36 protein-coding genes and 1 tRNA gene are annotated in these 48,810 nt (G+C 46.8%); 26 read left to right on the forward strand and 11 right to left on the reverse strand.

Annotation, left to right across the window (positions count from 1 at the left end):
• The 3 genes from QUB12_RS25020 to QUB12_RS25030 all read left to right on the forward strand — a co-directional run.
• Nucleotides 1-3,851: S8 family serine peptidase (locus QUB12_RS25020; RefSeq protein WP_333308890.1), on the forward strand; the 3,851-nt coding region annotated here is incomplete at its 5' end.
• A 104-nt stretch (nucleotides 3,852-3,955) separates the two neighbouring features.
• On the forward strand, nucleotides 3,956-4,324 hold the full coding sequence (locus QUB12_RS25025; protein ID WP_333308892.1) for a hypothetical protein: 369 nt from the start codon (nucleotides 3,956-3,958) through the stop codon (nucleotides 4,322-4,324).
• Between the two features lie 92 nt (nucleotides 4,325-4,416).
• Nucleotides 4,417-5,181, forward strand: a complete 765-nt coding sequence (locus tag QUB12_RS25030; protein ID WP_333144202.1) for a hypothetical protein — start codon at nucleotides 4,417-4,419, stop codon at nucleotides 5,179-5,181.
• Between the two features lie 521 nt (nucleotides 5,182-5,702).
• On the opposite strand, the gene QUB12_RS25035 is transcribed toward QUB12_RS25030, so the two are convergent.
• A complete protein-coding gene (locus QUB12_RS25035) occupies nucleotides 5,703-5,921 on the reverse strand; it encodes a hypothetical protein (protein ID WP_333144201.1) in 219 nt (72 codons plus the stop codon).
• Between the two features lie 237 nt (nucleotides 5,922-6,158).
• Between QUB12_RS25035 and QUB12_RS25040 the strand changes: the two genes are divergently transcribed.
• The gene (locus tag QUB12_RS25040) at nucleotides 6,159-6,602 is read left to right on the forward strand and encodes a retroviral-like aspartic protease family protein (protein WP_333308894.1); all 444 of its coding nucleotides are present in this window, start codon (nucleotides 6,159-6,161) and stop codon (nucleotides 6,600-6,602) included.
• A gap of 444 nt (nucleotides 6,603-7,046) precedes the next feature.
• On the forward strand, nucleotides 7,047-8,096 hold the full coding sequence (locus tag QUB12_RS25045) for a GNAT family N-acetyltransferase (RefSeq protein ID WP_333308895.1): 1,050 nt from the start codon (nucleotides 7,047-7,049) through the stop codon (nucleotides 8,094-8,096).
• Nucleotides 8,097-8,429: 333 nt separating this feature from the next.
• Here the strand turns inward: QUB12_RS25045 and QUB12_RS25050 are convergent, their stop codons facing one another.
• A complete protein-coding gene (locus tag QUB12_RS25050) occupies nucleotides 8,430-9,014 on the reverse strand; it encodes a type II toxin-antitoxin system Phd/YefM family antitoxin (RefSeq protein WP_333308897.1) in 585 nt (194 codons plus the stop codon).
• A gap of 88 nt (nucleotides 9,015-9,102) precedes the next feature.
• On the opposite strand from QUB12_RS25050, the gene metH reads away from it, so the two are divergent.
• Nucleotides 9,103-12,855 (forward strand): methionine synthase, encoded by a 3,753-nt coding sequence (gene metH / locus QUB12_RS25055; protein WP_333308899.1) that lies wholly within the window; start codon nucleotides 9,103-9,105, stop codon nucleotides 12,853-12,855.
• 230 nt (nucleotides 12,856-13,085) lie between these two features.
• On the opposite strand, the gene QUB12_RS25060 is transcribed toward metH, so the two are convergent.
• Nucleotides 13,086-13,709: a hypothetical protein gene (locus QUB12_RS25060; RefSeq protein ID WP_333144196.1), complete on the reverse strand. Its 624-nt coding sequence runs from the start codon at nucleotides 13,707-13,709 to the stop codon at nucleotides 13,086-13,088.
• A 262-nt stretch (nucleotides 13,710-13,971) separates the two neighbouring features.
• On the reverse strand, nucleotides 13,972-14,298 hold the full coding sequence (locus tag QUB12_RS25065) for a YbjQ family protein (protein ID WP_172184303.1): 327 nt from the start codon (nucleotides 14,296-14,298) through the stop codon (nucleotides 13,972-13,974).
• A gap of 150 nt (nucleotides 14,299-14,448) precedes the next feature.
• On the opposite strand from QUB12_RS25065, the gene QUB12_RS25070 reads away from it, so the two are divergent.
• Both QUB12_RS25070 and crtO read left to right on the forward strand, forming a co-directional pair.
• Nucleotides 14,449-15,549 (forward strand): tetratricopeptide repeat protein, encoded by a 1,101-nt coding sequence (locus tag QUB12_RS25070; RefSeq protein ID WP_333308901.1) that lies wholly within the window; start codon nucleotides 14,449-14,451, stop codon nucleotides 15,547-15,549.
• Nucleotides 15,550-16,003: 454 nt separating this feature from the next.
• Nucleotides 16,004-17,701: a beta-carotene ketolase CrtO gene (crtO, locus tag QUB12_RS25075; RefSeq protein WP_333308903.1), complete on the forward strand. Its 1,698-nt coding sequence runs from the start codon at nucleotides 16,004-16,006 to the stop codon at nucleotides 17,699-17,701.
• A 72-nt stretch (nucleotides 17,702-17,773) separates the two neighbouring features.
• Here crtO and QUB12_RS25080 read toward each other — a convergent pair whose 3' ends face one another.
• Entirely contained in the window at nucleotides 17,774-17,902 is a 129-nt protein-coding gene (locus QUB12_RS25080; protein ID WP_333308905.1) for a hypothetical protein, read from the reverse strand.
• A gap of 287 nt (nucleotides 17,903-18,189) precedes the next feature.
• Here QUB12_RS25080 and QUB12_RS25085 point away from each other — a divergent pair, with 287 nt between their 5' ends.
• The 4 genes from QUB12_RS25085 to QUB12_RS25100 all read left to right on the forward strand — a co-directional run bounded on the left by QUB12_RS25085 (nucleotide 18,190) and on the right by QUB12_RS25100 (nucleotide 22,875).
• Entirely contained in the window at nucleotides 18,190-19,290 is a 1,101-nt protein-coding gene (locus tag QUB12_RS25085) for a saccharopine dehydrogenase NADP-binding domain-containing protein (protein ID WP_333308907.1), read from the forward strand.
• A gap of 400 nt (nucleotides 19,291-19,690) precedes the next feature.
• Nucleotides 19,691-20,041 carry a hypothetical protein gene (locus QUB12_RS25090; protein WP_333308909.1) on the forward strand — a complete coding sequence of 117 codons (351 nt, stop codon included), beginning with the start codon at nucleotides 19,691-19,693 and terminating at the stop codon, nucleotides 20,039-20,041.
• A gap of 287 nt (nucleotides 20,042-20,328) precedes the next feature.
• Nucleotides 20,329-20,850, forward strand: coding sequence for a hypothetical protein (locus QUB12_RS25095; RefSeq protein ID WP_333281901.1), 522 nt, complete (start codon nucleotides 20,329-20,331; stop codon nucleotides 20,848-20,850).
• 690 nt (nucleotides 20,851-21,540) lie between these two features.
• Entirely contained in the window at nucleotides 21,541-22,875 is a 1,335-nt protein-coding gene (locus QUB12_RS25100; protein ID WP_333144191.1) for a hypothetical protein, read from the forward strand.
• Between the two features lie 308 nt (nucleotides 22,876-23,183).
• On the opposite strand, the gene QUB12_RS25105 is transcribed toward QUB12_RS25100, so the two are convergent.
• Nucleotides 23,184-23,528: a hypothetical protein gene (locus QUB12_RS25105; RefSeq protein WP_333308911.1), complete on the reverse strand. Its 345-nt coding sequence runs from the start codon at nucleotides 23,526-23,528 to the stop codon at nucleotides 23,184-23,186.
• 112 nt (nucleotides 23,529-23,640) lie between these two features.
• On the opposite strand from QUB12_RS25105, the gene QUB12_RS25110 reads away from it, so the two are divergent.
• The 8 genes from QUB12_RS25110 (at nucleotide 23,641) to QUB12_RS25145 (ending at nucleotide 33,233) form a co-directional block, all read left to right on the forward strand.
• A complete protein-coding gene (locus QUB12_RS25110; protein ID WP_333308913.1) occupies nucleotides 23,641-24,534 on the forward strand; it encodes an ion channel in 894 nt (297 codons plus the stop codon).
• Between the two features lie 79 nt (nucleotides 24,535-24,613).
• On the forward strand, nucleotides 24,614-24,940 hold the full coding sequence (locus tag QUB12_RS25115) for a DUF433 domain-containing protein (RefSeq protein WP_333308914.1): 327 nt from the start codon (nucleotides 24,614-24,616) through the stop codon (nucleotides 24,938-24,940).
• Nucleotides 24,941-24,943: 3 nt separating this feature from the next.
• The gene (locus QUB12_RS25120; RefSeq protein WP_333308916.1) at nucleotides 24,944-25,285 is read left to right on the forward strand and encodes a DUF5615 family PIN-like protein; all 342 of its coding nucleotides are present in this window, start codon (nucleotides 24,944-24,946) and stop codon (nucleotides 25,283-25,285) included.
• 6 nt (nucleotides 25,286-25,291) lie between these two features.
• Nucleotides 25,292-25,537 carry a DUF433 domain-containing protein gene (locus QUB12_RS25125; RefSeq protein ID WP_445300675.1) on the forward strand — a complete coding sequence of 82 codons (246 nt, stop codon included), beginning with the start codon at nucleotides 25,292-25,294 and terminating at the stop codon, nucleotides 25,535-25,537.
• Between the two features lie 45 nt (nucleotides 25,538-25,582).
• Nucleotides 25,583-26,758 (forward strand): exonuclease SbcCD subunit D, encoded by a 1,176-nt coding sequence (locus tag QUB12_RS25130; RefSeq protein ID WP_333308919.1) that lies wholly within the window; start codon nucleotides 25,583-25,585, stop codon nucleotides 26,756-26,758.
• Between the two features lie 247 nt (nucleotides 26,759-27,005).
• The gene (locus QUB12_RS25135) at nucleotides 27,006-30,047 is read left to right on the forward strand and encodes an SMC family ATPase (protein WP_333308921.1); all 3,042 of its coding nucleotides are present in this window, start codon (nucleotides 27,006-27,008) and stop codon (nucleotides 30,045-30,047) included.
• Between the two features lie 86 nt (nucleotides 30,048-30,133).
• Complete coding sequence (locus QUB12_RS25140) at nucleotides 30,134-31,303, forward strand: pyridoxal phosphate-dependent aminotransferase (RefSeq protein ID WP_333308932.1); 1,170 nt, start codon at nucleotides 30,134-30,136, stop codon at nucleotides 31,301-31,303.
• Between the two features lie 16 nt (nucleotides 31,304-31,319).
• Nucleotides 31,320-33,233: an aminopeptidase P family protein gene (locus QUB12_RS25145; protein WP_333308923.1), complete on the forward strand. Its 1,914-nt coding sequence runs from the start codon at nucleotides 31,320-31,322 to the stop codon at nucleotides 33,231-33,233.
• Nucleotides 33,234-33,721: 488 nt separating this feature from the next.
• On the opposite strand, the gene QUB12_RS25150 is transcribed toward QUB12_RS25145, so the two are convergent.
• Together QUB12_RS25150 and QUB12_RS25155 are read right to left on the reverse strand one after the other, a co-directional pair.
• Nucleotides 33,722-33,794 (reverse strand) — tRNA-Thr (locus tag QUB12_RS25150).
• Between the two features lie 140 nt (nucleotides 33,795-33,934).
• Complete coding sequence (locus tag QUB12_RS25155; protein WP_333308924.1) at nucleotides 33,935-36,091, reverse strand: WD40 domain-containing protein; 2,157 nt, start codon at nucleotides 36,089-36,091, stop codon at nucleotides 33,935-33,937.
• A gap of 382 nt (nucleotides 36,092-36,473) precedes the next feature.
• Here QUB12_RS25155 and QUB12_RS25160 point away from each other — a divergent pair, with 382 nt between their 5' ends.
• The 5 genes from QUB12_RS25160 to QUB12_RS25180 all read left to right on the forward strand — a co-directional run bounded on the left by QUB12_RS25160 (nucleotide 36,474) and on the right by QUB12_RS25180 (nucleotide 46,503).
• The gene (locus QUB12_RS25160) at nucleotides 36,474-37,631 is read left to right on the forward strand and encodes a sulfate ABC transporter substrate-binding protein (RefSeq protein WP_333308926.1); all 1,158 of its coding nucleotides are present in this window, start codon (nucleotides 36,474-36,476) and stop codon (nucleotides 37,629-37,631) included.
• A 241-nt stretch (nucleotides 37,632-37,872) separates the two neighbouring features.
• Nucleotides 37,873-38,733 carry a sulfate ABC transporter permease subunit CysT gene (gene cysT, locus QUB12_RS25165; protein ID WP_333144181.1) on the forward strand — a complete coding sequence of 287 codons (861 nt, stop codon included), beginning with the start codon at nucleotides 37,873-37,875 and terminating at the stop codon, nucleotides 38,731-38,733.
• Nucleotides 38,723-39,601, forward strand: a complete 879-nt coding sequence (gene cysW / locus QUB12_RS25170) for a sulfate ABC transporter permease subunit CysW (RefSeq protein ID WP_333308928.1) — start codon at nucleotides 38,723-38,725, stop codon at nucleotides 39,599-39,601. Before cysT ends, cysW begins: the two co-directional genes overlap by 11 nt.
• 194 nt (nucleotides 39,602-39,795) lie before the next feature.
• The gene (locus QUB12_RS25175; protein WP_333144179.1) at nucleotides 39,796-40,155 is read left to right on the forward strand and encodes an NIL domain-containing protein; all 360 of its coding nucleotides are present in this window, start codon (nucleotides 39,796-39,798) and stop codon (nucleotides 40,153-40,155) included.
• Nucleotides 40,156-41,148: 993 nt separating this feature from the next.
• On the forward strand, nucleotides 41,149-46,503 hold the full coding sequence (locus tag QUB12_RS25180; RefSeq protein ID WP_333144178.1) for an SdrD B-like domain-containing protein: 5,355 nt from the start codon (nucleotides 41,149-41,151) through the stop codon (nucleotides 46,501-46,503).
• A gap of 145 nt (nucleotides 46,504-46,648) precedes the next feature.
• Here QUB12_RS25180 and QUB12_RS25185 read toward each other — a convergent pair whose 3' ends face one another.
• Entirely contained in the window at nucleotides 46,649-47,029 is a 381-nt protein-coding gene (locus tag QUB12_RS25185) for a c-type cytochrome (RefSeq protein ID WP_333144177.1), read from the reverse strand.
• 180 nt (nucleotides 47,030-47,209) lie between these two features.
• Here QUB12_RS25185 and petG point away from each other — a divergent pair, with 180 nt between their 5' ends.
• The gene (gene petG / locus QUB12_RS25190; RefSeq protein ID WP_006632329.1) at nucleotides 47,210-47,329 is read left to right on the forward strand and encodes a cytochrome b6-f complex subunit V; all 120 of its coding nucleotides are present in this window, start codon (nucleotides 47,210-47,212) and stop codon (nucleotides 47,327-47,329) included.
• Between the two features lie 101 nt (nucleotides 47,330-47,430).
• Here the strand turns inward: petG and QUB12_RS25195 are convergent, their stop codons facing one another.
• Together QUB12_RS25195 and QUB12_RS25200 are read right to left on the reverse strand one after the other, a co-directional pair.
• Complete coding sequence (locus tag QUB12_RS25195; RefSeq protein ID WP_333308934.1) at nucleotides 47,431-47,688, reverse strand: hypothetical protein; 258 nt, start codon at nucleotides 47,686-47,688, stop codon at nucleotides 47,431-47,433.
• Nucleotides 47,579-48,661 (reverse strand): glycosyltransferase family 1 protein, encoded by a 1,083-nt coding sequence (locus QUB12_RS25200; RefSeq protein ID WP_333308930.1) that lies wholly within the window; start codon nucleotides 48,659-48,661, stop codon nucleotides 47,579-47,581. The genes QUB12_RS25195 and QUB12_RS25200 overlap by 110 nt, the downstream gene beginning before the upstream one ends.
• Nucleotides 48,662-48,810 lie beyond the last annotated feature (149 nt).

Consider the following 48,810-nt stretch of genomic DNA (forward strand, 5'->3'; position numbering starts at 1 on the left):
CGGTGGCTTCCGATAAGGCTGTGGTTTCTGAGGTGAAAGCTGAGGAGGAGAAAAAGGCGATCGTAACTCCTGTTTCTACTTTTACTAACGATGCGGTGGCTTCCGATAAGGCTGTGGTTTCTGAGGTGAAAGCTGAGGAGGAGAAAAAGGCGATCGTAACTCCTGTTTCTACTTTTACTAACGATGCGGTGGCTTCCGATAAGGCTGTGGTTTCTGAGGTGAAAGCTGAGGAGGAGAAAAAGGCGATCGTAACTCCTGTTTCTCCCTCAAACAAAGATGTGCAGGCTTCAGATAAAACTGTAACGACAGTAATAGAAACTGAAACGAAAACAGTTGCACCTCAACCTGCACCTAAAAACCTTTCGACACTTGAGACAGAAACCAATAAAAATCAACCGCAACCTACTGTTACTTCTAGTCCCCAGACTGATGGCAAACCAGCAATTCCTACTCAAGAAGTTGCTCATGTTTTTCAGCCCATTGCCCATGATAGTAAGCCAGCGATTCATCCTCAAGAACTTTCTGCTATTAGTCAATCAATTGCCACCGACAGCAAGCCAGTAAATTCTACCCCAGAAGTCGCTAAGCCAGCAATTGCTACTAATAGCCAGCCAGCAATTTTTATTCAACAAGTGGCTCCTGTAACTCAACCTGTCGCACCCAATGCAATTATCACAATAGCAACAAATAGTCAAGATAAAACCAATGCAGAACCCATAAATCCGGCACAAAATGTCGGATTAAATCCGGTCGCAACGGCTACCTCATTCCATTCTCCCAAAGCATCTCAGCCCTTAGTCGGTATTATTAGCACAGGATTTAATGCCAACAATTTTGACATAGACTACAGTCGCATTAGTCTGGGAAAAGACCGCATTGCTAACGACGACAATCCCTTAATTAAATCCGGTGAAGGCAGCGAACAAGGAACTCACGTTTTAGGCTTAATTGCTGCCACTCAAAATAACAGCAAAGGCATCGATGGCATTAACACCGAAGCACCGATTTGGTTGGGTCGGGCTAGCGGCAACAACAGTTGGGCAGAATCCTTAATTGAATTTGTGGATACTGCCAAAAAATCCGGTCAACCCAATGCAGTTGTTAACATCAGTTTTGAACTAACTCAAGTTGATGCTAGCGGCAAGATAGTTTCCCGCTACGAACTGACCGAAGCAGAAAAAAATGCCCTAGAATATGCTCGCAAAAATCAAGTTGTTGTTGTCGTTCCTGCGGGCAACAATCCCCAAGAAATATCGGCTTTAGGGAAAGCATCTCTTGAGTTTGACAATATCATCACCGTCGGTGCATCTTCCGGCGGTCAAGTCACAGACTATTCCGGCACTGGCAAGGGTTTAGATATTTTAACAGAAGGAGGAACGCTAAACAATCCCGTGCGATCGACCGTCGGCGAAAGTACCGGATTGATGGCAGGTACATCCGTAGCAGCCGCCCAAGTTACAGGCGCAATTTCTCAAGTTTGGGCAGCAAATCCCCTGCTGAATTATCAGCAAGTTATTGATATCATCAAACGCACCGCCACTGATATTGCTTTGCCCAATTGGGATGCCAAAACAGGTGCAGGATTGCTTAATTTAGCAGCAGCAGTACCTTTAGCAAAAGCGACTGAAGCTAAACCGCTACCACCAGAAGCGACTGTTCAAGATGTTGTCAGCCAAATCAATAACTTAGCTCCGGAACTCGACAAAGTTTTAGAGCAGTTTAACAATCAGGTTCAGCAAATTTCTACCAATCCAGACAGTGCTTTAATCGAGCCAAAACCTGAAGATGAGAAACAAGCGGCGCAAGAACTTGATGCTTTAATTGCAGATTTGCAAAAAGACATTGATGACTTGCAAAACGATCCGTTTGCTGATGTAGACGGCATTGCTAGCGAATATCAGTTTGATGCGAAAGACCAACCTTTAATCGGTATTATCGATACTGGTTTTGCCGAAAACAATCCCGATATTGACTACAGCCGGATTATCAAAGGTCGCGATTTCAATGACAGCGACGACAACCCCTTACTTCCTGCTAGCGATCCAAAGGCTGAACACGGCACTAAAGTATTAGAAGTGATCGGGGCAAAACAGAACAACGACATCGGCATCAATGGCGTAAATGATGATGCACCGCTGTGGGTTGGACGTGCTGTTGGTTCTGGGAAATGGGCTCAATCTTTGCGGGAATTTGTGGATGCTGTCAAAGTATCTAAACAGCCCAATGCTATTGTCAACCTCAGCTTTGATTTAATTGACAAAGATGGCAACACCCGCACTAAATTTACAGCAGAAGAACGAGCAGCCATTGAATACGCTCGCGAGCACAAAGTCCTGATTGTAGCAGCGGCCGGAAATCAAGGTGTGGAAGGTTTATCTGCTTTGGGGAAAGCTTCGCGGGAATTTCCCAATATCATCACTGTTGGTGCGGCGGATTGGAATGGAAATCTTGCTGACTATTCTAGCTACGGTTCGGGAATAGATTTAGTTGCTTTTGGAAGTACCCCTGACAGCCAAGCAAGTTCTAATGCTAATTCAAATGAGGATTTGCTCAAAGATTTAACTGCTGAAGAGCGGCAAGCTGTGGAAAAAGCGATTAAATTTAACGAAGCACCAACTGAAGATGGCAAACTAACAGAAGCTGAGGAACAACTTGTCTTAGAAGCGACTAAAAAATTAGGAAAGGCGTTAGGAGATATTAAGAATCCTGATAGCAATTCAGTAGCATCAATTCCCGAAATTGTTGGTACTTCGATTGCTGCGGCGAAGGTGACTGGTGCGGCTTCCCAAGTTTGGGCGGCTAATCCGAATTTGAGCTTTGCACAGGTGAAAGCTATTCTCAAAGCAACTGCGGTGGATTTGGGTACTCCTGGGTGGGATATTCAAACAGGTGCGGGTTTGTTGAATTTGGCTGATGCTGTAGCAATGGCTAAATCTTCGCCATCTGGACTTGATGTTGCAGATAGTATTTTATCCTCTGATTTTGATGTTTCGAGTGGGGAAGGTACATCTGTGGAACGCGAGGCTTTCTTCAAAAAATTATGGAACGGAGTGAAGAAAGTCTTTAGCAAGGTGAGCGGATTTGTTGGCAAAGTGGTAGGTTTTGTTAACAAAGTAGCGGGTTTCATTGGCAAGGTTAAAGACTTTTTCTCTAAAGTTAGCGGTATCTTCTCGACAGTTGGTAAGGTATTTAGCTGGATTAGTACCAAATTCTTGGCCCTGCCTATCTTGGGGAAAGTTGGGATAGTTTTAGGAGGGATTGCTCTGGTTGGAGGTGCGATCGCAGGTTTAGTGGCATGGTTTAAGAAGAAGCAACAGCCCCCTGCACAACCACCTGTTCAAAATACCACTCCGCAGGAAATTATCGAGCTCCAAGGAATCTGGGGAGGATTGCCAACTGTACTGAAAACTGCTCTAAAAAATGGGATTAATAGTCCTTATGGACGACCGCTTTTTCAGGGAGATCCGGCTGGTATTTTGCCACTTATCCAGACTTTAACCAGTATCAATCCAGGACTGAATTCGACATCGCCACAACTTTATTCTTGGCTGTTATATGGCACGCCAGCTCAGTTTCTACCAGTTTTGCAGGGTACTGCAACAACTCCGGCACTGCCACAGGACGTTGCTAATGCTTGGAGTGTTCTGAATTCACAGCAGAAACAAGAACTTTTGAAGTTTATGCAAGGTGGAATTCCGCCGCTATATCAGCCCCTGTTTAATGGCACCGATCCTGATGGTATTTTGCCACTATTAAATGGTTTAGGTGGAATATCACCCAATGCTCAAAGCACTGTTTTGACTTTCTTACCAGGGGGAATTCCCAGTCAGTACCAGCCAAATTTTCCCTAGGGCTGGCTGATTTCCAAAATCTAATTGCATCCCAGCAATCGCAGATTCAAGGCACTCAGTCAGCCCTGCAAACCTACCAAGCTCAAATCAACGAAGCTAATGCTTTGGTTAATCAACTCGAACAGCAGCGACAGGAGGCTCAAAATGCTGCTAATTACTGGAATAGCCAGATTTATACTTGGGGAATTGTCGGCTGGCAAAGAGGTCGTTCAGGACGCCAAAATCCCATCTACGGCACGATTTACAATCCGCAGGCGGTAGCTTATCGCAATGAGGCACAAACTGCTGCTAATTTGGCGGCTCAATACCGAGATATAGCTGCACAAAAAGCCCAAGAGTTAACTGCTGCTTTGCAGCCGCAAATCACAGCGCTGCAACAGCAAGTATCGGGGCAACAGCAACAATTGCAATCGCTGGTGCAACAGCAACAAACATTGCAGAATCAGCCGCAGCCCGCAATTGCTGCACCGTGATTGTTAAAGGCGATCGCCCGTCTGAGTCGCAAATTTGTAGGTTGAGGTAACAAACCACAACCTACAATCTACCCAAATTTGAAGGAATTTATATGTCTCTTCTCAAAAAAACCAAAATTATGTTGATAGCGGCTTTCATCTTGGGTATGGCGGCTAAACCCAGTTTCTCTGCCATTTTCAACGTTGCATCTGACTTTTCTGTAACTAATAACCCCAATGGCGCTTGGCGCTACGGCTGGTCATCAAGCCTTGGATCTAACTTCAACCTGTATAGCAACTCAGGAAAGTTCACTCCTACCATCGACTCGTGGTACTATCCTACAAAAGCTTGGCCGCCTTTTGTCGTCCACAACTCAACTGCAACTGAAGACAATTCTCATCCGACAATAACGTACCAACCCAGTCAATTAAGCTTTCACCCCGGTTATTACGGAGAATATAGCATTGTCCGCTGGATTGCGCCTGAAGCGGCAACCTACTCACTTGCTACAATGTTTACCGGCCTCGATCATGTTGGGCCGACTACAACAGATGTTCACGTTCTTCATAACAATATTGTACTTTTCAGTAACTTGATTAACGGCTTTGGTGCTTCTAGTACCAAGTCATTTGCGACGGCTGGGACGGTTCAAGCTGGTGACACGATTGATTTTGCTGTTGGTTATGGCAGCAACCAGACTTACTTGTTCGACTCGACGGGTCTGGATGCTACTATTTCAACGACACCCCCAGCCGTTTCCGAATCCGTACCCGAACCTTCTACTGTATTAGGTGGATTGGCGTTTAGTGCTTTTATTGCCAAAATGCGGATGAAACGCAAACGGCAACAAAAAACCCTGGCTTCCACTGGCAGTTGATAAAAAATCGCGCGATCGCTCCTCACAAACCCATCTCTTTCTCCAACCTACCCAAAGAGCGCTCGCCCTTCCCCAACCCCACCCCAAATCTCATCAAAAACTCAGAGGTAATTATGTCTTCTCAAAACATCCTGCAACAAATCAAAAACTCCCACTCCCTTTTACCAGCGAGTCGCGATCGCCTCCGATACCTACACGATCGCCCTTAGCAAAAATCTCAACAAACAGAAACCTGTGCGATCGCCAACCAACTATCTCAACAGATAAATTGGTAGCGCAGCAGCCAATACCTTGGTATTATTCCTCACTCTGCTGATTGGTATGCCTGCCAACGATCCGGCCAATATTTCTCAATGCCATTGTTGGGGCGATCGCACCTAATCCCTTAGAAACCCGGTTTCTTCTTCACGCGCGATCGCCCCTCTCCCAGAAACCGGGTTTCTCCAATAACTTTTGCATCCTACCGAAATATTTAGGAAGAAACCCGGTTTCTCGATCCACGCGAGACGCCGCATTTTCGATTATTTCCGCAGCACTGAAGTGATAATGACTGTAATAGTAGCACTAGCAATTAAAGTAAAAGCAAGTTGCACCACCCACTGAGTTGCTTGCTGGTAATTAGAAAAGCGATCGTTAAACTTCTCCGAATCCCTAGATAGCTTGTCAACTTCAGCCGATAGCTTGTCTAACTTTTCGATGACATCTGCCAGGGTTGGTTCTTTATTGGTTGTACTTGTCATTGGTTGTATTTTAACTCGCTCGATAATTCTATTGTACTATATTGCCGGAGCGATCGCGTCGATGATATGAGGGCGAGCGCTCGCACCTAATTCCTACTATTTATCACCCACAAAAAAACCTTCCCATGCAGTGTATCTTATATTCAAGAGTAAATATAAAAGCATCGCTCCGATCGCCCTCAACACAAGATACAATTAAAGGAAGTAATCACTCCGACCCTTCAGTAGGAGACAAATATGCAAACTCAAAGCAACAACGTAATGGGAAAAGTTTTCGCCACTCTGACAATTATCAATCGAGCCGACCAAATTCTGGCAGAGGCCGGAGTAAAATCAGAAGACCAAATTCGGTCGATAATCCTCAAAAATGTATTGGTAGATACGGGTGCAACTACCTTGTGTTTGCCACAAGATACGATCGCCCAACTCGGACTGAAACTCCTCAAAGAAGTAGACGTAGCCACTGCAATGGGCATTGGCAAAGCCCGAATTTTCCGAGATGCCACCATATCCATGTTCGATCGGGAAGGCACTTTTGAGTGTTTGGAGTTACCCGGAGGTAAAGATGCTCTTTTGGGAGTCATACCTTTAGAAGCATTGGGGTTAGAAATTGACTTACAAAATCAAACTTTGAAGGCGTTACCCATCAGTCCAACAGAAACTTATTTGACGATTTTGTAGCGAGATTCATCCAAGATTTACGCACTCCGATCGCAGAAACCGGGTTTTTGGCGGTTTTTGCCTGCTGTAAGCTGTGTTGCATCTAGATTGCCTATGGTATTAGAGAGGGAGAAGCGGAGAGGGGGAGAGGGGGAGAGGATTTGGCGATTTTTGATCGGGACTCGAAATATACAATTTAAATGCACAACAGCTTAACCAAGTATTTTCGTAAAAACCCGGTTTCTGGCCACCCCTCCACACGCCAACTAAAGAAACCGGGTTTTTCAGCATATTCAAGGCTGTAACCAAGTATTTTCGTAAAAAACCCGGTTTCTGGACTCCCATCGAAAGTCCTATATATTAACTTTTGTTACAAAAACTCGGCTTTTGCGTAAAAATACCCCGCGAAATCCCAATACACAATAGAAGGCTTTCACCTTTGATGCAAATTCACCCCCAAAAACTATGACAGCCGCAACTATGCCGATCGCCCCCATCGCCCCTTACAGCCACCGTCTAGCCACCGCAGAAGACGCAAAGGATCTCGCCCCCCTCTGGCAAGCATTCGCCGCAGAACGCGAATCCATCGACCCCTCAATGCTGGTCAAACCTAACTTCGACTTTGAAAAATACGTCACCAACCAACTCGAAAAACCACTTTCTTTCTGCTGGTTATTAGAACATAGCGACAGCATTATCGGCTGTCTATTTATCTACTATTACGACGAAGCCCCGCCCGCCAGTCTCCCCGAATACTTGATTCAACAACACAACATTGAAAATCCGTTTCAATCCCGCCGCGTCGGTTCCGTTTTGGGGATGTACGTCCAGCCAGAACATCGGAAACCCGAAGCAATTCAAATGCTAGCAAAAGCAGCGATCGCCCATGCTAAGACCATGAAAGTCAGCGATATAGACTTGCTAATTGCAGCCGACCAACCGGGCATTCAAGCCATGTTGCAACGCGCTGGATTTACCAAAGCTGCCGTACAATATACCCGCCATTACGATATGGCAATGGATGCTGAATTACCGAGTTTACACCCGCCCCATCCCGAATTGCCCGAGGTCGAATTGCCTGCACCGAAAGCAATTCCTCTACGCCATCCGCAAACTAACGAACTCCTTCGCAATTCTCAAGGAGAACCTGTTTTTTTGATGCCCTTAGCTGATGACAAAGGTGAATTGCTGAAGTCATCTAGCGGTCAAACTATTTACCCCGAATTGTTGCTAGATCCCGCAACTAATTCTTGGGTTATTGATGGGGAAGACAAATTAGTGGCTTGTCCGATTTTGCGGGATGAAAATGGACAAATTGTCGAGAATCAAGACATTGTTCAATTTTATCGTCCTGCTTACCAAATTATTGATGGAAAACCTGGTCTAATGCGAGATGCGACTGGTAATTATGTATTTTGTGATGTTGAACTGGACAAACAGGGGAAAATAGTGAAAAGTCCTGATGGCTTTCCCATTTTTAAACAGCCGCAAATCCAGATTAGGACTTACGCATAAATACCAAAGAAACCGGGTTTTTTACCAGGTTTGAAGACTGGGATGCAAGATTTTTCTAAAAAACCCGGTTTCTGCGTCCAGGAATATCATGAATTATATCAAATCCGGTTGCATCGTCCTGGTATGGGCAGGGCGGGTTTATATAATTTGTCGATACTTATTAAATATCTCGGCGAACCCGCCCCTACAAAAATTTATATAATACTAGGACGAATCAAACGGAAATGATATTACGCACTCCGACGAAAGAAACCGGGTTTTTTACCAATTTTTAAGGCTGGGATGCAAGATTTTCGGAAAAAACCAGGTTGCTGCGTCCAAAACTATACTTATTCACATCAGGATCGCCTTTCGTTCAGCTATGACATAATCCGGCACCCAAAATCTATCTACAGACATCAGAATAGCTACAGGCATAAAAATATCAACATCGTCTCCCATCTCTTCCGTGGGCAGCAAGCCAAACAATTCATCATCTTGGTTAACGTAGGCTAAGATATTATCAAAATCCTCTAAAAGTTCGTCCGGGTAAATGCAGTGGATTCCTCCTTCATCTTCATAATATTCTTCTTCGTGAGGCAAGAATTGCGACGGTTTGAGTTCGGCAATCAGATAGCCTAGCTTGTGAAATTCTGCTTCAGGAACGATCGCCGCTACATCTTCCCCGGCTTGCTGCAAGAGAATCCGATCGCCCTTTAACATCACTCGTTTAATTGTGGCGATCGCATTTTCGCAAAATTCGTCAGCAGTTAACCGGAAAAACCCCTCGCAGCCGTGAAGCGCAGCTATCCCGCTCTTAATCGCCCGTTTTGCCCCCGCAGCCTCACCCACAACAGAATTTTGACAATTGTCCAGGGCGATCGGTAAAATTACAGGTACGATCGAATTATTGTCAGCAGCATTAAATCCTTCAGTCATTAGTTCCCAAAATTTACACAATTGTTGACAATATTGCACAATAGATAAAATTGTAAATATATAGCACCTGCGTTTTTTTTGACCGCTTATGAATAGCAGATTCCTCGATCGCCTCCACCACCCCTCACGCCCCGTCATCGTCTTCGACGGCGCGATGGGAACCAACCTGCAAGTCCAAAACCTCACCGCAGAAGACTTTGGCGGCAAAGAATACGAAGGCTGCAACGAATATCTCGTCCACACCAAACCCGAAGCCGTCGCCAACGTGCACCGGGGATTCCTGGAAGCAGGGGCCGATGTCATCGAAACAGACACCTTCGGCGGGGCTTCCATCGTACTCGCTGAGTACGATTTGGCAGACAAAGCATATTATCTCAACAAAACTGCCGCCGAACTCGCCAAGGGTATCGCCGCCGAATTTTCCACGCCAGAAAAACCTCGATTTGTCGCAGGATCGATCGGGCCAGGCACCAAATTGCCAACATTAGGACACATTGATTTTGACACTCTCACCGCCGCTTTTGCCGAACAAGCAGAAGGACTTTATGACGGCGGCGTTGACTTATTTATTGTCGAAACTTGTCAAGATGTGCTGCAAATTAAATCAGCATTAAATGCCATTGAAGAAGTATTTAAGAAAAAAGGTGCGCGAATTCCGTTAATGGTATCAGTCACAATGGAAGCCACCGGCACAATGTTAGTCGGTTCCGACATCAGCGCCGCCCTCGCGATTTTGCAGCCGTACCCGATCGACATTTTAGGCCTCAACTGCGCCACCGGGCCCGATCGCATGGCCGAACACGTCAAATACCTTTCCGAACATTCGCCCTTCGTCGTTTCCTGCGTTCCCAACGCCGGTTTACCCGAAAACATCGGCGGCCACGCGCACTACAAACTCACGCCAATAGAATTAAAAATGGCCTTGATGCGCTTTGTCGAAGACTTAGGCGTGCAAGTCATCGGTGGCTGCTGCGGCACACGCTACGATCACATCCGCGAACTATCAGAAATTGGCAAAACTCTTAAACCAAAAATTCGCGAAATTACTTGGGAACCTTCCGCCGCTTCAATTTACACCGCCCAACCCTACGAACAAGAGAATTCCTTCTTAATTGTCGGCGAAAGACTCAACGCCAGCGGTTCCAAAAAATGCCGCGATTTGCTAAACGCCGAAGACTGGGATGGTTTAGTAGCAATGGCCAGGGAACAAGTGCGAGAAGGCGCGCACATTCTCGATGTTAACGTTGATTATGTCGGCCGCGACGGCGTGCGAGACATGAAAGAATTAGTTTCCCGCGTTGTGACTAATGCCACTCTCCCTTTAATGCTGGATTCCACAGAATGGGAAAAGATGGAAGCCGGCTTAAAAGTTGCGGGCGGCAAATGCTTGCTGAATTCCACTAACTACGAAGACGGAGAACCGCGTTTTTATCAAGTTTTGGAGTTGGCGAAAAAATACGGCGCGGGCATAGTTATCGGTACAATTGACGAAGACGGGATGGCCAGAACTGCTGACCAAAAATTTGCGATCGCCCAACGCGCCTATAACGCGGCCGTCGCCTACGGAATTCCCGCCGAGGAAATCTTTTTTGACACCCTAGCATTGCCCATTTCCACCGGGATTGAAGAAGACAGAAAAAACGGCAAAGCTACCATCGAATCCATCCGCCGCATCCGCCAAGAATTACCAGGATGTCACGTAATTTTAGGAGTTTCTAACATCTCCTTCGGCTTGAATCCGGCGGCGCGGCAAGTTTTGAATTCCATGTTTTTGCACGAAGCAATGCAAGCGGGGATGGACTCGGCAATTGTCAGCGCCAATAAGATTTTGCCCCTGGCGAAAATCGACCCCAAACACCAAGAAATCTGCCGTAAACTGATTTACGACGAACGGGAGTTTGACGGCGAAATTTGCGTTTATGACCCCTTGGGCGACCTGACAACGGTGTTTGCGGGCAAAACTACCAAGCGCGATCGTACAGAAGACGCAAGCCTCCCGGTAGAAGAACGTCTCAAGCAGCACATCATCGACGGCGAACGCATTGGGCTCGACATCCAACTCGCCAAAGCATTAGAAACCTATCCACCCCTCCACATTATCAATACCTTCTTGCTAGACGGCATGAAAGTAGTCGGAGAATTGTTCGGTTCGGGACAAATGCAACTGCCATTTGTATTGCAGTCAGCAGAAACCATGAAAGCGGCAGTTGCCTATTTAGAACCGCACATGGAAAAGTCCGAATCCGGGGACAACGCCAAAGGAACATTTATCATCGCTACTGTCAAAGGCGACGTTCACGACATCGGCAAAAACTTGGTTGATATTATCCTATCAAACAACGGCTACCGAGTGATTAACTTGGGTATTAAACAGTCGGTTGACAATATCATCGAAGCTTACGAAAAGCACAAAGCCGACTGTATCGCGATGAGTGGCTTGCTGGTAAAATCCACCGCCTTCATGAAAGAAAATCTGGAAGTATTCAACCAGAAAGGAATCACGGTTCCGGTAATTTTGGGCGGTGCGGCTTTGACTCCCAAGTTTGTACATGAAGACTGCCAAAATACTTATAAAGGTAAAGTCATTTACGGCAAAGATGCGTTTTCAGACTTGCACTTTATGGACAAACTCATGCCAGCCAAATCTGCTGGTAAATGGGAAGATTTGCAAGGATTTTTAGATGAAATCGGGCAGGATAATGGGGCGGTTAAAGAAGCTAAAGCGGCGCCCGAAACTTCTGTAGAAGATGCCAAGAAAGCAGACACTCCTGTGGTGATAGATACCAGGCGATCCGAAGCAGTGGCACCAGATATCGATCGCCCGACTCCTCCTTTCTGGGGAACGAAACTGTTGCAGGGAGAAGACATCCCCTTTGAGGAGATTTTCTGGCACTTAGATTTGCAAGCCTTAGTTGCCGGTCAGTGGCAGTTCCGCAAGCCCAAAGACCAATCGCGGGAAGAATACGATGCTTTCTTAGCGGAAAAAGTTTATCCCATCTTGGAAGAATGGAAACACAAAATTATCACCGAAAAGTTACTGCATCCGCAAGCAATTTACGGGTATTTTCCCTGTCAAGCTGAAGGCAATTCTTTGTATTTGTACGACCCAGAAATCATGGATGGCGGGGAAACAATAATCAATGGCGGGCAAACAATAATCAGTGGCGGGCAAACAATAATCAGTGGCGGGCAAGATGCCCGCCCCACAACAGAAAGTGGCACAGGCATCTTGCCTGTGGCTGCAACAGAAAGTGGCACAGGCATCTTGCCTGTGGCTGGAACAGAAAGTGGCACAGGCATCTTGCCTGTGGCTGGAACAGAAAGTGGCACAGGCATCTTGCCTGTGGCTGCAACATTGACATTTCCCCGCCAAAAATCGGGGCGCAGGCTGTGCATTGCCGACTTTTTCGCGCCCAAAGAATCCGGTAAAATCGATGTATTTCCGATGCAAGTAGCGACAGTGGGAGAAATTGCTACAGAGTACGCGCAAAAGTTATTTGCTAACAATCAATATACCGACTATCTCTACTTTCACGGGTTAGCGGTACAGACAGCGGAAGCAATAGCAGAATGGACTCACGCGCGAATTCGGCGCGAATTGGGATTTGCTAGCGAAGAACCGGACAACATTCGCGATATGCTAGCGCAAAGATATCGCGGTTCGCGGTACAGTTTCGGCTATCCCGCTTGTCCGAATATGGCGGATCAGTACAAGCAACTGGAATTGTTAAAGTGCGATCGTATCAACCTCTACATGGATGAAAGCGAACAACTTTATCCCGAACAATCAACAACCGCAATTATCACCTATCACCCAGCCGCCAAATACTTCACCGCTTAATTTCTAGGGTGCGCTATAAGCACCTTTCTCTCGTTTTTCTCGTTCCTTCTCCTCGTTCCCAGGCTCTGCCTGGGAACAAAGAGCCGGAGGCTCTGCCTCCATTTAAAAACCTGGAGGCAGAGCCTCAAGAAATGCGTTCCCAGGTAGAACCTGGGAACGAGAAACCAACAAAAAAGCACCTTAAAAAAAGTGCTTTCCTAAATATGAAATTTCCGTATCTGACGAAACATTTATGAGTAATTCCGGGGAGTGCGGGCGCCGGCAGATGCTCCTACCATCGAAGCAACTAAACCCAATAGTGAGCCGAACAAAAATGACCAACCAGCTTTCGCGGCATTACCAGCAATATTGCGAGTATCCTGAGCAGATACGTTAGGTGCTCGGTTCGGCAAATCGACCCCACCTTGCTGCGCTTGATTAATTGCTTCTCCCGCATTGGCAGCTATGACGCCAAAAGTACCGGCCACGCCATTTGCTAACAGCCAAGAGCCAATTGTTAAGGTGGTTGCCCACAAAATTGCTCCGTTCAAAAGCGCTGTGTTGCGATTCATTGGGCCGCAAGCGCGAGCAGTTACCCAACCGCCAACGGCCAAGCTAATTAACAAACTGATAATTGACCAAATTCCGACGCCGGTACCCACGTCTCCTGAAATACTGCGCGGAGCTCCTGAATTAGCAATGTTGCTCAAGCCGATCGCAGCGCCCAATGCACTTAACACCAGTTGTGTGCCGATCGCAATTACCAAACCTGAAAAAATCGGGCCCCAACGTACTCGATCGTGGTATTCCATCACTGAATTTACGACCACGGGTTCGGTACCAACGTTATCTACAGGTCTATTTACGTATGACATAGGTTTTTCTTTCCTCTTAGAGTTGCTTTAATTTTTAACAATCTTTCACCTAAGCATTTATTGTGGCTGAGATTGATAAAAACTATATCTGCCTGGGGAAATAACCAGTCTCTATGTCTGAAGAAATAAACGAAAAAGTCATCAGCCCTCAGCCAGCCGCTATTAGCTAATCACTGATGACTGATGACTGATAACTATTTTATCCCGTTAGAAAAGTTCCCGGATGTATACAGGAAATGCGGACGTATACAGAAAATACAGCTTAACGCAATCTTACAGCCGTTCCAACGGCAGTAATCAGCAGCAAAGCCCCGCTGGAGTCTACATTAATCGTGCCGGTGTCAACTTCCACCCCGATTACGGCATTGGCGCCGAGGCGCTGGGCCCGTTTTTCCAGTTCCGCGAGGGCATCTCGCTGTCCTTTGAGAAACACTTCCTCGTAACTGCCGGTGCGCCCGCCGATGATGTCGCGAATGCCCGCGAAGAAGTCTCGCAGGGCATTGGTGCCGTAGACAACCTCAGCAGTTACAATTCCCAGGTAAGATTGAATTTCTGCTCCTTGGATGATATCAGTTGTTGTTACAATCATCAGTTGGCCTCAATCGCGAAAATTTTGAGTGTGTCTTGTTCTGTAGATTTACTACATCTCGCCACTCAAACATTCCTGGTAAACCCTAAGCTGTCAGCTTAACAAGGTGACAGCCACTCGCTCTTCCATTCCACACACTCTTTGAAACAAATGGCCGTGTACAAACAAAGTCTCTTGGTATTCAGTACGTTGCTAGTAGCAGGATTCGCTGTCGCAGCGCCGCAGATAGCGCTCTCAGCAGAAACAGTCGTTCAAGTCAACCCTCAAAATGATTCAAATTTAGATGCTCTGCTGCGACAAGGGCGCGAGTTGGTAGATTTAGGAGACTACAGTAAGGCGATCGCCATTTATCAGGAAGCGGCACGGTTAGATACGGAAAACCCCCGCATTTTTTCGGGTATTGGCTATTTAGAAGCGCGTCAGGGCAATTATCAAGCCTCAGTAGAATTTTACCAACAAGCGATCGGTCTCGAACCCAACAATGCTGACTTCCAATACGCATTAGGGTATGCTATGGCGAATTTGCAAAACTATCCCGCAGCAGCCACAGCTTACCGCCGCGCCGCTGCGCTCGATCGCAAAAATGTCAATGCCCGGATCGGTCTCGGAGTGGTACTCTTTCAGCAAAAAGATTACAGCGGTTCTTTTAAAGCATACCAAGAGGCGATCGCCCTCGATCCGAAAAGTTGGCAAGCTTATTCTTCAATGGGTTTAGTATTGATCCAGCAGAGAAATTTTGCCAGTGCTGTCACCGTACTCCAACAAGCAGCCGAACTCGCTCCCAAACAAGCAGGTGTCCAGTTAAAATTAGGCACTGCTTTGCTGCGGGCCGGCTATACTTCCGAAGGGCTAGCAGCTTTTGAAGAAGCTGCCAAATTGGAGCCCCGGAATCCAGAAGTGCAGCTAGAAATTGGCGAACTTCTCAAGGGTCAAAACGACTTAGACGGAGCGCTGGTAGCTTATCAGCGGGCTATTGCGGTGCGACCCAATTTAGTGGAAGCACACGCAGGAATCGGGGAAATTCAACTGAAAAAACAAGATTTTTTAGGAGCGATTGCCACTTTTAGGCGAGTGATTGGGCTCGATCCAAACCGGGCAGAAGCTTATTACAATATGGGTACGGCACTCAAAGCGCGCGATCGCAAATCCGAAGCAATTGAAGCTTTTCAAAAAGCCCTCGACACTTACCGCCAGCAAGGAAACAATGATGGTGCAACAAAAGCTGAGGCGGCATTGCGGGAACTAAAGTAATATTTCTCAAGGTACTAAGTGGTAATTGGTAATTAGTTTTGAGTTTTGAGGATGTAATTTTTGTAAGGCTTAACCCTTCCAATCCCAGGGTTGCCAGGAAGGAAACAATCTCAAAACTGTTTTTATTGCCTCTTACCTCTTGCCTCTTGCCTCTTCCTTCATTTAAAAAACTCGGCTCGATCTGGCAGATATTGTTGATGCTTAAGTTTTGTGTTAATCGCAGATAAACGCGACTAAATGGGGTATGATAATGGCGCCAGTTTGGATTCAGGCGATCGCTCTTAAAATCAGAGAGAAAATCACGGCGATCGCAGTTAAAAATTTGCTACACGCTATCTCTTTTGTAAGATGCTCAAACTACTCTCTTAAGATGAATCTATTTCTATTGGTAGAGCCTGTCAACTTGTTAAGATTTGTAAAATGAGCAAAATATCTTATCCCCAGAGCTTCATCTATGCAAACGTATGACGTGATTATCATAGGCGCAGGTCACAACGGACTCGTCTGTGCCTCTTATCTGCTGAAAGCTGGATATACCGTCCTGTTGTTAGAAAAACGTTCGGTTCCCGGAGGCGCGGCAACTACTGAAGCTGCGATTCCCGAATTGCCGGATTTTAAATTCAATTTGTGCGCGATCGACCACGAATTTATCCATTTAGGGCCAGTTGTAGAAGAATTAGAGCTGGAAAAATACGGTTTAGAATATCTTTTCTGCGATCCAGTGGCCTTTTGTCCGCATCCCGATGGGAAATATTTCTTAGCGCACAAATCCGTAGAAAAAACTTGTGCTGAAATTGCCCGCTACAACGAGCGCGATGCTAAAAAATATGCCGAATATACAGACTTTTGGCAGCGGGCTTTAGGTGCAATGGTTCCGATGTTTAATGCGCCACCAAAATCCATCATAGATATTCTGGGCAACTACGATATTTCAAAGATAAAAGATTTATTGTCAGTCATCGGTTCCCCCGACAAAACGCTGGACTTTATTCGCACGATGCTCACCAGCGCCGAAGACCTTCTCAACGAGTGGTTTGACGAGGAATTTATCAAAGCACCCCTAGCAAGATTAGCCGCAGAACTCGGCGCGCCTCCTTCGCAAAAAACCCTGGCGGTAGGCGCAATTATGCTAGCAATGAGGCACAATCCCGGCATGGCAAGACCGCGCGGCGGGACGGGTGCATTAGTGCAAGCGCTGCTCAATTTAGTGAAAAGCTATTCCGGTGTGGTACTTACCGACCAGCACGTCGAAAAAATATTAGTTGATGATGGTCGCGCTGTCGGAGTTCGAGTTGCCGGCGGCACGGAATACCGCGCTACAAAAGGTGTCATTTCTAATATTGATGCTAAGCGCTTGTTTTTGCATTTAATGGATGATAGCGATGTCGATGCTGCCGACCCGGATTTGCGGGAAAGATTGGAGCGCAAAATTGTTAACAACAACGAGACTATTCTCAAAATAGACTTAGCTCTCAATGAAATGCCCAAGTTCGATCGCTGGAACCATCGAGACGAGTATTTAATGGGGTCGGTGTTAATTGCAGACTCGGTGAGACACGTTGAAATTTCTCACAGCGAGCCTTCAATCGGCAGAATTCCTGACTCCGATCCGTCGATGTATGTGGTGTTTCCGACGGTACGAGACCCGTCAATGGCTCCTCCCGGACACCATACAGCTTGGATTGAATTTTTTGCTCCTTACATGATCGAAAATGCTGAAGGAACCGGCCAGCACGGTACGGGTTGGACGGATGAGCTGAAAAACAAAGTTGCCGATCGCTGCATTGATAAATTAGCAGAATATGCACCTAATATCAAGAATTCCATTATCGGCCGCCGGGTGGAAAGTCCGGCAGAATTGGGAGAGCGTTTGGGTGCTTTGAAGGGGAATTATTACCACGTTGACATGACGCTGGATCAGATGATATTTTTCCGTCCTTTGCCGGAGTTGGCGAATTACAAAACGCCGATCGACGGTTTGTTCCTGACGGGGGCGGGAACGCATCCGGGCGGCTCGATTTCGGGTATGCCGGGACGCAATACTGCTCGCGTTTTCATGCACTCGCAGCAGCCTTTCGCGCAGACTTTCGCAGATGCGGCTAATACTCTGAAAGCGAAGGGTAAGTCGATATTTCGGAGTAATGAGAAGTAAGATTTTTAGCAACCGCAGATGAACGCAAATAAACGCAGATGTGATTCATCTGCGTTTGTTTGTATTAATTTATCAGTGTGCAAGTGCGATAATTCTTTCTGGTTGATTTCCTGTGAATGGAAAACGATTTGCGATCGCCATCAATACCCTTTCTAAATCCTGTCCATCTTTCGCGCTTGGTGGCGACGGTTTGCGTTTCATCAAATCTGTTTAAATATTTTGGGATCAGAGAGTATATTCTATCGATAAAATTCTCAATATTACAAGAACAACTTAACGCTGAAGGCATTTTTCAACTTAGTGTCGCAGCCAAACCTCTAATGAAAGCAGAACAGGCAAGTCCCTGCTAGAAGTCGCTCCCCATCGGCATATCAGGGCGATCGCCGATCCCCACCATCTCGAATTCTCATAAAATTCATACTTTATGCGGATGAAAACGCCGGCCCCAAGTTGAGAAACTGAGAAATGGCGTTACCCTTTTTTTAGCGATGGCAAACCGAGTTTTGATTGTCGGCGGGCGGGGACGAATTGGCAGCAGTGTTGCCCAAGACCTTGTTACCCATACCGACGCGGAAATTACTGTTACCGGACGCAATTCTGAAGCCTCTATTGGGGCGGGATTGCCGCCCGATCGGGTGCAGTACCAAACTTTTGATTTAGCGGACAGTGCAGCCCTGCACAAAGCTGTTTCAGGGTCTAATCTTGTGGTTCACTGTGCGGGGCCTTTTCACTACCGAGACGCCGGCGTGCTGAAAACTTGCATCGAAGCAGGTGTTAATTATACTGATGTCAGCGACAGCCGCAGTTTTACTCGCAGGGCTTTAGAATTGCGCGAAACAGCTAAAAATGCTGGGATTACTGCTATTATTAACACGGGCATTTTTCCCGGTGTGTCTAATAGCATGGTGCGCCGAGATGTGGAACAATTAGATGAAGCAGAACACATCCATTTGAGTTATGTTGTCGGAGGTTCTGGCGGTGCTGGCGTTACCGTTATGAGAACTACTTTTTTAGGCTTGCAAACGCCTTTTGATGTTTGGGCCGATCGCAAGTGGCAGCAAGTAAATCCCTACAGCGATCGCGAAACAATTGAATTTCCCGCACCCTATGGTCAAACAGGGGTTTACTGGTTTGATATGCCCGAAGCAATCACTTTGCCCGAAACTTTCCCCGTCAAATCTGTTGTGACTAAATTCGGTACGTCTCCCGACCTTTACAATCACCTTACCTGGTTTGTTGCTAAGTATTGGCCGACTAGCTGGCTCAAAAATAACTCCGTGATTGAATTTCTCTCCTACGTCAGTTATGGGATGACCAGTGTTACTAATAGTTTTAGTGGGGTTGGTGTGGCAGTGCGATCGCAAGTGACCGGTCTCAAAAACGGTCAACCCGCTAAAGTTTGCTCGACAGCGATACACCCCAGTGCTGCCGTCGCTACGGGCATCGGTACTGGCAGCATAGCTCAATTAATGTTAGAAGGAAAGCTGCAAAAACCGGGCGTTTGGTCGGTAGAGCAAGCTCTTTCTACCGAACTATTTGAACAAGCGATGCAGATTCGCAACCTCGATATTAATCAAGAATGGTTGTAACTTTTGGCTTTAAATCCGTTGGAATGTTTCTCCAGTTGCGAATAACTGAAATAGGGTAGCAATCTCAATTAGCCTTTCATAAACAGGCTTTGGGGTCTGTTATCCAAGAAGGTTTATTTGTTGTGGAACGGGCACTCCTAGCCTGTTAGTGAGCATGGTACGTGATGTGAGGAATTTTCTATTTAGGAGCGGAGAGAACTAATCTATCTTTTGGTAGAAGTAAAGTTAACGAGCAGGCGTTTAATATATTTCACAACACGGTAAATCTCCCTTTTCGCTGTATCTAGGTGCAGCACTTGCAACAAAAGTTGCCCCGATCGCTAAATTTTGAAAGGTGCGATCGCAGTGAAGGGGCGACAAACACCATAATTTTTGCGGAAAAATACGAGGAGAAGTTGATATGAAGCGGGTTTTAAAAGCTCTCGGACAAACATTGAGCCAAAGCATTTTGCTGGTATGTACGCTGGCTTTCATTGGTCTGCTAAGTCTAGCGGTAGTACCCAGTCAGGCTGCTTACGCAGGTCAAGACAGAACTCAGGCGCCGCCAGAAGCTAAAATTACTGACCCCGCAGAAAGTTTCGAGGATCTCAATCCCCAAGCAGCTTACGAAGAAATAGTCAAAACCTCTCAAAATCCTGCAAACGTCGAGAAAGCTTACGACGAAAGCTTAAAGGAGTACAAGGGAGAACACCCGCAAGAAGGCATAGTTCAAAAAGCTGAAGATTTGATCGAAAAGGTCACGGGCAACTAATAAATCAAGAGATTTAGATATAACTCAAGTTGCTGGTAAATACACAGCTTCACTGAGTACACAATTGAGCCGATCTCAGAACTCAGTTGAACATAATTATCTAGGGTGCGCCTCGGCGCACCTTATTGCTTGAGAGTAGCGTATAAAACTCGTTTTTGAGTCGAGAAGTATGTTCTCATTTCCCTGCTTTTTAAGCTAGCAGATTCATCCTCAAGGCAGATGAATAGATATGAATTTAAAAGGTAAATTTAATAATAGTTACATTTAGATAAAAGGAAAAAAATATCATGAGCGATGACAAAAAAACGGTACATGAACCTGATGCTAACCTAGACCCGATTTCCGGGGAAAAGGGAGCTCATCCAGTCGCAACGGGTATTGGTGCGGCGAGTGCGGGTGCTGCGGGTGCGGCGATCGGCGGTGCGATCGGCGGGCCTGTAGGAGCAGTTGTGGGCGCTGTTGTGGGTTCGTTTAGCGGCGGTTTGGTGGGCAAAGGTGTGGGCGAGGCGATCGACCCCACGGTAGAAGATGCTTACTGGCAAAGCAACTACAGTTCCCGTCCTTACGCCGACACGAGCACAACTTACGAAGACTATCAGCCTGCATACCGCACTGGTTATGAGGGATACAGCCGCTATGGCGCTACTGGTAAGAAATACCACGAGATCGAACCGGATTTGCAGCGCGACTACGAAACAAATCGCGGTAAGTCTAATGTGAATTGGGAAAAAGCGAAGCACGCCACGCGCGACGCTTGGGATCGGGTGGAACGCGCTGTCCCTGGTGACATTGACAAAGACGGCCGCTAAGAGCGATCGCAAGTATTTTTCAGTCTTGGACGCACACAAACTAAAGCGTTTCGGTTATTTTTAGCCGGGTACCGGAATGCAGGGAAGTGTTTTGATAAAAAAACCCGGTTGCTGCGTCTTGGACTGTTGTTGATAGGTTGCACAGTTTTCAACGCGAGATTAGCGAAGTTTTTGGGGATTTTGAGCCTCTCTCTACATCGGAGAGGGGTATTTTTAGGTTAAGTTGAAATCGCATTTTTCAGCAAGATTTTTATTTCACAGGAGTGTTGGCTGTGAGATCGCGAAGGAATGAGAATTAAATAACTTACACTCTTGAAAGTGGGGAGTAGGGGTTGGGCGTCCCGCCCGCCATTTTTGGACGGGCGGGACGCCCATCCCACCATAACAATTAAAATTGTAAGTTATTTAATTCGGGCTCCTAAGCCAGATGTATAGGCAAAGCTTTGCGGGACGATCGCACTCGTAATAAACGCTTTTTACCAAATTGGGATGCTTCCGTTTGAGATTAACATTTTTTTTTGACTATTAGCCTTAAAATTAAACTAATTCAGGACTGAGGCATCATCGCATATTTTTGTCATTGTTCGCGATGCGCTTTCTTCAATCGCAGCCGGATCGTAAAGCGTCGGTGGCTTCAAGTCCGATAATTGTTAAAAATCTAAATCCTCTCATTCAAAATCGGTATTACTTGTGGATGAAATGTTGGAAAGAGCTTGGACACTCAAGCAAAATTTAATTGACTTTGTTCTAGATGCTGAGGGAGAGTTGGCGGTAGCTTTGGAAGCTTATGCTGCAGCTCGATCGACCGGCGAGCGCTACGATATTGCTCAGCAAAATCAAGTGATTGACAGTTTTACAGTCGAAGGTAAAGTCGGAGACAAAACGCCGATCGACCTATTTGTCGAAAGTCAGCCGGATTTAACCGAGAGCGATCGTAGCTTGCTGGAAAGTTGGGAGCACAGAAGCTTCGCTGGCTTATTTGAAATCACTCAACTTTTCCCCGACAGGTTTGAACTGATGAACTGGCTGACGGCAAAGCACTACGTTGTCAAGCCCAACAGTCCTAATTTTCTTGCAGAAATGTCTCGCTTTAAGTTAGGAGAAATCTTGCGAGCTCGGATTTCTCCCCTCACCGATGACTGGTGGATACTTTCGAGCTCTCCCATCCTCATGGGGAAATTGGGTAAGCCGAAGTTGGCGGTGGCGATCGGCAATTTCAAGCAAAATCAGAAAAATAACCTGTACAGCGATGCGCCGGAATTGTTAGAGCAAGCTTGGCAGTCGGTAGAACACTACCACGAAGATTTTACCGAATTTTTTGGCAGTGAGGAATTGACGCTATCGGGATATCACCTGAATAAACAGTTGGCCCAATTTCAGGAATTTATCACTAAAAAACGCCTAGCTGATATGGGCGTTGATGGAAGTAAATCTCTGGCGGATATCGTGGAAGATGCCGGAGTCGATCGAGAAGAAGTCAAAGCAGCAGCAATCGCGGCTGCAGGTGCTGATGCTAAAGCAGTTGAGGTAATGCTCGACAGCAATGCTAGTTCAAAAATGGTAATGCCGAAAGTCGAATTGCCCGATCGCTTCAAGAAAGCCGAACAGGTGACAGCACTTTCTCATCCTCGCTGGGGACAAACCTTTTTGTCTACTTACGCTCAATTTACTGCACTGCTAGCAGCCGAAGATTTTTCAACCGTTCCCGGTTACGAAAAGCTAGTGCGTAACTATCTCGAAGATACTGCAATTAATGTCTGGATTTGGCAACGGTTAGCTAAAGTTAATCCAGCGAAATTAGAACAAATTTTGCAAACTGTATTGCAACGTAAAGACTTTCAGCTCGATCGCGATTTAGATGCCTTGCTGCAAGAGTTTAAAAAACCCTTAGAACCCGAACTCCCGGAAATTGCCAGCGTTCCCGTGCATCTGCACAACTTATTTCAGGAAGCTTTAGGCGAAGTTAATAAGTCAAAGTCCAAGCCGCAGGAGAAAAAGAAAAGCTCTAAAGGCTTTAAATCCTAACCAGCTAAGTTCGTGGCATACTGCTATGCCCTAATGCGCCGGCTTCTTCGCCAACGGATACTCGTTGAGATGGCCACAGCCCACGGACAGCAGAAACAGAGTGGCAATTTCAAGTATGAGTGCGATCGACCCTAGCCATTTTGGGCGCGTTATGTTCGCATTCCTCGGATAATAAACCATTGAACAAGCTCACAGCTAGCTGTGAGCTTATTGCCCGGTAATATAACTCAAATAGCTTTGCAGTCAGGACTTTAGTTTTTCTTCACCGCGATCGAAAGAACTGAAGTCCTCACTACAAACACCTTTTGTTAATCTTCAACTCGTCGGACAGCCATGCGTTGCAGCGGCAGGCTGAGTATGCTAGAAGCAGTCAACAAGTAAGAAAGAACCGTAGTCAGCTTCAAACTGAGCAATAACCAGCTATCCTCTGGTAGGTGAAGTTTTAGCCCGAAAAAAGAGATGCAGTATACTATCCAGTAAGTAAAGCTCATCTTGATTAGGATTTCTTCGCTCAAAGTGCGTGAAGCGAAGCTATCCCGTAGGGAATCGTCCGTTGGCTGCGAGTTGCGATTATCACTCAGCAGGACTAGACCCGCAATAGAAGCCACAAAAGAAACCATAACGAGATAGTCATGCCAGTTAAGCTCAACCATTTCTAAACTCCGCTTTTATCCGAATTTTTGGAATCAGACATCAGTCTAAAGGATAAGTTTTCCCGGTCAAAGCAATAGTTACAAATTGAAACAGCCGCAGTTACAAATCGCAATGAAAATCAACCGCAATCACCAGCCACAGGCTCGTTTAGTCAGTCGCCAAGGACAATTCCCCTTAAATATTGTCAAGTTGGGAGTACCTCGCCTGCATTTTGCCGACCTCTACCACAGGCTGCTAACTCTTTCTTGGCCGCGATTTTTTATGCTGATTTGTCTCTCCTATACAGTCACGAATTCTTTATTTGCCTTAGCATACTTGGCGGGAGGAGATTGCATTGCTAACGCGCGGCCGGGTTCTTTCCCAGATGCCTTTTATTTCAGCGTGCAAACAATGGCGACGATCGGCTACGGCTCTATGTATCCGCGCACGGATTACGCTAATACTATAGTCGCGATCCAAGCGCTTTTTGGTTTGTGGGGAGTGGCGATGGTGACGGGACTGGCTTTTTCGAGATTTTCTCGACCAACAGCTAGAGTTATCTTCACCCGGGTAGCTGTGATCGCTCCTTTCAACGGCGTTCCGACTCTGATGTACCGCACAGCAAATCAGCGTTTTAACCAAATTTTAGAAGCGCAGCAGCGAGCTACTTTGATCCGTGACGAGGTAACACCGGAAGGAGAATTTATGCGGCGTTTTTACGATTTGCAATTGATGCGGAGCCATTCTCCGGTTTTTGCATTAACTTGGACGGTTATGCACGCAATTGAGGAGAGCAGTCCTTTGTACCAACTTACTGCTCAAGATTTGATGGAACAGCAAGCGGAAATTGTAATTACGTTAACAGGAATTGACGAAACAGTTTCGCAAACTATTCATGCGCGACATTCTTTTGTGGCGTCTGAAATTATGTGGAATATGCGGTTTGTAGATATTCTTTTGAAATCGGCAACGGGAGGGCGGGTGGTTGATTATACTCGGTTTCACGATGTGAAGCCTGTTGAATGAAAGTTTTGATTTAGCCACCAGTGCTAGAATACCTGTATGGCAAAAAAAATTAATATTCATGACCTCAATAATTACAAAGATGACACTGAAAGAATTGCAACCGCAACTCTTGGCTTTAACTCCCGAAGAGAAGGCTCAAGCTATAGAATTACTAGCCCAAAGTTTAAGAAAATTTTGGTCGGGAATTCAAAAGACTCCCGGCGTGTGCGGCGGCGATGCTTGCATCAGACAAACGCGAATTCCTGTTTGGGTACTGGTGAATGCTCGCGGTTTAGGTATTTCTGAAGCTGAACTCCTAGAAGACTATCCGACTCTGCGTGCCGCTGACTTGGCGAATGCTTGGGCTTATGCTGAGGCATATCCTGATGAGATTGAAACAGCAATTAGAGAAAATGAGGAAGATTGAAAAGTGGCGCGTTTCTATGCAGATGAACAATTTCCGAGGCGGCTTGTGGAATTGCTGAGGACTTTAGGCCACGATGTCCTTACCGTACAGGAAGCAGGAAATGCTAATCAACAAATTCCTGATGAAGAAGTGTTAGCTTTTGCAGTGAGTATTGACCGCGCTATTTTAACGCTCAATCGCCGTCATTTTATCAGGCTGCATACATTACAACCAGACCATGCTGGTATCATTGTTTGTAAAGATGATTCAAATAGGGATAGGCTGGCTTTACGGATTAATGAAGCTATTGCTAATCGAGAAACAGTGAGAAGTTTACTGATTCGAGTTAACCGTCCTTCGGAGTGAGTAGAAATGATAGAATACCTCTGGTATGGAATTCAAAAGACTCCCGGTGTCATGGGCGGTGAAGCCTGTATCCGAAAAACGCGGATTCCTGTTTGGCTGTTAATAAGTTATCGCCGTCAAGATGCCACCGATGCTCATATTTTAGAAGGTCATCCCTATCTCTGTGCAGCAGATTTGGTGAATGCTTTTAGTTATGCTGAGGCATATCCTGATGAGATTGAAACAGCAATTAAAGAAAATGAGGAAGATTGAAAAGTGGCGCGTTTCTATTAACATAAACAAAATACTCCTCGTACTATGCGAATAATTCATACTGCTGACTGGCATTTAGGGCGGCGTTTCCGAGGGATCGATCGCACTTCCGAAATTGCGATCGCCCTCGAACAGATTTTGAAGCAAGCAAAAGCCTTGGATGTCGATGCTGTACTCGTTGCCGGCGACATTTTCGACGTGCCCAACCCTCCCGCTTACGCCGAACGCATTGCTTATAACTTTTTCTGCGAACTCCAAGCGGCAGGAATTCCCGCAATTGCGATCGCCGGTAATCACGATTCGGCCTCCCGCATCGACAGCATCGCGCAATTGCTTTCCCTCGCCGGTGTTCGCGCTTTAGGCAAACCCAGGCTTTCCGCCGACGGTGGCACAATTACTCTTAATACAAAAAGCGGTAAACTTTGTGTGGGAGCGATGCCTTTTGCTTCCGAACAAAGACTGTTAGATGCTAATTCTCTCTGGCAGTCTGGCGATGCCGATCGCCGAAAAGATTACCGCGAAATCGTAGCATATTTACTAGAAGATTTAACCAGGGAGTTTAGAGACAATACTGTCAATTTTCTCATGGGACACATGAGCATTGACGGCGCTCGATTGGCAAAATCCGAAGTCGCTTATTACACGCGAGAAAAATATCTGCTGTCCTCGGAAACTCTGCCGCCGGAAGCTCAGTATGTTGCCCTCGGACATATCCACATTCACCAGCGAATTTCTGAGACTTCTCCCGCTTATTATTCCGGTTCTTTGATTCAGTTAGATTTTGGAGAAGCGGAACAGGAAAAAGGATTTTGCTTGATAGAAGTTGAGCCGGGAAGTCAGGCAAAGGTGGAATTTAAGCCTGTGGCTTGCCACAAGCCGTTAAAAGTGCTTAAATGTCATAACGACAATCTTGATGAAACTTTAGAAGCTCATCAGTATCATCCTGGTTTCTTGAAAGTAATTGTCGAACTGGACAGTCCGCAAATCGGACTTGCCGATCGAGTGCGCCAAATCTGTTCCCAAGCGCTGTTAATTGAACCGCGCTATCCAGATGCAGCGCTAGAAGCAACAGAAATAACTAATATCGATCCCAATAATTTCGATCCGGCAGCAGAGTTTTGTAACTATTATCAAAACCGCTTGGGAACGACACCGAAACCGGCAGTATTGGAGGAATTTCAAAACTTGTACAAGAAGTTTAAGGAAACAGTTAATAATTAAATGCGTAAAAAGATACAATAACTGGTTCCCAGGCTCCGTCTGGGAACCAATATCCAGAGGCTCTGCCTCGCGCTTAAATAGGAAAAGATACAATAACTGGTTCCCAGGCTCCGTCTGGGAACCAATATCCAGAGGCCCTGCCTCGCGCTTAAATAGGAAAATTCGAGGCAGAGCCTCCGGATCTGCTTTACCAGGCAGAGCCTGGTAAAGAGTAATAGAAATCCACCATCTAAAATCTAAAATCAGTATGCGTCCACTCGAACTTATTCTCGAAGGATTTACCAGCTTCCACCGCGAACAGCGTTTAGATTTTTCTCAACTCGATTTGTTTGCCATTACTGGTGCTACAGGTGCGGGCAAATCTTCACTGCTAGATGCCATGACTTACGCTCTTTTTGGCACTACTACTCGCAGTGGCAAACAAGTAAGTGATTTGGCGAGCCAAGGCAGCGAAAATTTAAAAGTGCAGTTGCGTTTTGCTGTGGGTTCGGCACAGTACCGGGTGACGCGAAGGTGGCGTTTCCGTCCGAAATATCCTGAAAATAAGGTGATTTTGGACAACTGGCAAAATGGCCAATGGGAAACTTTGGGAACGAGTATTGTTGCTGTTCAAAATACCATTGAACAGATTTTAGGAATGGATTTTGATACTTTTACGCGAGCAATTGTTCTGCCTCAAGGCAAGTTTGATGAGTTTATTAAAGGGGATACTTCAAAACGCCGGGAAATTTTGCGACAGCTAGCAGGATTTGAGATTTTTGAGCAGATGCGGAAGGAAACAAATGAACTCGCAAAGTTGCTGAAACAAGAACGGGAAATGGTGGAAAGGCAGCTAGCTGAGCTGAGTGCGCCGACGGCGGATGAGGTGGATCAAAGACGATCGCAACTTTTGATTTTAGAGCAGCAGTTGCCTGAGTTCGATCGCGCTGTGATGAAAGCTCAGAAGGCTCTAGATGAAGAGGAACAGCTATTTTCGCAAATCGCTCGCTGGCAAGAGTTACAACAACAATTGGCCCAATTAAATGCTAATTCCGCTGAAATGGAAATTTTAGCACAGCGTTTAGAAAGAGCGCAAGCTGCCAATCATTTACAGGGAGATTGGGCTTTAGTGCGATCGGCTCGCAGTCAGTATGAAACTGCCGAAAGTGCCTCGGTGGCAGCGAGAAAGCAGTTAATTAAAGCTCGCTCTGAGCTGGCAGTAGAGCAGCAGCAACTTGACGCGGCAAAAGCCAAAGAAGAGGTGCTAGCGCCACAAATTAAGGCTCGCGAAGATGCTCTAGCTACTGCTAAAGTATATGAAGAACAGCGCGCTCAATTAGAAAAAGAAGTTGCGCTTGCCCAAAAAATTCAACAGGAAAAACTCCGCTTTTTTATGGCTGCAGATAAAGACCTGCAAGCTGCTAACACTAAAATTCAAGGTGCGGGTTTTCGAGTTACTCAAGCAGCGGCACAGCTCGAACAGTATGCGCGGGGAGGAAAGCGTTTAGAGCAATTGCAGCAAATTTCACCCTTATTGATGGAACTTCAGCTAATTACCAAGCAGCAAAAGACTCAGCAAGAACAGTTGGATAAATCTCTGGCGCAGAAGGAAAGCGCTCAAAAAAATTATGTGAAGGCTACCACTAATTTAGAAGCCGTTGAACTCAGGCTAAAAGAGTGCGCCCGCGAGTTAGAAGTGGCGGAAACCGCTAATGCGGAAGCGGCACGTTTAGAGAGTGTGGCTGCTATCAGAATGTCGCTGAATTCTGGCGATACTTGCCCGGTGTGCGGGGGGGTGCATCCTGAGAGCGAGAGCCTGCCTCCTTTGCCAGATTCTAATATTGTCGATGTCGCTGATTTGCGGCGGAAATTGGCGGCGGCAAATCAGCTTTTTCAAGATGCTCAAAGGTTGGCTGCTGAGGCAAAAAGTACAGCTTCAGCTTGCCAGCAAAAAGAGTCGGAAATTGCTCAAATGCTCGAATTAACAGCGAATAGAGTTGCCGAATTGCAGCAGCAAATCACTCAAATTCTGGAAAATCCTCAGTGGGAAAGCTTGGGGTTGCAGCAGGAGTTGGCAATCCTTAAAGAGAGCGATCGCCAATACCGCGAAACCGAACAGCAGTTCCAACTGGCATCATTGGAATATGATAATTTTCAGGAAAGATTTAATTTGGCGGTGGCGACTCAAGCAGCTAAACAGCAGGAATATCAAGATGCGATCGCCGAATCAGACCGCCGCCAGCAGCAGTTCCAAAGTTGTGTAAATGCGCTTTATCAAATTACCGAATATCAACCTTATGCTAATTTAGCAAAAGTCTTAGAACAAGACAAGCAAGACTTGGCAAATCTGCTAAAAGTTGCCGAAAAATCCTATCAAACTGCTCAAAATAAGGTTATTCAAGCCGCAGAGAGAGAGCAACAAGCTGGAGAGGCTTTTGGGCAAGCCCAAGCCCAGAAACAGCAGCTAAACCTGGATTGGTCAGCAAAATTAACGGCGGCTGATTTCACAGAAGAGACATTTTTAGCAGCGGTTGCGACAGTTAAGGAACAATCAGAATGGGAAAATGCTATTCGCTCTCACCGCGAATCAAAAATTCAGTTAGAGACGCGGGCGAAAGATTTGAGCGAGGCGATCGCAGGCAGAACTACCGATGAAAATACTTTAGCACAAGTGCGATCGGCAAAACGTACCGCCCAAGAAAACCTTAAACAAGCCAACAACAACCGCGCCGAACTTTTAGCTTGGATTCAAGTAGCAGCCCAAAATCTCGAACAAGCCGAAAGACTGTCACAGCAAATCACAAATTTCACAGAACAAGAGCAAACTTATCACACCTTAGCGCAGAATCTCAAATCCAACGAATTTCAATCCTACATTTTAGAACATTTAGAAGCAGAATTAGTCGGCAGCGCCACATTAATTTTGCAAGAATTAACCGAAAATCGCTACAAACTAAAAAACCAAGACGGCGAATACTGGGTAGCAGATAATTGGAACGGCGGCGAAGCTAGACGAGTGCGAACCCTTTCCGGCGGCGAAACCTTTGCAACTTCCTTATCAATGGCTTTAGCTTTGTCAGAGAAACTGTCTCAAGGGGCTCACTTGGGCAGCTTGTTTCTCGATGAAGGATTTGGTACTTTAGATACCGAAACTCTCGAAAGCGTTACTCAAATTTTAGAATCTTTGCGGCAGCGAGACAGGCTGATTGGAGTCATTACCCACGTTCGAGAATTGGGCGAAAGATTGCCCGCACAAGTTAAAGTGTTTAAGTCCCCGCAAGGTTCTAAAATAGAATTACATAGATCCTGAAGTGGAGGCGCGTGTATGAAATAGTAAACTTGCTTAAGGACGTACATTCTCACTAAATCTGCCCCTACAATTACCTATAATATATGATGAAAAATCACGCGACCCGAATGCAATCGGTACAGTCGCCAATAATTCCCGTAGTTGGCGAACTGATTCGCCAAAATCCGGGAACGATATCATTAGGACAAGGCGTAGTTTACTACAATCCGCCACAAGAATCATTTGAAAAAATCCCCGAATTCTTCGCCAATCCCGACAATCACAAATACAAAGCCGTGGAAGGAATTCCACAATTACAGGATGCAATCGCAGCCAAACTAAAAACAGATAACGACATAGAAATTAACAGCAACAACTGCATTGTCGTTACCGCCGGCAGCAACATGGGATTTACCAACGCCATTCTCGCTATCACTTCGGCGGGGGACGAAGTTATTATCCCATCACCTTATTACTTCAATCACGAAATGGCGGCTATTATGGCAAATTGCCGACCAGTGATAGTAGAAACCGACGCAAACTATCAACTTAATATCGATGCTATAAAAAAAGCAATTACTGACAAAACGCGAGCCATAGTCACCGTTTCACCCAACAACCCAACTGGCGTCGTTTATCCTGGCGAAGCACTCCGGGAAGTTAACGAAATTTGTCGCCAGCACAACATCTATCACATCAGCGATGAAGCCTACGAATATTTTACTTATAACGGCGTCCAACACTGTTCGCCCGCCGCTTTTCCCAACAGCAGCGAACATACAATTTCTCTGTTTAGCCTCTCCAAAGCATACGGTTTTGCGAGTTGGCGGATCGGGTATATGGTAATACCAGAACACTTGCTCGTTTCTGTGAGAAAGATTCAAGATACCATCTTAATTTGTCCGCCCGTAATTTCTCAGTATGCAGCCCTGGGAGCCTTGCAAGTTGGTAGAGGTTACTGCGATAATTATGTAAGGGCGATCGCATCCGTGCGCCAACTCGTATTAGACGAACTCAATACTATCCAAAATTTGTGTACAATTTCCCCAGCCTGCGGAGCTTTCTACTTTTTCTTGAAAGTTGATACTGAACTCGATACAATGGAATTAGTAGAACAATTAATTCGCGAATATCACGTAGCAGTCCTTCCCGGTACAACCTTCGGCATGGATAACGGCTGCTATTTGCGCGTTGCTTACGGTGCTTTGGAGAAAGCAACCGCCACCGCAGGTATTAGGAGATTAGTTAAAGGTTTGAAGACAATTTTAAACAAGTAAAATAGGAAATTTAAAAATGGTTGCCACGAACTTGAAAGCAAATACAAATATTCAAGATACCTCCGCTGCCAAACTGGCAGACTTGCGTGATTTGATGGCAGATTACGACTTAGATTGCTATTACATACCAGCGGTTGACGAACACTTAAATTTATCAGTTCCAGCAGCGAAGCAGCGGCGAGCTTGGATGTGCGGTTTTACGGGCTCCGCTGGTGATTTGTTGGTTGGCAAAGATTCCGCTTGGTTGTTTGTGGATTCCCGCTATTACGAACAAGCCGAATTGCAAGTCGATACTGGAATTATTCAAATATCGAAACTCGGCTTAGAAGGAAATTTAACGTTAATTGAAACTTTAGAAAAACTGGCTGTAGAATCTGCAGAAAAATCAAGGAAAATTCGCATGGGTTTTGACCCGTTTACCGTAGCGACAGAGCAATATCAAAATTGGGTGAAAAAATTTGCAACTGCGGAGATTGAGCTCATACCAATCCGGGAGAATTTGACAGACAAAGTGCGATCGCAAACTCCTTGGCAAACAGCAGAGACTTTACCCGCGATTGATGCAGAGCCAATATTTAGCTTACCTGCATCCCTGACAGGAGAAACCGCCGCCGAAAAATTAGCCAGAGTCAGGGAAGCGATGCAAAAAGCCAATATCGATGTGCTTCCGATTACCAACCTGAATCAAATAGCGTGGCTGTTCAATCTCCGAGGCTCGGATATTCCCCACATCCCCATTTTCATATCCTATGCCATTGTCACCACAGATTCAGCGTTTTTGTTTACAAATCCCGAACGAATTTCACCAGAAATCAAGCAAGAATTGCGTGCGGATGTAACTTTGCTTCCCTACGCAGACTATCCGCATACATTAGAAACTTGCGTAAATTTGCCACATAAAGTTCGGGTACTTTTAGACCCGAAACACAGCACAGCAGGCACGTACCAGTTAATATTAAACCATCAAGAAGCGCAGTTTTACAACATCGAAATAGTTTTTAAGGCACATCCGGTAGAAGGGATGAAAGCTCGCAAAAATCCCGTAGAAATTGAGCAGATGAAATCAGCCAATTTTAAAGCAAGTCGAGCGAAAACTTTGACTTTAAAGTGGTTGACAGAACAGCTAGAAAATGGTAAGGTAGTTACCGAGTTTGATGTCAAAGAAAGCATCGAACATTTTTACCAGCAAGAAACAGATTTTCAGACTTTAACTTTTAGAACGATCGCCGGTGCGGGAGCCAATAGCTCGATCGTACATTACGGAACCCCCAGCCCTGAAATAACGTTAAAACCGGGGGAACTGCTGTTATTGGACTCAGGCGCGCAATATTTAGCAGGTACAACCGACGATACGAGAACAGTAAGTATCGGAGAACCGACGGCGCTACAAATAGAACACTACACAACCGTCTTAATCGCGCACATCAACTGTGCAATGCAGCAATTCCCCAAAGGAACAACGGGAGCGCAATTAGATGCGATCGCCCGTGCGGTATTATGGCAAGAACAGCTAGACTACGGACACGGTACAGGGCACGGAGTCGGCGCGTTTTTAGCAGGCCACGAAGGGCCAAACGGCATCAGCAAATCTGTGCAGTATCCCCTGGAAGCCGGAATGGTAACAAGCATCGAACCGGGATATTACGAACCGGGATGGGGCGGAATTCGCATCGAAAATCTCTATGTTGTCAGGGAAATGCCCTCAAAAAACGGTTCGGTTTGGTACGGATTTGAATCGCTGACGTATATTCCGTTTGAGCGCAAATTAATAAATGTCGATCGGCTGTCAAAGACTCAACTAGCATGGTTGAATAATTATCATGCTGCTGTAGTCGAGAAACTGGAACCCGTACTTGATGCAGCAACAATTGAATGGTTGAAAAAAGCAGCCGCACCCTTTGTGATATCAATTCCGGTTGCACCGGAATGATACCGAGGACACTGCAATGCTCATAGATGTCAACTTAAGGTCAAACCGAAAGTCCGACAGGGGTTGAAACCCCTGTCTCAAAGCGAAAGTCCTCTTAAGAGGACTGAAGAACTCATTAAGCTGTCGCGCCGCGCCTTTAAATTGCATATTCAGGGCGGGCGGGACGCCCACCCCACAAGAGTTAGATTGTTTTTTGACAGACAATTTAAATGCAGAACAGCTTAGTCCTCTTAAGAGGACTTTTGCTATTAGACAGGGAATTCATTCCCTGGCGGACTCGCGGGCTGACTAACGGGCTGGGCTGGCTGACAGCTTAAGTTGACACCAATGGGCACAGTGCGGTGTCCCTACGCCAAAATAATATTGTAGTATTGTAGGGAAACAGCACGTGCAGTCTCCTGATTTCTTAAAAAACAGAATACCAAAATCCCCGACTTCTCCAAGAAGTCGGGGATTTAAGATACAAACATTTAGAGCATTTAGAGTAAAGCTGGTGACAGGATTTGAACCTGCGACAGGCTGATTACAAATCAGCTACTCTACCAACTGAGTTACACCAGCAGTGAAACTTAATATAGCAAACTTATAGTGATTAGCGCAACCCCCCCAGCCAACTTTTTTTTCAAATTCGCTCAAAACCCCTCCCCGTAAGGGCAAAACCGGAATTGTCTGCCCGCTGCCCACAGCCCACTGCCAATTAACTAATCGCAGCGCCAAATCTTAATCGTCTGATCCGCACTCCCGCTGGCGAGCAAATTGCCCGAAGGTGCGATCGCCACCGAGTACACCGTACCCGAATGTCCCTTAAGACTGGTCAACAACTCCCCCGTCTGCAAATTCCAAATATTAATCGTATTATCATCGCACCCGCTAGCCAAAGTCAAACCGTCCCGACTGATAGCAACCGACTCGCCCCGACTCACATAATTTTGCAAAATATGCAGCGCCTCATTCGTTCCTAAATTCGTTACACCCTTTCCCCTCCCAGAATTAGTATTTAAAATCCGCAACAAACTGCCCGTCTGCAAATTCCGCAGCTTAATCGTATAATCATTGCTCACGCTAGCAAGAATCTGACCATCCGGCGCGATCGCCACAGAATTCACCCCAACATTCAACCCCGAAAGAGTCCGCAGCAACTTGCCACTTTCCACATCCCAAACCTTGCTCGTCGCATCCGAACTACCACTCGCCAATATTTTACCGTCTGGGCTAAAAACCACCGCATTCACATTGTCAGAATGACCCCTCAAAGTCCGCAGCAACTCGCCACTCCGCAAATTCCAAAGCTTAATCGTATTATCAGCCCCGCCGCAGCTAGCAATTACCAGGCCCTTCGGGTTAATCGCCACCGAATTCACCTCCATAGAATGTCCCGGAAAAGTACACAGCAAATCACCGTTGTGCAAATTCCAAAACTTAATTGTTTCGTCCGAACTGCCGCTGACCAACATTTTTCCGTCATAGCTAATAGCAACTGAATTTACGCGATCGGAATGTCCCGTCAGAGTGCCAATTAATTCCGTGGTTTCTAAATCCCAAATCTTAATAGTTTTATCCCAACTACCGCTAGCCAAAATTTTGCCGTCAGGGCTAATCGCCAGAGAATTCACAAACGATGAATGTCCCGGCAGCGTATATACACACCGCCATTTCTGATGTTTTAATTTGTGAGCTAATTCCTTCACGCGCTTAGCTGCAGCCTCAGCTTCCTCTCTGCGTTTGAGTTCAGCCTCCTCCAAACGCTGGCGTTCCGCCCTAGCTTTCGCCTCTCGCAGCGCCAGCCGCCGCATCTCTCCCTTATAGACTATTCGCTGCTGCTCCTGAATTTCTTTAAGAGTTTCAATATACGGTTTTGCCCAATCTTTAGAAAACCATTCCTGAGCAAATTCCGCCTCTAATGTAAATAGCTGAGGTTCGTGAGTAAAATCGATATTTAAATAATACAAATCCGCTAAAAAAGCCGCCAATAATTTGTGAATTGTCACAATTATTTGCCTAATAATCCGCAAGCTCAGCTTTCTATCTTTTCCCTCCGCCTCCAACTGGTGATAAACCTCTTCCCAATTCCAAGGCTGCATCGCCACTAGAGAAACGCTCTGATTGATGACTCCCCAAAAACCCACATGAAAATTAACTTCATAATCGCTGATATCGCTGTACAGTATAGCTGTCGGTACGGGAGACAACACAGTCTGCAACCGCTCCACATCAATATCAGAAATGGATTTTTTGAAATAGTCTCCGTAAAACTGAACCGGGCACAACTCTCCGTGCGGGGGGTAGTGCTGGTTCAAAAAAGCTCTTAACTTAGCCGGCAGCTCGATATTCAGATTGTGGCGAAACGAATCGGGGCAATCTTGGCTAATTTTTGCGGGAGCAACTAACAGCAGCAATCGGTGCTGTTGCTGCTGCAAAATCTGTTCAGTTTCCTGCCTGCTCAAATTAGAAAACCAGTTGTCCCTGTCCCAAATTGTTTGAATTTCGTTCAGCTTAACTCGAATTGCTTCGGATTGAAACTCCCGCATTAAGTCGCGGCAAAGCCGACTAATTGCCCGCTTATCTCTTACTTCTTGTGCCTTAATTCGATTAGCCCGTTCTTCCTTTACCCTTTCTTCTGCGTCGGCGATCGCGATTAATTCTTGTTCTCTGGCCTGCTGCCGCTGCAAATATCTCACTTGTGCTTTAATCCAGCGGGGGTCTTTTTTGATTTGCTGGTTCAAAGCTGAAGAACCAGAGGGCTCAATTTCTGCATAGCGTTCGTTGACAGCGCTTGCTCCCAATCTTTCTCCCAATTCCGAGGCTACAGGCTTCAACAGTTCAATTAGGGTGTCTGAGACTGGGCGGGGTAAGGACATACCAGTTAAAACTTTTTCTTACTTAAGGGCGATCGCGCGAGTCAGACATATCCCCCTGGGGCGGGGACTCTTGGCAGGGCTATTAGATTTGGGCGATCGGCCGATGCTATATGTAAGGCGTATCGTGCAGGCGAATCGTGCAGCCGCGCCAGCTTAGCACCTTAACTTAATAATAATATTTATTTATACACTTTACATTTTACCCCGAATCTGACTAGAAAACACCGACGGAAAAGACTTCAGGATATGCGATCGACCCTGAGTTCCCCCAATTTGTTTTTTTTGTTGCCATTTCACTCGCTCTTGTCTATAATCGTACTTCACAACCATAATTACGGTATTCCTACCTAAAAACCGTACTTTATCTAGAGGAACAAATATAATGAGCCCGTGGCAACGCCTAACTCAACACCTTCACTGGCCGCAACAGCCACCAGCCGGTACAAATAAATCATTGACTGGGCTGAAAAGATTTGTGTCACTATTTTTAGTGGGAATAACTTTAAGTCTAGCCGTTGCATCCTGCGGCCAGGGAACCACCAACAACCCCGCAGCCAGTCCCGGCAGCAGTCCAGGCGGTGCTAGCCCAGCAGCCAACAAAGGCAACGTAGAATTAACCCTAGTATCCTTCGCCGTCACCAAAGCCGCCCACGAAGCGATAATTCCCAAATTCGTAGAACAATGGCAAAAAGAAAAAGGCCAAACCGTCACCTTCAACCAAAGCTACGGCGGTTCCGGTTCCCAAACTCGCGCCGTAATTGACGGTTTAGAAGCAGACATCGTACACCTAGCCCTCGCCCTCGACACCGCAAAAATCGAAAAAGCCGGACTCATTGAGCCTGGATGGGAAAAAGAAGTCCCCAACGAAGGCATAGTCAGCAAATCCGTAGGAGCAATAGTCACCCGCGAAGGCAATCCCAAAGGCATCAAAACCTGGGAAGATTTAAGCAAAGACGGAGTAAAAGTGATTACTGCCGATCCTAAAACATCAGGCGTTGCCCGCTGGAATTTCCTCGCACTCTGGGGATCGGTTGTTAAAACCGGAGGAGACGAAACCAAAGCATTAGACTTGACTACTAAAGTCTACAAAAACGTCCCCATCCTGACTAAAGACGCCCGCGAAGCCACCGACGTATTTTTCAAACAAGGGCAAGGCGACGCCTTAATTAACTACGAAAACGAGATTATTTTGGCTGGTGAGAAAGGCGAAAAACCGACTTATAGTATTCCCGAAGTCAATGTTTCGATCGACAATCCCATTGCCATTGTCGATAAAAACGTTGATAAACACGGTACTCGCGAAGTCGCCGAAGCATTTGTCAAGTTTCTCTACTCCCCAGAAGCTCAGCGAGAATTTGCCAAAGTAGGCTTCCGCCCAGTAGATGCGACAGTAGCGGCGGAACCAGAATTTGTCCAAAAATATGCCCCCATCAAAACCCTATTTACAGCTCAAGACTTAGGAGGTTGGGGAGATATTCAGAAAAAATTCTTCGATGACGGAGCTGTTTTTGACAAAATCCAAGGTTCAATTAAACAGTAGTGGCCGGGGCGGGTTTACGAGTTGATTGGTTTTAGTCAAATACGATCGGTAAAACCCGTATCTGGTATGGCGCCTCGCTGCTAGATATGCGATCGCGCCTTGCAGATTGTAGGATGGCGACGCACCCTACATCTATCTAATGAGCCGGGGCGGGTTTACCAGATGATTGGTTTTAGGCAATTATTTTTGGTAAAACCCGCCCCTACAGCAATTATTCTTTCCAACTCAAAACTATTGACTTATGGCTGGATCATCTGCAATCAGTAACCCTCAATCTCCGATCGAAAATATCAAAAAGGGGCTGGGCAAAATAACATTACCTTGGGGAATCACCCTAGGCTACCTCAGCTTAATGCTATTCCTCCCAGTTACAGCTATGCTGCTGAAAGCCAGCACAGCAAACCCGGTCGAGTTTTGGAAAATTGCCACCAGTCCGATCGCCCTTTCCGCCTACGATGTCACCTTCTTTACGGCATTAATTGCGGCCTTAATTAACGGAGTCTTCGGCACATTAATTGCCTGGGTATTAGTCCGCTACGACTTTCCCTTAAAACGGATTGTCGATGCAGTCGTCGATTTGCCCTTTGCACTGCCTACCTCCGTCGCCGGTTTAACTCTCGCCACAGTTTACAGCGATAACGGCTGGATTGGTTCGCTTTTTGCACCTTTGGGAATCAAGATATCCTTTACTCGCTTGGGCGTAGGTATAGCGATGATATTTATTTCCTTGCCATTTATAGTTAGAACCGTACAGCCAGTTTTAAACGAGATGGAAAAAGAGATTGAAGAAGCAGCTTGGTGCTTAGGTGCTTCTCAATTTGAAACTTTCTGGCGCGTAGTTTTGCCACCGCTATTTCCGTCTATTTTAACCGGAGTAGCACTCGGCTTTTCGCGAGCGGTTGGCGAGTACGGATCTACTGTAATTGTAGCTTCTAACATACCGTTCAAAGATTTAATCGCGCCCGTATTAATTTTTCAAAGATTGGAACAGTACGACTATGCAGGAGCAACAGTTATCGGCACTGTCATGTTAGGTATTTCCCTGGCAATGCTGTTCGCCATTAATCTCTTACAAGCATGGAGAAGACGCTATGACGGCTAATATCAATTCACCCGCTGGTTACACATTTCCTCCCGCAGGTTCTAGTCGGAGTCAGGAAAAAGCTTGGGTAAAACCAACTTTAATCGGAATTGCGATCGGCTATCTCGCTCTTGTCTTATTTATCCCTACTCTCAACGTTTTTTACCAAGCTTTCCGAAAGGGATTTGAGCCATTTTTTTCTAACTTAACCTCCCCAGATTTTCTGCACGCAGCGCAACTAACCCTGGTAATTTCTCTGATAGTTGTACCTGTAAATACAGTATTCGGTTTGTGTGCAGCCTGGGTAATTGGTCGCAACAAATTTCCGGGTCGGACGCTATTAATCAGCCTTTTAGATGTGCCTTTTGCCATCTCTCCCGTAGTTGCAGGTTTAATGATTGTACTGCTTTACGGTCGGCTAGGATGGTTCGGGTCGTGGCTGGAGGCGGCCAATATCAAGGTTATTTTTGCCTTCCCTGGAATGGTGCTAGCTACTGCTTTTGTTACCTTGCCTTTTGTGGCCCGCGAAGTAATTCCTGTTTTGGAAGAAGTAGGAACAGATCAAGAAGAGGCGGCGAAAACTTTGGGAGCAAATGACTGGCAAATTTTCTGGAATGTCACGCTTCCCAGTATTCGCTGGGGATTGCTTTACGGAGTAATTTTGACCAATGCTAGAGCAATGGGAGAATTTGGAGCTGTTTCTGTGGTGTCGGGAAATATTGCTAAGAAAACGCAAACTTTGCCTTTGTTTGTAGAGGATGCTTACAAGCAGTACGCGACGCAAGCGGCATTTTCGGCGGCGGTAGTTCTCGGTCTTTTAGCAGTTGTTACTCTCGTGCTTAAGGAGATTTTAGAACGCAAAACTAGGATAAAAGAAGTTGAAGAATAGTCATTAGTCATTAGTCATTAGTCATTAGTCATTAGGGATTTAGGGTGCGCGCTGTGAACCTCATCCCTCAAACGATTCATTAGTAAGGTGCGGCGCTATCGACAATCTGGTTGGAAGCTCGAAAATCTCACAGCGGCATATCCTACAAGATATTGGTGCAAAGTGTAAACTGAAACAAAAATTAGGAGTCCCAAATGTTAGCTAACAACACTAGCGAATCTGAATTTGAGGCGATCGACAATTTTCACAGAACCCAAGAATCAGATATTCCCCACTCTGATAGTGGTGACAGCAGACCAACTCAAACCCGCATTCGCATTCGTGTTCCTAAAGAATACCATCAGGAACCTGTGATTTCTAACCTGATTTCTGAATACGGTTTGACGGTGAATTTTAATGCCGCTTTGTTGGGTGTCAAAACTTTAGATGACGGTTGGTTTGACTTGGAACTGAACGGTACAAGTAAACAGATTGAAACGGCTCTGATGTATCTCAATGATTTAGATGTAGAAATCTGGAGCAATTCCAATAATCCCGATGAAGAAACTTGGTAATTAGTGAGTTTTGGATTCCCCAAATGGAAGAGGAGTTAATATTCTGGACGGTGACGCCAAATTTTCTTTCCTCTTCCCGGTCTCTTGAGTATAATAGTCTCCATAAATATTAGTCATGAGTCAATCGATTTTAGATTTTAGATTTTAGATTTTAGATTTTAGCATTGGCCCCACGGATAAATTCGGGGGGCAAGTTTCATCGGATGCACGTTTTTTATTTCTGGACGGATGAATCCGGGGGCTTGTATCCTAGATGCTTTAGGTGAGGATTAATCAGTCCTATCTATTCCTGTAAAAGAACTTTTTTAACTTTTGTAGTGAGGAATGCAAGTCTTCATAAAACTCAGAGGACTTGCATTCCTCACTACAAACAAATTTGAGGGCGGTTGGTCGTTAGCGAAGCCCTCGAAGAGGATCGCACATACCGATAATTCAGCAGCTAACAACTACCAAATAACACCAGCTTACAGCTAATAACCGTGACTGATGACTCTTGACTAACAAATATATAGCGGTTCTCAAGCGTGGTGAGGTATGCCCTATACCCTATGCCCTATGCCCTATGCCCTATGCCCTATGCCCATGAGTACCTCATCTTTCTGAGAAAGGTTATAGATAGCCATCAGTTAACTATTCGATTGACAATTTTTATAAAATCTGGTTTTTTCTCCATCTCTGACATATCAATAAACAGCGCGCAAGTCTTCTCCAACATTATTGTTGTACCAGCCGGAACAATATCCCCCTTTAAGACTTCTAAACAATCAAACTAACTCAGTTAGGGCAGGGGAGCATATAAAAAAGTTTTTGTCAATATTCCATTTAGGTGAAAGTTAGGTTAGGTGAAATTAGGGGCGATCCTCTTCGTTGGCGTAGCCCCCGTAGGGGCGGGCTTCGCCAACGACTCTCATCCGCGCTGGAAAAAGCTCGATCGTTGCTGCGGTTGGTTTGTGATATGAATTTGATGTGTGCGTGTACCAGGAGAATTTGAACGTGGAAATCTATAAAGAACGGAAACACCAGATAGTTTTTGCTGATTCACAAGTTAAAGATTGTGAAAGTTTAACAGAAACGCTCAATCCCGATACAGAAATTGTTATTCTCAAAGCCGATCGCGACGGCATCGAGCAAATCGCCGAAACACTTAAACAGCGGAAAAACATTGCAGCCGTCCACATTTTGTCTCACGGTGCAGCAGCCAGCTTGCAACTGGGAGCAACAGAACTAAATCTGTGCAACATTGAAAGCTACCGCAATTATTTAGAAACATGGTTTGCTTTGCCAGCAGCCGAAACAAACTCGAACTCTTCAATTACAGCTAAACCCGAAATTCTACTTTACGGTTGCAACGTCGCCGCCACAGAAGCAGGTGTGGCTTTCGTGGAAAGGCTGAGCCAGCTCACCGGGGCAAATATTGCCGCGTCCGATAACTTGACCGGGAATGCGGCACTGGGTGGAGACTGGGAACTAGAAGTAACTACGGGCAACATAGAAACACCTTTAGCATTTTCAGCAGAGGCGAGGGAAGCTTACAGTGGCGTACTGGCTGACTTGAACCAAACGACTGGCGACTTTAACGGACTGGTAAATGCCATCAATGTTGCCAACATCAACAGCGGCACTGACACGATTACTCTCACTGCCGATATTACCCTCGCAGGGCAATTGCCGAGAATTACCGACACCACCACTATTGTTGGCGGTGGTTTCAAGATCAGCGGCAATAACAACCGTGCCTTCGTAGTTGATAACACAACATTTAACATCTCAAACCTCACCATTGATGCCGCAAAAGCAGTAGGCAACGCGGGAACCACCGGTGGTGGTGGCGCTGCGGGCTTAGGTGGCGCACTTTTTATCAACAACGGTACAGTCACAGTTGACAGAGTTACTTTTTCTAATAACTCTGCCGTTGGCGGTGCAGGTGTGGCTGGGAATGGTGGCAAGGGTGGTAGCGCCGATCTGGGTACTTTATTCGGAGGTACGGCAGGGACAAATGGCAGAGATGGTCGCACCGGTCTAGATAGCACTGGCCTGGCAGGTGGAATAGGTGAAAACGGCGAAGCAGGCACTTCTGGAAATGCAGGCGGTACAGGCGGTAAAGGTGGTACTGGTGGTACTGGTGCTACTGCTGGCGGGACAAACGGTGGGGCTGGTGGCATTGGCGGCACTGGTGGTGCTGGTAGCGTTGTCGGTAGTGGCGGCGGTGGTGGAGGTGCCGGTGGCCTTGGCGGTCCTGCTGGTAGTGGGACCCAGGGTAATGGTGGCAATGGCGGTGCTGGCGGTGCTGGCGCCTTTGGTGGCGGCGGTGGTGCTGGCGGTCTACTCGGCACTGGCAACATCAATGGCACTATCGGCGCTGGCGGTATTGGCGGCTTCGGCGGCGGTGGCGGTAGTGGCAATGGTGCAAGCGCTGGAGGCACTTTTGGCGGTGCAGGTGCTATTGGCTTTGGTGGCGGCGGTGCAGGTTTAGGCGGCGCGATTTTTGTTGGCGGTGGCACTTTGACCATGACCAACAGCACCTTATATAGCAACACAGTTACTGGTGGCAATGCTGGTAATGTGGCCGCAGGTGCGGGTACAGCAGCAGGTGGCGCAATTTTTGTCAACTTAGGTGCTACCGCTACTCTGACCAATAATACGATCGCCTATAACACTTCCACAGCAGCCACAGTTGGCATACCGGCTAGTCTGATTGCTAGTGCCGGAGGAATTTACAACAACGGCGGTACAGTTACAGTCAAAAACACGATCGTTGCTGGCAACGTTGCTACTACCGACACAGATGTTACAGGGGCATTCACAGGAAATAACAACCTGATTGGGGTTCTCGGCACTAGCACGGGTTTCACAGCTCAGGCATTAGCGGTTCCTTTGGCAAATGTATTAGCTCCAGCAGCCTCTGCCGGACTCAACGGTGCAACTACCGGCCCGTTCACCCTGGCCCTAGTTGACAACAGCCCCGTCACTACCAGCAGCAACCCTGCAATTGGTGGGGGCGACCCGACAATAACGGCAGTGGGCGCTACAGCTTTTGACCAACGAGGTACTGGCTTTCCTCGAAAAATTGACAATACTCTTGTCAGCAAACCGAATATTGACATCGGTGCTTACGAGTACGGGCCCGTGGTCGTGGGTCAGAAATTCAACGACCTTAACGGGGATAGCCTGCAAGGTGCCGCGGCAACTGAACCAGGTCTAGGCGGCTGGACTATTACCGCAGGTACGAAGACTAATGTAACATCTGCCGTTGCTGCCACTCTCGGCCAATACACTCTCACGGATACTAAGGCAAATACAGCGATCGAAGAAACGTTACAAACCGATTGGGTGCAGACTTTGGCACCAACGGTGACGACTGGTACTGCTGATGTTACCGGTGCTAACTTCGGCAATTTCAAAAAAACCTCGATCGCGGGCAAAACCTACACAGACCTCAAAGGCGACGGCTTCACGTCCGATGACACCACACAAAACGAGGTCACGGTCACTTTATACAAAGACACCAACGGCGACGGCATATTCCAAGCAGCCACAGATACGATCGTGGGTGCGCCGGTACCGACTGCCGGAGCCGGAGATTACACATTCTCCGATATCGGCCCGGGCAAATATTTAATACAAGCCACGGCCCCAGCCGGCTCTAGGATCTCTTTTCCCGCTGCCGCAATTCCCGTTACCGCCCTAAGCGGTACTCCGGTCATCAACACCGCAGCGACTCCCACCAACTTCGGTATCTTCAAAAACATCACCATTAGCGGTACCAAATTCGAGGACAAAAACGGCAACGGTGCCCTAGACGCGGGAGAGGTAGCACCGCCAACTCCTTTTGATATTCAGTTAGTTAACGCCGCCACCGGTACAGTGGCACAAACCAAAACTACAGATCCCACCGGCAACTACACCTTTACCGACGTTGGACCCGGCACCTACACCCTGCGGGAAGTGCCAAAGCCTGATTGGCAACCAACTCTTGCCCCCACTGGCAGCATCACTACCAACAGTGGCGTCAACATCACCAACACCGCAGCCACTCCCACCAACTTCGGCAACTTCCAACTAGGCAAAATCAGCGGGATCAAATTTAACGACCTCAACAAAAATGGCATCCAAGATGCGCCAGCAGAACAACCCCTAGGAGGCTGGACAATCTACCTGGATGCCAACGACAGCGGCAGCCAAGATGCAGTACCAGCCGAAACAGGCACCAACGCCACCGTCACCGATGTCGCCGGCAAGTACCAGTTCACCAACTTGCCAGTCGGCACTTATACAGTGCGGGAAGTGCCACAAACAGGCTGGACGCAAACTCTACCCCCTGTCAATCCAGCTAGGCCTACTCTTCCCGGCGCGTTTACGATCGCCGTCACCAGCGGCACAGATTCCCAAAACAACAATTTCGGCAACTTCAGACCCAACTCGATTAGTGGTCTGAAGTTCAATGACCTCAACAACAACGGGGTACAAGATACCGGGGAACTAGGACTTCCCAATTGGAAATTCTTCCTCGATACAAACAACAACGGCACTCTCGACACGGGAGAAGCGAACACTGACACCGATCCCGCAGGCAACTACAAATTCCTCGACTTGCCAGCAGGTACCTACAAGGTGCGGGAAGTCTTGCAGCCTACTTGGACGCAAACTACCCCCGACCCGGCGGACATCACTGTCACCAGCGGTCAAGACATCGCTAATATCAACTTCGGCAACTTCCAGCCGGCCACTATCAGCGGTCAAAAATTCAATGACCTCAACAACAACGGCATTAAGGATGCCGGAGAATTGGGGCTAGCTAACTGGCAAATATTCCTCGACAGTATCACTCCGGATGGATTGTTTCAGCAGGGCGAACCCACTACCATCACCGATGCCACGGGCAACTACACTCTTAAGGACATACCCGCAGGTACTTTCCAGGTAAGGGAAGTCCAGCAAAACGGCTGGACGCAGACGACCCCCAACCCCGCCCCCTTTGCGGTTAAGAGTGGAGATAACATCACAGGCATTGACTTCGGTAACTTCCTGCCCCAACCGGGGGCGATCCGAGGTCTGAAGTTCCAAGACACCAACAACAATGGCACTCAGGATGCTGGAGAACCGGGTTTACCCAATTTCCAAATTCAGTTAACCAATGTCGTAGCTGGAACTGCTCCTGCTCCTGTTACTACTACCACAGACAACACTGGCAACTACCTGTTCGCCAACCTAACGCCGGGAACCTACCGCGTCAGGGAAGTCAACCAAACTGGGTTTACCCAAAGCACCCCCGAACCCGCCGACATCGCCCTAACTTCAGGCGCTATTGTCACCGGCATCAACTTCGGCAACTTCCCAGCGCCGACGCCGACTCCGACGCCGACTCCGACTCCGCCGCCAGTGCCACTGCCACCTGTACCGACGCCGACGCCTGCACCGACGCCGACGCCTGCACCTGTAACGACGCCGACGCCTGCACCTGTAACGACGCCGACACCTGCACCTGTAACGACGCCGACACCTGCACCTGTAACGACGCCGACGCCTGCACCTGTAACGACGCCGACGCCTGCACCTGTAACGACAGATTTGGTTTGCCCTGAGAACTTCCCCAGGATCGCTACTCCCAATGAGGCCGGCACTCCTTCAGCGGGTAATGTGATCAATGGCCCTAACGGCGACGATACGATCGTGGGTAGTGCCGGCAGTGACTCTATCTTCGGGTTGATCGGCAACGATTTGATCTTTGGTCGAGGGGGCGGCGACTACATCAATGGCAATATAGCCAACGATACTCTCTACGGAGGCATCGATAGCGATACTCTCTTCGGTGGCAAAGGGTTTGACCTGATTTTTGGCGATCGCGGTAACGATACGATTTATGGCAATCGTGGCAACGACTCTCTTTCTGGCGACGAAGGCAATGACGTATTGTACGGGGGCAAAGCCGATGACGTAATGTTGGGCGGCGCTGGCGACGACGTGCTAATTGGCGATCAAGGCAATGACACTCTCTGCGGTGGCCAGGGTAACAATACCTTAATTGGCGGCAGCGGCGATGATTTGCTCTTTGCTGACACCGGCGATGATTTGCTCTTTGGCGGCAGTGGCAGCGATACCCTCGTCGGCGGCATTGGCAGCAATGGCTTTGTCTTGTCAGCGGGGGGAGGAATTGACACGATTTTCAACTTCACCGCAGGAGTTGATTCGATCAAGTTGGTGGGAGGCTTGGACTTCAATCAACTGTCATTAACCGAAACTAACGGCTCGACGGCGATCGCGATCGCCAACAGCGACCAGATTTTGGCTATACTCAGGGGCGTGCAGCCGAGCCAGTTATCGGCTCAGAGTTTTAGCTTGCTGGTTTAGCCCGCAGATCAAACTCGGCAGTTAGAACCGAGCATACACTTGCCTGCTGTCCCAACACAGAGGGACTAGCGGGAAGCACAACCTCTAAGCATGGGTTTGGAGGATCTGCCAAAGAAGGGGAATGAATTCCGTTCCCCTTCTTTTGTCAAATTTGTTCGAGATACTTCAGCAAGTCGGCCATTTCTTGCGGACTCGGTTGAAACTGCGGCATTGGTGGGGTTTGCCCGCTGGTGACTTGCCGGATCAGATCGAATTCGGATTTGCGATCGGAAACTCCGTGCAAGTTGGGCCCGACTTGACTGTCTGAAACGGATATGTGACAACCCGCACAGTTCATTTGAAAGATGGCGGAACCCTGAAACGGGTTGCCCGTGAGGGATAGGACGCTTTTGACGTAAGGATCGGCGACTTGAAATTGACGTATTGTGAGCGTAGCCAAGATGATGGCAAGCAACACCGCTAGCGCAAATATAGCAAGTCGCTCGATCGGGTTTTTAATTTCATTCCTGGCAAGTTGGTTATTCAAAGGAGTTCAATTAAAAATAGTATCTACAAGAAAATTTATTTCTCATAACATAGCTTAATCGTTCGCAGCGGGGAGAGCAAGATCTAATACTCCAGGAAGGGCGCTTTTTGGAAAATTCATCTGGGTAAGTGCTGGTAATATTAAAAATAGGTTGTTAAATCTTAACGTTAAGGAGATCTCATGGTAGAACCGCTGCTTTCAGGTATTGTTCTGGGCCTAATCTTTGTTACTCTGGCGGGGCTGTTTTTTGCTGCTTATCAGCAGTACAAGCGCGGCGATCAGTTGGGTATCAATAAGTAAAAGGGGTCTACAGTCCCTAACTCAGCCTGTCAGGGGGAGGGGGAATGGGGAATTGGGCATGGGGCATGGGGCATGGGGCATGGGTCATTAAATCGGCCTACTTACTTCTTCCCTCTTCCCTCTTCCCTCTTCCTTCTTCCTTCCGTTACATCCGTTACCGAATCCGTTGCCGAACTTCCCTCTTCCTTCTTCTCGACATCCGTTACATCCGTTACATCCGTTACCGAATCCGTTGCCGAACTTCCTTCGTTAAAGATATCGATCGAGAATAGCAGCAGTTTCCAAGCCTGTTTTTTCCCAGCTAAATTGTTTTGCCCTAGCCAAACCGAGCTCCCGTAAGTGCGATCGAACTTTGGCATCGACTGCAAGCTGGTGCATAGCAGAGGCAATTTCCTCGACGCTGTAGGGGTTGACTAATAAGGCTGCACCCCCTGCCACTTCGGGCATTGAAGACAGGTTAGATGTGATGACAGGAGTGCCGCAGCCCATTGCTTCGAGCACGGGGAGGCCGAAGCCTTCCCAAAGACTGGGGAAAACCAGGGCGATCGCTTGGTTGATAACTTTGGGCAAGTCGGCTGCGGGGAGGTAATCTAGGAATTTTACTCGATCGACCAATCCCAATTCTTGAACCTGCGCCTTCAGCAGCGGTGTATAGCGTTTGTCTTCCGAACCTGCTATCCACAATTCGTATTCGGAATTATGATGCAAAGCAGCAAAGGCTGCTACAACTCGCTGCACGTTTTTATAATGATTGTGGCGGCCGATATAAAGAAAATAATTGCTTGTTGGTAAGTCTAAAAAACGGAAAAAACTGGTGTCGTATCCGGGGAAAATTGGCGTAATTAAATTAGTAGGAATCTTGCAAAAATTAGCGATATCTTTGGCAGTGGATTCTGAGTCGCAGATGACGTGTTGAGCCTGCCGCAGCACTTGGGGAATGTAATAGCGGTGGTAAGGTGTCAGAGGATCGAAGCGGCGGGGGAATCGCAGCGCTATCAAGTCATGTACTGTAATAATATAGCGGCAACCTGCAAATAGAGGAGCTTCTGGAATTGGGGAAAATAATAGGTTAGATTTTAGCTGTTTGTAAATTTTTGGGAGTTGGGTTTGTGTCCACACCAATCGGTTGATGTGTCCTTTGGTTCCTTGTTCTGGTGTTAGGTTGCCGGGGATTTGGTAGCAGTTGTTATTGGCAAATTTTTCGGCTGTTAGTAAGGTTGGGTTGAGGGATTTTAGGTGGGGAAATAGGTTTTTGGCGTAGATGGCTAAGCCGGTTGGTTTGGAAATTAGGAAGGAGAGGTTGATGAGCAGGTTGGATTGGGGATTGGGCATGGGATAATATGTAGATTGCGGTTTTTTGGTGGGATTTTTTTTTATTTAACCTGAGATATTGCACCATTCTCCATTAGCTTTTTAGGAACAGGCAAGATGCCTGTTCCACAAGAAAATTTATCTTTTGTGGAACAGGCATCTTGCCTGTT

Source organism: Microcoleus sp. B7-D4 (assembly GCF_036705125.1).
GTDB lineage: Bacteria > Cyanobacteriota > Cyanobacteriia > Cyanobacteriales > Microcoleaceae > Microcoleus.

Excerpts from the sequence above, each read along its gene's own strand:
- petG (WP_006632329.1), top strand. The coding sequence starts at position 47,210 with ATGGTAGAACCGCTGCTTTCAGGTATTGTTCTGGGCCTAATCTTTGTT.
- QUB12_RS25125 (WP_445300675.1), top strand. The coding sequence starts at position 25,292 with ATGATAGAATACCTCTGGTATGGAATTCAAAAGACTCCCGGTGTCATG.
- QUB12_RS25060 (WP_333144196.1), bottom strand. The coding sequence starts at position 13,709 with ATGTCATACGTAAATAGACCTGTAGATAACGTTGGTACCGAACCCGTG.
- QUB12_RS25145 (WP_333308923.1), top strand. The coding sequence starts at position 31,320 with ATGGTTGCCACGAACTTGAAAGCAAATACAAATATTCAAGATACCTCC.
- cysT (WP_333144181.1), top strand. The coding sequence starts at position 37,873 with ATGGCTGGATCATCTGCAATCAGTAACCCTCAATCTCCGATCGAAAAT.
- QUB12_RS25105 (WP_333308911.1), bottom strand. The coding sequence starts at position 23,528 with ATGGTTGAGCTTAACTGGCATGACTATCTCGTTATGGTTTCTTTTGTG.
- QUB12_RS25115 (WP_333308914.1), top strand. The coding sequence starts at position 24,614 with ATGACACTGAAAGAATTGCAACCGCAACTCTTGGCTTTAACTCCCGAA.
- QUB12_RS25050 (WP_333308897.1), bottom strand. The coding sequence starts at position 9,014 with ATGACTGAAGGATTTAATGCTGCTGACAATAATTCGATCGTACCTGTA.
- QUB12_RS25135 (WP_333308921.1), top strand. The coding sequence starts at position 27,006 with ATGCGTCCACTCGAACTTATTCTCGAAGGATTTACCAGCTTCCACCGC.
- QUB12_RS25140 (WP_333308932.1), top strand. The coding sequence starts at position 30,134 with ATGAAAAATCACGCGACCCGAATGCAATCGGTACAGTCGCCAATAATT.
- QUB12_RS25110 (WP_333308913.1), top strand. The coding sequence starts at position 23,641 with ATGAAAATCAACCGCAATCACCAGCCACAGGCTCGTTTAGTCAGTCGC.
- QUB12_RS25090 (WP_333308909.1), top strand. The coding sequence starts at position 19,691 with ATGAAGCGGGTTTTAAAAGCTCTCGGACAAACATTGAGCCAAAGCATT.
- QUB12_RS25065 (WP_172184303.1), bottom strand. The coding sequence starts at position 14,298 with ATGATTGTAACAACAACTGATATCATCCAAGGAGCAGAAATTCAATCT.
- QUB12_RS25035 (WP_333144201.1), bottom strand. The coding sequence starts at position 5,921 with ATGACAAGTACAACCAATAAAGAACCAACCCTGGCAGATGTCATCGAA.
- QUB12_RS25155 (WP_333308924.1), bottom strand. The coding sequence starts at position 36,091 with ATGTCCTTACCCCGCCCAGTCTCAGACACCCTAATTGAACTGTTGAAG.
- QUB12_RS25045 (WP_333308895.1), top strand. The coding sequence starts at position 7,047 with ATGACAGCCGCAACTATGCCGATCGCCCCCATCGCCCCTTACAGCCAC.
- cysW (WP_333308928.1), top strand. The coding sequence starts at position 38,723 with ATGACGGCTAATATCAATTCACCCGCTGGTTACACATTTCCTCCCGCA.
- QUB12_RS25070 (WP_333308901.1), top strand. The coding sequence starts at position 14,449 with ATGGCCGTGTACAAACAAAGTCTCTTGGTATTCAGTACGTTGCTAGTA.
- QUB12_RS25040 (WP_333308894.1), top strand. The coding sequence starts at position 6,159 with ATGCAAACTCAAAGCAACAACGTAATGGGAAAAGTTTTCGCCACTCTG.
- QUB12_RS25200 (WP_333308930.1), bottom strand. The coding sequence starts at position 48,661 with ATGCCCAATCCCCAATCCAACCTGCTCATCAACCTCTCCTTCCTAATT.
- QUB12_RS25080 (WP_333308905.1), bottom strand. The coding sequence starts at position 17,902 with ATGAAACGCAAACCGTCGCCACCAAGCGCGAAAGATGGACAGGATTTA.
- QUB12_RS25085 (WP_333308907.1), top strand. The coding sequence starts at position 18,190 with ATGGCAAACCGAGTTTTGATTGTCGGCGGGCGGGGACGAATTGGCAGC.
- crtO (WP_333308903.1), top strand. The coding sequence starts at position 16,004 with ATGCAAACGTATGACGTGATTATCATAGGCGCAGGTCACAACGGACTC.
- metH (WP_333308899.1), top strand. The coding sequence starts at position 9,103 with ATGAATAGCAGATTCCTCGATCGCCTCCACCACCCCTCACGCCCCGTC.
- QUB12_RS25130 (WP_333308919.1), top strand. The coding sequence starts at position 25,583 with ATGCGAATAATTCATACTGCTGACTGGCATTTAGGGCGGCGTTTCCGA.
- QUB12_RS25160 (WP_333308926.1), top strand. The coding sequence starts at position 36,474 with ATGAGCCCGTGGCAACGCCTAACTCAACACCTTCACTGGCCGCAACAG.
- QUB12_RS25030 (WP_333144202.1), top strand. The coding sequence starts at position 4,417 with ATGTCTCTTCTCAAAAAAACCAAAATTATGTTGATAGCGGCTTTCATC.
- QUB12_RS25175 (WP_333144179.1), top strand. The coding sequence starts at position 39,796 with ATGTTAGCTAACAACACTAGCGAATCTGAATTTGAGGCGATCGACAAT.
- QUB12_RS25095 (WP_333281901.1), top strand. The coding sequence starts at position 20,329 with ATGAGCGATGACAAAAAAACGGTACATGAACCTGATGCTAACCTAGAC.
- QUB12_RS25195 (WP_333308934.1), bottom strand. The coding sequence starts at position 47,688 with ATGCCAAAGTTCGATCGCACTTACGGGAGCTCGGTTTGGCTAGGGCAA.